Source organism: Streptococcus sp. 477 (assembly GCF_013277295.1).
Taxonomy (GTDB): domain Bacteria; phylum Bacillota; class Bacilli; order Lactobacillales; family Streptococcaceae; genus Streptococcus; species Streptococcus pseudopneumoniae.
The window spans coordinates 1-45747 of record NZ_VMMQ01000030.1 but is presented as its reverse complement, the minus strand read 5'-3'; the positions used below and the strand labels follow the sequence as shown (position 1 = coordinate 45747).

Genomic DNA, 45747 nt, shown 5'->3' with positions numbered 1-45747 from the left:
TACATTTTTGAAATTTTTTCGAATAGATAAGTGAGAAGAAAAAGAAAGGAATAAAATAATGAAAGAACATTATTACGGATTTGTTGAGCTAACTTCGGAAGAATTGACCGATATTCAAGGTGGAGAAAGTTGGGTGAAGACCCTTGCAGATTGGTACATTGGATTTCGTAGAGGTTTTGGTTTTTAGGAGGATAAGCGATGAATGAAATGAATGATAAGTATACTGTTGAGGTATTAAAGGAAAGCGACTTAGCCTTGCTGGTGGGTGGTAGCAAGGAAAGTTATCAACGGGGTCTAATTACAGGTCTATTGTTACGCGGTATATTTATTGGAACCCCATTTTTTAGAAGATAAGATTTAGAAAAAATAGAACAAGAGGAGAAAAAAGATGACAAATTTTGACAAAATGGAACAGAACTTTGTAGCTCTTACAGAAGAAGAGTTGATGGCTGTGGATGGGGGAGCATTGCCTCTTGTAATCGCCGGAGTGTCTATCTGGAAGATAGGTGCAGCAGTAGCAGGTGGAGCAGCAGCGCTTTTTGCTGGAGGAGCAGCTTTGGGGTATTATGCGAATAGACCATAATCTGATTGTAGTCAGAGAGGCATTTCTATGTTTTTAAAAAAAGAAGTGATATTATTAGGGGTATTGTTATCGCTACGTATTATTTTTACTATCGTTCAAATTTTAATTGATTATAAAATATTATCTGGACAGTATAGTATAAATTTTATGGATATTTCAGAAGTATTTACTTATCCAATACTCATTTTAATCATTTACATAGCAATAAAATATAATACAAAGGAGTAATGACGAATATGAACTTAGAACAATTTTATCAATTATCTGACGATGAATTAGTGGGAACAAAAGGTGGTTTTGGTCTTACGGAAGCAGTTGGGATTGCAGGAGTACTGAATGCTGCTGTACAAATTTTTAATGCTGGTTACAAATTTGGTTCAGATTTGGCTCGTCGTGGGCGTTAGATAATGAATAATCGCAACCTTAATCTCAATACATTGTTACCTAAACTAGCCACTATATTTCCTTTGTTGGGAATAATTCTTAATGTCGCGCTTCATGTGATTCGTACAGGTTCGTTAGTATCCTTTAATTGGCAATGGACTTTGGTTGGTTTGCTTTTCTCAGCATATTTTGGTATTTTTCGCAAAGATTTGTCAAAAAATAATCAAAACTATAAATGAAGAACATGAATCAAAAGGATTTTGTGTATATGAATGGTAGCGTTTTCCCGCCATTCTTGTCAGGTAAATAGGAGCTTTCTATGAAAACATTTTTATTAGGCTTTACTGAGGGTTATTTTACCGTATCGCTCATAATCTACATCGCAACGTATTTGATTTTGAGAAATCCAATCAATACCCTATTTTATCCAGAAATTTACCCTGTTTTATTTGGGCTCTTTTATCTAGGATATAAGGTCAATAAAAAGCGAGTAGAGTAAACAGTTAAGAATGACTTGTTAGTCTGCGCTAAAATGGCTAGGCTAGAATCTAGGAATGCATCACATTGGAGTTTAATATGAAATTTGTTAAATCAATACTGAAAGTTTGGCCTGAAATTATGGTATTACTTAGTTCAATGTCTTATATCATCATCAGATTAGTAGCTGACATGAATAAAGTATCTTTACTTACTTGGTTTGATAGTTTCAATATACCAACGATTGCATTATTTATGATGGTCTTCATTCTTTTATACAGAAGTAAAGAAAAAAAGAATGGATAAATTTGAGGTAGTAGACGTTCTATAGGGAATAGGTGTCTTATAGTAACGAATCAAAAAAAGGAGTAACTATGAATCGTAATTTAGAACGGTGTTATCTATTCTGACTAGGAATAGATTATACCAGAGGTGGCTTAGAAATAGCAGGGACATTAAAAATTGAAGTAACTTTAAATAGGATGTCGTAAAGGTTACTATCAATGATTTATTTGTCCCAAGCTTGCCTAGGGTGTCAGAAAAAAATCATTTTCCTTTCAATAGCATATTTTTAGTAGGTAGGACGTTTGTTCTGCCTATTTTTTGCCAAAAAAGTGTATTTGAGCTGTTTATTTGGAGTTTTACATGTATTTTTTGATAAAATTTGATAAAATAGGTATAGAAATTAGGAGAGTTGAAGAAAAGAAATGAAGAAGGTTTTAAGATATTTTTTAGTATTTGTTTTTCTATTTTTGATGAATATTTTCATCTTTAAGATACTAGCAACTCTGGGATTTCAGCTGACAATGAGTGAAAAGAGTTATATTGTACCACCGCTGTTTTCGATTATCGTTTTGTACATGATTGACAAAAGAATTAGGAAGAAAAAGAAATCTTTGTAATCAACTTAAGGAGTATTACTATGGATGAGTTGAAACGTGAAATTGGTTATAAAATCAAAACTATTAGGCGATCTTGTGGAAAAACTCAGATAGATATTTGTGGTGATGAATCAGAGTTGACGATTCGTCAGCTAGCACGTATTGAAAATGGGCAAGCTTTAGCAACACTTCCTAAATTATTATTGATTGCGGATAAACTTGGAGTATCATTACAGAATATTGTGGATGTTAAGGTTATAGAGATTCCAAAAGGATTCCTAAAACTCAAAGATGAGCTGATTCATTCTCAAACCTACGCTGATAAGGGAAGAATCGAACGAAAAGAAGCTATACTTGAGGAAATATATGAAAACTATTATGAGAATTTGCCTGAGGAAGAGCAGTTAATTGTGGATGTGACACAAGCTCGTTTTGATATTTATGGTAGTTCAGATGTGACCTACGGTTTAGGGTTAGTGGAAGAATATTTCCAGCAGTTATTAAAAAAGAAATATTTTTCTGTAAATGATTTGTTGATTATTGAATTGTATTTCTTTTGTTGTGCTATGGGATTAGAAGATAAAGAACATTTTGAGGAGTTAGCTCAAAAAGTATTGCTATGTTCAGAATATGAAGATAAGGCTAGCCTAGCTCAGATGGAAAAAGTTCTTCTGAGCCTATTTATCCAAATTCAGACAGAAGATAGTCTGATATATATTCAAACATTTGAGAAAATTATTGCTAAAACAAGACATGTTTTTTACCGACCTCATCTATTTTTGCTAAAGGCAAAATATGCTTTATTTGTAGACAAGAATATTTTAGAGGCAGAAAGTTTCTATGAAAAGGCAATTTCTCTAGCAGAATTGCTAGATGATCAGATATTAGTTCAGAGAATCTTAGAAGAAAAACAAATAGATTTCCCAACAACCTGACTTCTAAGTCATGTTGTTTTTTTCATGTTTTTGTTATATTAAACCTATAAAGAAAACGCTCTCAAAAAGAAAGGAGGTTTATTATGGTTGGAACGTTATTTGTCCCTTTAAGTATAAGAGTTTGGTTCTATCTATAATATCAGGTAGAGATTAATGGAATAAAGTATTCTTATATTGGATTAAAGGAATGTTTTAATAGGTTTCCTACATTAGTATAGAGGATGAAACTCAATTTTCAATGATATAAAAGAGTGATTTGGAGATTGTGAGGGTTGAGTATGTTTATTTATGATGTAGGAAGTGTAAACTAAAAAGGAGGTAGTAATCGTATAAAAGTTAAATAGACATTATCTTTTATTGAGTCTTAGTGATATAAAAGTAATTTGATAATCTAGGAAAATGTAGTAGTAATTTATTTATTATAGATATGTTAATAAAAGTAGTATAAAATATAGACGAACATTTGAAGAGAGTTAGGAATACAACATGTGCGAATTAACTCTCAATAAAACATACATAATATACAAAAGGAGTACACTAAAATGAAATCTAAAAGAATGGAATTTCATAATAAATTTCTCATTGTTTCAGCAATGTTAGCAGTCATTAGTTGGTTAAGCTTAGGTGTTGTTTCTTTTCCTATGTTGGCTGGGACATTAGGAATTTCGACAAAAGCTGCTGCTACTGTAGTCAATTTGATTAGTGCTTATAGTACAGTTACAGCAGTAATTTCAATTGTAGGTGCAATCACAGGAGTAGGTTCTATTGGTTCGGGTATTGCAGCAACAGTTCTTTATATATTGAAAAAGAAGGGTGCTGCTAAAGCAGCTCTATGGTAGAACTAGATGAAAATACTTTCTAAAAAAGAATGTGAAAGTATTTTAGGTTATCTTAATTTTATTGGGATAACCCTTTTGTTTTTTGTTATCATAAGTTTGTCAATCTATTTTAAAAGCTATCTTCCTTTTCAAGGGAAATTATTTTTACTTTTTTTGGTAGTAGATTACGCTACTTTGAATCGTTATAATATGAAACTGCCTATCCAAAGTAAAAAAATAAATACTTTCTATATAAGGAAAAACTATATTTTTCTCTATCTTCTTGCCATTGTCAAGAAATATTATTCTTTCCAAATTTTACAATCATTCATTTATTTATTTATTTTGTATTTTCTAGATATTATTGGATATTTTTATTTATACATTACTCTTTGTTTGATAGTTATTCAAATTATTTCTTTAATTCTACCTAGTTTGTTTTCAATTATAAGTAAATTGTTCTTATTTTTATCTATAGGACTATTGTCTATAGAACAAGGACAAGTTGTAATTTATGTCATACTACTCAATTATTTTATTTTAGTTATGGGGATATTAGATAATCACGCGAGTAATTTCTATTTTAAAAGCAGTCGAATGAGCCAAAAAAGATTTCGTAGCAGTCTATTTATATTGCTTCGTTTTTGTTGGTTAAATAAAGGGTTAACTTTTTCTTTTATTTTGATTAGTATTCTTCTTTCCTATCTATTTTGGTATATGATGACGATGTTATCAATTGATGGTACAAAAATACCAATATTGTTTCTTTATACCTCAATATATATCACATTAATGGAGGCAATAATAGGGAATCATAAATCCTCAATTGGGGTAGATCTAGCTTTACTTCAATTATCTGCTCTTAATCATTCTAAAATGAATTTCTTTTTTAAGAATGCACAACTAATGATGTTGACGCATTTAATCTCTTTCTTACAATTTTCATTGTTGTTATGTTTGATTCCGGTGACAAGTTATAGTAATGATATAAAAAGTATTTTGTTGAATTTGTTATTGATTCCATTCAATTATTTTATAGCCTATGTCTATTATAAGAAAGCTCTATTTTTAATTAAAGGTACAGTTAGTTTATTGAGATGGAGTTTTCTGGTTTTATATTGTTTTCTGATATTATTTGTAACTTTAGTAGGGGGCATTAGATGAGAAAAAGTGGTTTTCTGATTTACTATGTGTTATTTTGTACGGTCTGTTTTTCACTAGGTTTACTTTTAAGCTTTATATTAAAAAGTGAGACTTTTGCTACTATACCTCCGAAACTGGAATTACAATTTACATTGACAGTTTTACAGGCAAATTCTACAAATTTTTTGCTATATCTATTCTGTTTTCCGATTTCGCCCTTATTGCAACTTTTTGATTTGCTATCTTTAGGAATACAATTGGGTATATCTGGTCAGATGATTGGAATAGTAGCTACAATAAAAGGAATATTACCTCATGGTCTTATTGAAATACCGAATTTTATTTGGTATCAAGGTATGAGTCAGTATCTTTTATACCGATTATTGAAGGATAGGGGAATTGAAAATATACTTATTTATATAAAAAGTAATTTAAAATGGTATATCATTTCTTATATTTTATTAATTTTAGCAGCGTTGATAGAGGGAATTAAATTATGAAAATTGAAAATGAATCTAAAAGTTATGATAAATGTATACTGAAAAATATATCACTAGAGATTGATAAGGGAATTTACAGAGTTGAAGGAGAGAATGGTTCAGGAAAGAGCACCCTTCTACAACTTTTAGCTGGGCTAGAGACTTTTGATAGTGGTTTAAAGAATTGTGTCTCCAAAGATGTACTATACCTTGATACCAATCAGCTTGGGGTTATTCCATTTACTATAGAAGAAAATTTGCAGTTGTTGTGTGATTCTTTTCAAATCCATCTATCATTTGAGGATAAAGAACAAATTAATACTTTTTTTGATAATAAAATCGGAGATAACTATATGACAGCATCTACTGGAACAAAATTCAAATTAGGCTTATCCTTAATTTTTGCTAAAAATTGGGATTATATTTTTATTGATGAGACCTTATCAACAGTGGATGCAAGAAGTATTGATATGATTGCTAAACGTTTAATTTCCATGAAAGAAAGCTCTACTATTATATATGTATCTCATAATTTATTGAATCAAGAATTGATTAGCAAATCTCAAAGGATTTTAATAGAGGAAGGACGGGTTTATGAAATTTCAAACAAATAATAGTTTATACAAATTAATGAATCTGATTATTTATCTTTTTCTTTTATATTTGTTTATTGATTTACTGATGAAGTCGGGAATTTTAGATGAACAAATTGATAAATTATCTGAACTATCTAATCTTTTTACAATTAAAATAGAAACAATATTGACAGTGATTTCTGTTGTTTTCACATTTATAGCAACTCTTATTGAATATGGATTTTCTCTCTTTCTGATTACATTATTTTTTGATAAGGATAAGAGGAACTTTGGAGATATTCTTTTATCTAAAAATATAACCTTAAGTTTTAGCATTTTACTTTGTTACTTATTTAATCCATCGGATATAAAGTTTGCTTATTTCAGCATATTGACAGTATTACTAATTGGGATAACAAATTATGCGAGATTTAAAAATTTAAGATTGACAGTAGTATTTTCTGTACCATTTTTATTTAATGCTATAGTGTCTATTATAAATAGTTTTTAGAAATACTAAAATTTCTTTTCTTTACTTAATAATGACACGAAATCATTTCGGTTTTATTAACTTGGAATTCTTATATTTTCTAGGTAGAACGTTTGTTCTGCCTATTTTCTTTATCCAAAAAGTGCAGTTGGGAGGGAGATAGGCGCATTTGGGGAGGAAGTCCAGTTTTTGTTTGAGGATTGGGGTAAGATAGTTGTTATCAGATGAGTTTATACTCTTCGAAAATCAAATTCAAACCACGTCAACGTCGCCTTGCCGTATATATGTGACTGACTTCGTCAGTCCTATCTACAACCTCAAAACNNGATTTTCATTGAGTATTAGGAAAAAGGAGATGAAGATGAAATTTGGGAAACGTCACTATCGTCCGCAGGTGGATCAGATGGACTGCGGTGTAGCTTCATTAGCCATGGTTTTTGGCTACTATGGTAGTTACTATTCTTTGGCTCACTTGCGAGAATTGGCCAAGACGACCATGGATGGGACGACGGCTTTAGGCTTGGTCAAGGTGGCAGAGGAGATTGGTTTTGAGACGCGAGCAATTAAGGCGGATATGACGCTTTTTGACTTGCCAGATTTGACTTTTCCTTTTGTTGCCCATGTGCTTAAGGAAGGAAAATTGCTCCACTACTATGTGGTGACTGGGCAGGATAAGGATAGCATTCATATTGCCGATCCAGATCCTGGGGTGAAATTGACCAAACTGCCACGTGAGCGTTTTGCGGAAGAATGGACAGGAGTGACTCTTTTTATGGCACCTAGTCCAGACTACAAGCCTCATAAGGATCAAAAGAATGGTCTGCTCTCTTTTATCCCTATATTAGTGAAGCAGCGTGGCTTGATTGCCAATATCGTTTTGGCAACACTCTTGGTAACCTTGATTAACATTGTGGGTTCTTATTATCTGCAGTCTATCATTGATACCTATGTGCCAGATCAGATGCGTTCGACGCTTGGGATTATTTCTATTGGGCTGGTTATCGTCTATATTCTCCAGCAGATTTTGTCTTACGCTCAGGAGTATCTCTTACTTGTTTTGGGGCAACGCTTGTCGATTGATGTGATTTTGTCCTATATCAAGCATGTTTTTCACTTGCCCATGTCCTTCTTTGCGACACGCAGGACAGGGGAAATCGTGTCTCGTTTCACGGATGCTAACAGTATCATCGATGCACTGGCTTCGACAATCCTTTCGATTTTCCTAGATGTGTCAACGGTTGTCATTATTTCTCTTGTTTTATTTTCACAAAATACCAATCTCTTTTTCATGACTTTATTGGCACTTCCTGTCTATACAGTGATTATCTTTGCCTTTATGAAGCCTTTTGAAAAGATGAATCGTGATACCATGGAAGCCAATGCGGTTCTGTCTTCTTCTATCATTGAGGACATCAACGGTATTGAGACTATCAAGTCTTTGACCAGTGAGAGTCAGCGTTACCAAAAGATTGACAAGGAATTTGTGGATTATCTGAAAAAATCCTTTACCTATAGTCGGGCAGAGAGTCAGCAAAAGGCTCTGAAAAAAGTTGCCCATCTCTTACTCAATGTCGGCATTCTCTGGATGGGAGCTGTTCTGGTCATGGATGGCAAGATGAGTTTGGGGCAGTTGATTACCTATAATACCTTGCTTGTTTACTTTACCAATCCTTTGGAAAACATCATCAATCTGCAAACCAAGCTTCAGACAGCGCAGGTTGCCAATAACCGTCTGAATGAGGTTTATCTGGTAGCTTCTGAGTTTGAGGAGAAGAAAACGGTCGAGGATTTGAGTTTGATGAAGGGAGAGATGTCCTTCAAGCAGGTTCATTACAAGTATGGCTATGGTCGAGATGTCTTATCGGACATCAATTTGACCATTCCACAAGGTTCTAAGGTAGCTTTTGTGGGGATTTCGGGGTCAGGTAAGACGACTTTGGCCAAGATGATGGTTAATTTTTATGATCCAAGTCAGGGAGAGATTAGTCTGGGTGGTGTCAATCTCAATCAGATTGACAAAAAGGCTCTGCGCCAGTACATCAACTATCTGCCTCAACAGCCCTATGTCTTTAACGGAACGATTTTGGAGAATCTTCTTTTGGGAGCCAAGGAGGGGACGACTCAAGAGGATATCTTACGGGCGGTCGAATTGGCAGAGATTCGGGAGGATATTGAGCGCATGCCACTGAATTACCAGACAGAATTGACTTCGGATGGGGCAGGGATCTCAGGTGGTCAACGTCAGAGAATTGCTCTGGCGCGTGCTCTCTTGACAGATGCGCCGGTCTTGATTTTGGATGAGGCAACTAGCAGTCTGGATATCTTGACTGAGAAGCGAATTGTCGATAATCTCATGGCTTTAGACAAGACCTTGATTTTCATTGCTCACCGCTTGACCATTGCTGAGCGGACAGAGAAGGTTGTTGTCTTGGATCAGGGCAAGATTGTTGAAGAAGGAAAGCATGCTGATTTGCTTGCACAGGGTGGCTTTTACGCCCATTTGGTGAATAGCTAGAAAGAGGAGAGGATGAAACCAGAATTTTTAGAAAGTGCGGAGTTTTATAATCGTCGTTACCATAATTTTTCCAGTCGGGTGATTGTCCCCATGTCCCTTCTGCTTGTGTTTTTACTTGGATTTGCAACATTTGCAGAGAAGGAGATGAGTTTGTCTACTAGAGCTACTGTCGAGCCTAGTCGTATCCTTGCAAATATCCAGTCAACTAGCAACAATCGTATTCTTGTCAATCATTTGGAAGAAAATAAGCTGGTTAAAAAGGGAGAACTGTTGGTTCAATATCAAGAAGGGGCAGAGGGTGTCCAAGCGGAGTCCTATGCCAGTCAGTTGGACATGCTCAAGGATCAAAAAAAGCAATTGGAGTATCTGCAAAAGAGCCTGCAAGAAGGGGAGAACCACTTTCCAGAGGAGGATAAATTTGGCTACCAAGCCACCTTTCGCGACTACATCAGCCAAGCAGGTAGTCTTAGGGCTAGTACATCGCAACAAAATGAGACCATCGCGTCCCAGAATGCAACAGCTAGCCAAACCCAAGCTGAAATCGGGAACCTCATCAGTCAAACAGAGGCTAAAATTCGCGATTACCAGACAGCTAAGTCAGCTATTGAAACAGGTGCTTCCTTGGCCAGTCAGAATCTAGCCTACTCTCTCTACCAGTCCTACAAGTCTCAGGGTGAGGAAAATCCGCAAGCTAAAGCTCAGGCTGTTGCGCAGGTTGAAGCGCAACTTTCTCAGTTAGAATCTAGTCTTGCTACTTACCGTGTTCAGTATGCAGGTTCAGGTACCCAGCAAGCCTACGCGTCTGGTTTAAGCAGTCAATTGGAGTCTCTCAAATCCCAACACTTGGCAAAGGTTGGTCAGGAATTGACCCTTCTAGACCAGAAAATCTTGGAAGCAGAGTCAGGTAAGAAGGTACAGGGAAATCTTTTAGACAAGGGGAAAATTACGGCGAGTGAGGATGGGGTACTTCATCTCAATCCTGAGACCAGTGATTCTACCATGGTAGCAGAAGGTGCCTTACTAGCCCAACTCTATCCGTCCTTGGAAAAAGAAGGGAAAGCCAAACTTACAGCTTATCTCAGTTCGAAAGATGTAGCAAGGATCAAGGTTGGTGATTCTGTTCGCTATACTACGACTCATGATGCCAAGAATCAATTTTTCCTAGATTCTACTATTACAAGTATTGATGCGACAGCTACTAAGACTGAGAAAGGGAATTTCTTTAAAATCGAGGCGGAGACTAATCTAACTTCGGAGCAGGCTGAAAAACTTCGATATGGGGTGGAAGGTCGCCTGCAGATGATTACGGGCAAGAAAAGTTATCTGCGTTATTATTTGGATCAATTTTTGAACAAAGAGTAATGTTCGTGTTTTTAGAGTTAAATAATTTTTAAACTGTGAGAAAGATTCTTCTTGCAGTTTTTTCTTTACAATTTTTGAAAAATATCTGCCGTTTATTCGGTTAAATTCTTGTAATTTTAGGTTTTTTATGGTAGAATGTGCTCAAGTAATACGAAAGGCGAACTTTAAAATGTCAAAACAATTGATCTATTCGGGAAAAGCTAAAGATATCTATACAACTGAGGATGAAAATCTTATTATTTCAACTTACAAGGACCAGGCGACCGCTTTCAATGGTGTTAAGAAGGAGCAGATTGCGGGCAAGGGAGTGTTGAATAATCAGATTTCATCTTTTATTTTTGAGAAATTAAATGCGGCTGGTGTGGCGACTCACTTTGTGGAGAAGCTTTCAGACACGGAACAACTCAATAAAAAGGTTAAGATTATTCCTTTGGAAGTCGTGCTCCGCAACTATACTGCTGGTTCCTTTTCAAAACGTTTTGGTGTAGACGAAGGTATCGCATTTGAGATTCCGATTGTCGAATTTTACTACAAAAATGATGATTTGGATGATCCATTTATCAATGATGAGCATGTGAAGTTTCTAAAGATTGCGGATGACCAGCAGATTGCCTACTTGAAGGAAGAAACTCGCCGTATCAATGAACTTTTGAAAGCCTGGTTTGCTGAGATTGGCCTCAAGTTGATTGACTTTAAGCTAGAGTTCGGTTTTGACAAGGATGGCAAGATTATCTTGGCAGATGAATTTTCACCAGATAACTGTCGCTTGTGGGATGCGGATGGCAACCACATGGATAAGGATGTTTTCCGTAGAGGATTGGGAGAACTAACAGACGTTTACGAAGTGGTCTGGGAGAAGTTGCAAGGTTTGAAATAATCTGTTTGCAACGGAAAACCTTCGTCTCTCAACTAAAAGGACTCAGTTTGAAAAGGTTCCCCAGACCTTTTCACTCCGTAGGGGATTGGGAGAACTAACAGACGTTTACGAGATTGTCTGGGAAAAGTTGCAGGAATTGAAATAACAGCCTCAAGGCTGTTTGGGAACATTGCAAGAGCTTAAATAAAGGAATAAGAATTGATGGATAAACGTATTTTTGTTGAAAAAAAGGCTGATTTTCAGGTCAAGTCAGAGAGTTTGGTTAGAGAACTCCAGCATAGCTTGGGACTTTCAAGCTTGAAAAGTATTCGTATTGTGCAAGTGTATGATGTATTTGATTTGTCAGAGGACCTGTTTGCACCTGCAGAGAAACACATTTTCTCTGAGCAGGTGACAGACCATGTTTTGGACGAAGCGGCTGTGCAGGCGGATCTTGCCAACTATGCTTTCTTTGCGATTGAAAGCCTACCAGGGCAGTTTGACCAGCGTGCAGCATCTTCACAGGAAGCCTTGCTTTTACTAGGAAGTTCGAGTGATGTAACGGTTAATACAGCCCAACTTTACTTGGTGAATAAAGATATTGATGCGACTGAGTTGGAAGCGGTCAAGAACTATCTGCTCAACCCAGTTGATTCTCGTTTCAAGAACATCACAACAGGGATTGTCAAGCAGGAATTTTCAGAGTCAGACAAGACCATTCCGAAATTGACTTTCTTTGAAAGCTATACAGCAGAAGACTTTGCTCGCTACAAGGCTGAGCAAGGGATGGCCATGGAAGTGGATGATTTGCTCTTTATCCAAGACTATTTCAAGTCAATGGGGCGCGTGCCAACTGAGACGGAACTCAAGGTTTTGGACACTTACTGGTCTGACCACTGCCGTCACACGACTTTTGAGACTGAGTTAAAGCAGATTGATTTCTCAGCTTCTAAATTCCAAAAACAATTGCAGTCAACTTATGACAAGTATATTGCCATGCGTGATGAGTTGGGACGTACGGAAAAACCACAAACCTTGATGGATATGGCGACTATTTTCGGTCGTTATGAGCGTGCTAATGGACGTTTGGACGACATGGAAGTGTCTGATGAAATCAATGCTTGCTCAGTAGAAATCGAAGTGGACGTTGATGGTGTGAAAGAACCATGGCTCCTCATGTTTAAAAACGAAACCCACAATCACCCAACTGAGATTGAGCCATTTGGTGGGGCTGCTACTTGTATCGGTGGAGCCATTCGTGACCCATTGTCAGGTCGTTCATATGTCTACCAAGCTATGCGTATCTCAGGTGCGGGTGATATTACAGCACCGATTTCGGGAACGCGTGCTGGTAAATTGCCACAACAAGTTATTTCTAAAACAGCGGCTCATGGTTATTCTTCATATGGTAACCAGATTGGACTTGCGACGACCTATGTTCGTGAGTATTTTCACCCAGGCTTTGTAGCTAAACGCATGGAGCTTGGTGCCGTTGTTGGTGCGGCTCCCAAGGGCAATGTTGTCCGTGAAAAACCGGAAGCGGGTGATGTCATTATCCTTCTGGGAGGTAAGACTGGACGTGATGGTGTCGGTGGTGCGACAGGTTCTTCTAAAGTTCAAACAGTTGAGTCTGTAGAGACTGCTGGTGCTGAGGTTCAAAAAGGGAATGCTATCGAAGAACGCAAGATTCAACGCCTTTTCCGTAATGGCAATGTCACTCGTCTTATCAAGAAATCTAATGACTTTGGTGCTGGTGGAGTCTGTGTGGCTATCGGTGAATTGGCAGACGGTCTTGAAATCGACCTTAACAAGGTGCCTCTTAAATACCAAGGCTTGAATGGTACAGAAATTGCCATCTCTGAATCTCAAGAACGGATGGCAGTCGTGGTTCGTCCTGAGGACGTAGATGCCTTTGTTGGAGAATGTAACAAAGAGAATATTGACGCTGTTGTGGTTGCGACAGTGACGGAAAAACCAAATCTAGTCATGCACTGGAATGGTGAGACAATCGTGGACTTGGAACGTCGTTTCCTTGACACCAATGGTGTGCGCGTGGTCGTCGATGCTAAGGTTGTGGACAAGGATGTCAAACTCCCAGAAGAACGTCAAACATCTGCTGAAACCCTTGAAGCGGATACTCTTGAAGTCTTGTCTGATCTCAACCATGCGAGTCAAAAAGGATTACAGACTATCTTTGACTGTTCTGTCGGTCGTTCAACGGTCAATCACCCACTTGGTGGTCGCTACCAACTCACACCAACTGAGGCTTCTGTACAAAAATTGCCAGTTCAACATGGAGTAACTCATACTGCGTCAGTCATGGCTCAAGGTTTCAACCCATATGTAGCTGAATGGTCTCCATATCACGGTGCTGCCTATGCGGTGATCGAAGCAACTGCTCGTTTGGTGGCTGCTGGTGCCAACTGGTCTCAGGCTCGTTTCTCTTACCAAGAGTACTTCGAGCGCATGGATAAACAAGCAGAGCGTTTTGGTCAGCCAGTAGCAGCTCTCCTAGGATCTATCGAGGCACAAATTCAGCTTGGTTTGCCATCTATCGGTGGTAAGGACTCTATGTCTGGTACTTTTGAAGAATTGACAGTGCCACCAACCTTGGTAGCCTTTGGAGTGACGACGGCAGATAGCCGTAAGGTGCTTTCGCCAGAGTTCAAGAATGCTGGTGAAAACATCTACTACATCCCAGGCCAAGCCCTCTCTGCAGAAATTGATTTTGACTTGATTAAGTCTAACTTTGCTCAGTTTGAAGCCCTTCAAAAGGCTCACAAAGTAACAGCAGCTTCAGCTGTTAAATACGGCGGTGTGCTTGAAAGTTTGGCACTTGCTACTTTTGGAAGTCATATCGGTGCAGAGGTAACCTTGCCTGAACTAGAAACGGCTTTGACAGCACAATTAGGTGGATTTGTCTTTACTTCTCCTGAAGAAATTGCTGGATTAGAGAAGATTGGACAAACGAAAGCAGCCTTTACACTGACTGTCAACGGTGTGAAGCTAGATGGACACAAGCTTGACAGTGCTTTCCAAGGCAAATTGGAAGAAGTTTACCCAACAGAGTTTGCCCAAGCTAAAGAACTAGCTGAAGTACCAGCTGTGGTATCAGATGTTGTGATTAAAGCCAAAGAAAAGGTTGAAAAACCTGTGGTTTACATCCCAGTCTTCCCAGGAACCAACTCAGAATATGACTCAGCCAAGGCCTTTGAGAAAGAAGGTGCAGAGGTAAACTTGCTGCCATTTGTGACCTTGAATGAAGAGGCTATTGTCAAGTCAGTTGAAACTATGGTTGACAACATCGGCAAGGCAAACATTCTCTTCTTTGCAGGTGGATTCTCAGCTGCGGACGAGCCAGATGGATCCGCTAAGTTTATTGTCAACATCCTGCTCAATGAAAAAGTCCGTGTGGCTATTGACAGCTTTATTGCCCGTGGTGGCTTGATTATCGGTATCTGTAATGGATTCCAGGCCTTGGTCAAATCAGGTCTTCTTCCATACGGGAACTTCGAAGAGGCCAGCAGTACTAGCCCAACCCTCTTCTACAATGATGCCAACCAACACGTGGCCAAGATGGTGGAAACTCGCATTGCCAATACTAACTCACCATGGCTTGCTGGAGTGGAAGTTGGTGAGATTCATGCCATTCCTGTTTCGCACGGTGAAGGGAAGTTTGTCGTGACAGCTGAGGAATTTGCAGAGCTCCGTGACAATGGTCAAATCTTTAGCCAATATGTTGACTTTGACGGCAAACCAAGTATGGACTCTAAGTACAATCCGAATGGTTCTGTCCATGCCATCGAAGGAATTACCAGCAAGAACGGCCAAATCATCGGTAAGATGGGCCACTCAGAACGTTATGAGGAAGGTCTTTTCCAAAATATCCCAGGAAATAAAGACCAGCACCTGTTCGCGTCAGCGGTTAAATACTTTACTGGAAAATAAGACTTGCAGATTTTCTAATAGATAGTATCAATAATGTAAAAGTCATGTAGATCTAGGTCATGATGATTGCAAATGTTTTGTTTTGCGAGTGAAGGAGCTCCTACCGTATCATTCCGCTCTACTGAAGGAATGATACACAAATGAAAATTAGGTATAAAAATGACATACGAAGTAAAATCTCTTAATGAAGAATGTGGTGTTTTCGGTATCTGGGGACATCCAGATGCTGCTAAATTGACCTATTTTGGTCTCCACAGTCTTCAGCACCGTGGTCAGGAGGGGGCAGGAATCCTCTCCAATGATCAGGGACAATTGAAGCGCCATCGTGACATGGGGCTTTTATCAGAAGTCTTCAGAAATCCAGTTAATTTGGATAAATTGACAGGAACTAGTGCGATTGGTCATGTGCGTTATGCGACTGCTGGCGAAGCTTCTGTAGATAATATTCAGCCTTTCCTCTTCCGTTTTCACGATATGCAGTTTGGATTGGCTCATAATGGAAACTTGACCAATGCGGCCTCTCTCAAGAAAGAATTGGAACAAAGAGGCGCGATTTTCAGCGCGACTTCGGACTCGGAAATCTTGGCTCATCTCATTCGTCGCAGCCATAATCCGAACTTGATGGGCAAAATCAAGGAGGCACTCAGCCTAGTTAAAGGTGGTTTTGCCTATATCTTGCTGTTTGAGGACAAGTTGATTGCGGCTCTTGACCCCAATGGTTTCCGTCCGCTTTCTATCGGGAAAATGGCCAACGGAGCGGTGGTTATTTCCTCTGAGACCTGTGCTTTTGAGGTCATTGGTGCAGAGTGGATTCGTGATTTGAAGCCAGGTGAGATTGTGATTATTGATGACGAGGGCATTCAGTATGACAGCTATACAGATGATACTCAGTTGGCGATTTGTTCTATGGAGTATATCTATTTTGCCCGCCCTGATTCTAACATTCATGGTGTCAATGTCCATACGGCACGTAAACGTATGGGTGCCCAATTGGCGCGAGAATTCAAGCATGAGGCGGATATTGTAGTCGGTGTACCCAATTCTTCACTCAGCGCAGCTATGGGATTTGCGGAAGAGTCTGGGCTACCAAATGAAATGGGCCTCATCAAGAACCAATACACCCAACGTACCTTTATCCAACCGACTCAAGAATTGCGGGAGCAAGGGGTGCGGATGAAACTCTCTGCTGTTTCAGGCGTTGTAAAAGGCAAGCGTGTGGTTATGATTGATGACTCTATTGTACGTGGGACGACCTCTCGTCGTATCGTTCAGCTATTGAAAGAAGCGGGAGCGACTGAAGTTCACGTTGCTATTGGAAGTCCAGCGCTAGCTTATCCATGCTTCTATGGGATTGATATCCAGACCCGTCAGGAGCTGATTGCGGCCAATCATACGGTCGAAGAAACGCGCCAAATCATTGGTGCGGACAGTCTGACCTACCTTTCCGTTGAGGGGTTGATTGATTCAATTGGTATTGAAACGGATGCGCCAAATGGTGGTCTCTGTGTCGCTTATTTTGATGGTGATTACCCAACGCCTCTCTATGACTACGAAGAAGACTATCGTAGAAGTTTGGAAGAAAAGACCAGTTTTTACAAATAGATCACAGATTCTCCATTAAAGAAAAGGAATATAAAAATGACAAATAAGAATGCTTATACTTCACGTCTCACTATTGACTAAAAGCTAAAGCATTTGTCAGTAGACGCTTTCTCCTATGGGACTAAAGCTAGAGACCTGACTAGTATTTTTAGATAAAATAATTGTTTATCTAAAAATACGTCGCAGTCTTTCCCAAAAAAAGAAAAGGAAAAATAAAATGGCAAATAAAAATGCGTACGCTCAATCTGGTGTGGATGTTGAAGCGGGTTATGAAGTTGTTGAACGGATCAAAAAGCACGTGGCTCGTACGGAGCGTGCAGGTGTCATGGGAGCTCTGGGTGGCTTTGGTGGTATGTTTGACCTTTCAAAGACTGGGGTCAAAGAGCCCGTCTTGATTTCAGGGACTGACGGTGTCGGAACCAAGCTCATGCTGGCCATCAAGTACGACAAACACGATACCATCGGTCAGGACTGTGTGGCCATGTGTGTCAATGATATCATTGCTGCAGGTGCGGAGCCCCTCTATTTCCTTGACTATGTAGCAACAGGGAAGAATGAACCAGCTAAGCTAGAACAAGTTGTTGCTGGTGTGGCAGAGGGCTGTGTGCAGGCAGGCGCTGCCCTTATCGGTGGGGAAACAGCTGAAATGCCTGGCATGTATGGCGAAGATGACTATGATTTGGCTGGTTTTGCGGTCGGTGTGGCTGAAAAATCTCAAATCATTGACGGTTCAAAAGTGGCAGAGGGAGATGTTCTTCTTGGACTTGCTTCAAGTGGGATTCATTCCAATGGTTACTCTCTCGTTCGTCGTGTCTTTGCTGACTATACAGGTGAGGAAATCTTGCCAGAATTGGAAGGTAAGAAACTTAAGGAAGTTCTTCTTGAGCCGACTCGTATCTATGTCAAGGCTGTCTTACCACTCATCAAGGAAGGGTTGGTCAACGGCATTGCCCACATCACTGGTGGTGGCTTTATCGAAAATGTCCCTCGCATGTTTGCAGCTGACTTGGCTGCTGAGATTGAGGAAAGCAAAGTTCCAGTGCTTCCTATTTTCAAAGCTCTTGAAAAATATGGTAAAATCAAACATGAAGAAATGTTTGAAATCTTCAATATGGGTGTGGGGCTTATGCTGGCAGTTAGCCCTGAAAATGTAAGTCGTGTCAAGGAATTGTTGGATGAACCAGTCTATGAAATCGGTCGTATCGTCAAGAAAGAAAACGAAAGTGTCATCATCAAATGAAAAAAATAGCGGTTTTTGCCTCTGGTAATGGCTCAAATTTTCAGGTGATAGCGGAACAATTTCCAGTAGAGTTTGTCTTTTCAGACCATCGTGACGCCTATGTGCTCGAACGTGCAGACAAGCTCGGCGTTCTGTCCTATGCTTTTGAACTCAAGGAGTTTGAGAGCAAGGCAGACTACGAAGCAGCCATTGTCGAACTCTTGGAAGAGCACCAGATTGACTTGGTTTGTCTAGCAGGCTACATGAAAATTGTTGGGCCAACCTTATTGGCGACTTATGAAGGTCGGATTATCAACATTCATCCAGCCTACTTGCCAGAATTTCCAGGAGCTCATGGGATTGAGGATGCTTGGAATGCTGGCGTTGCTGAGAGCGGCGTGACCATTCATTGGGTGGATTCAGGTGTGGATACAGGAAAGGTTATCAAACAAGTGCGTGTGCCACGACTAGCTGATGATACGATTGACAGTTTTGAAACTCGCATTCATGAGGCAGAGTACAAGTTGTATCCGGAGGTGCTGGATAGTTTGGGAGTGGAGAGGAAGAAATGAATATTGATCACTACTATATGGAGTTAAAGAATAAGTTATCTAACAGACCAACCCTACTGGATAATACTAATGATTTTCTTTTTGTTTTAGTAAATACAGTGAAAGCTATGATAGAAAATACTGATAAAAGTCAGCTTTCAGAGTTAGATAAAATTTTAGATGGTGTCACAAGTCAAGAATTAAAACTTGCCTATGATTTCTGTCAAGGGAGATTCGGTCAAGCGGGTTTTTCTTATCGTAGGCACCCGAATTATTTTTATTTGTCCAGTTTAATTGCGACTTTTCCAGAATTTGAGTTGTCTAAAGCAGACCGAGATTATCTCAAAGGAATCATAAATTTTGATAACTACCTTTTATATGAGTTGGATTAGTCTTTAATCAACTCAAAACCCTATTTATTCAAAAGGAGAAAAAATGATTGAGATAAAATTAGTAGATGAGAGCAGTTTTCAGGCAGTGCTGGATTTGAAAATATCTGAAGCTGATGAACGAGCACGTTTTGTGGCTCCAAATGTACGCTCTTTAGCTGACGCATGGCTCTACCGGGAAAATGAAGATGTGTTTCCGAGGGCAATCTATTGGGATAAGCAAGTGGTTGGCTTTCTCCTGCTGGAAATAGACAAGGATGAAGCAGAATACTTTATCTGGCGGATAATGATTGGTCAGCAGTACCAAGGAAGAGGTTATGGTCGAAAAGCCTTGGAAGTTCTAATCAAAGAGGCTCAGATGGATAGCACTTGCAATCATATTATCGCAGATTATGTGGTTGGAAATGAAAAAATGAAGCACCTGTTGACTAGTTTGGGTTTTCAGGAAACAGGATTTATAGAAGAAAATAACGAAGTCGCTATGCGCTTGGACCTAAAGAAAGAGGAATAGAATGACGAAAAAAGCTTTAATCAGCGTCTCAGACAAAGCGGGCATTGTTGAATTTGCCCAAGAACTTAAAAAACTTGGTTGGGAGATTATCTCGACAGGTGGAACTAAGGTTGCCCTTGATAATGCTGGGGTGGATACCATTGCTATCGATGATGTGACTGGTTTCCCAGAAATGATGGACGGTCGTGTGAAGACCCTCCACCCAAATATCCACGGAGGGCTTCTCGCTCGTCGTGACTTGGATAGCCACTTGGAAGCGGCTAAGGACAACAAGATTGAGCTCATTGACCTTGTGGTGGTCAACCTTTACCCATTTAAGGAAACTATCCTTAAACCAGATGTGACTTATGCTGATGCAGTTGAAAATATCGATATTGGTGGGCCATCTATGCTTCGTTCAGCAGCGAAAAATCATGCCAGTGTTACAGTTGTGGTAGATCCTGCTGACTACGCTGTGGTTTTGGACGAATTGGCAGCAAACGGCGAAACCTCTTATGAAACTCGCCAACGTTTAGCAGCCAAAGTATTTCGTCACACAGCGGCTTATGACGCCTTGATTGCAGAATACTTCACAGCTCAAGTGGGTGAAAGCAAGCCTGAAAAACTCACTTTGACTTATGACCTCAAGCAACCAATGCGTTACGGTGAAAATCCTCAACAAGATGCCGATTTCTATCAAAAAGCTTTGCCGACAGATTACTCGATTGCATCCGTTAAACAGCTCAACGGTAAGGAATTGTCTTTTAACAATATCCGTGATGCGGATGCTGCCATTCGTATCATCCGTGACTTCAAAGATCGTCCAACCGTTGTGGCTCTCAAACACATGAATCCATGCGGTATCGGTCAGGCTGATGACATTGAGACTGCTTGGGACTACGCTTATGAGTCTGACCCAGTGTCTATCTTTGGTGGAATTGTCGTCCTTAACCGTGAGGTGGATGATGTGACTGCTGAGAAGATGCACGGCGTTTTCCTCGAGATCATCATCGCACCAAGCTATACGGATGAAGCGCTAGCCATTTTGACCAACAAAAAGAAAAACTTGCGCATCCTTGCCTTGCCATTTGATGCTCAAGAGGCTAGCGAAGTGGAAGCAGAATACACAGGTCTAGTCGGTGGACTTCTCGTGCAAAATCAAGACGTGGTCAAGGAAGGCCCAGCTGACTGGCAAGTGGTGACCAAACGTCAGCCAACCGAGACAGAAGCGACTGCTCTTGAGTTCGCTTGGAAGGCTATCAAGTACGTCAAATCAAATGGTATTATCGTGACCAACGACCACATGACACTTGGTGTTGGTCCAGGTCAAACCAACCGTGTGGCTTCTGTTCGCCTTGCCATTGACCAAGCCAAAGATCGTCTGGACGGGGCGGTCCTTGCTTCAGATGCCTTCTTCCCATTTGCGGATAACGTGGAAGAAATCGCCAAAGCAGGAATTAAGGCCATCATCCAGCCCGGTGGCTCTGTCCGTGACCAAGAATCCATCGAAGCAGCGGATAAATACGGCTTGACTATGGTCTTTACAGGTGTGAGACATTTTAGACATTAAGAAGATAAAAGGGAAGAAAACAGTTTCTTTCCTTTTTTGGCTTAAAATGCTAACTGAAACAAGATTAAAACGAACTTTTTTGATATAATGTTGGTAAATAATTCGCAAAAGAGGTTGAGGAATGAAACTGCTTGTTGTCGGTTCTGGTGGTCGTGAGCATGCGATTGCTAAAAAGTTACTTGAATCAAAAGACGTGAAAAAAGTCTTTGTAGTTCCTGGGAATGATGGGATGACTCTGGATGGTTTGGAATTGGTAAATATCTCTATTTCCGAACATTCTAAATTGATTGACTTCGCAAAGACCAATGATGTTGCTTGGACCTTTATCGGTCCAGATGATGCCCTTGCTGCTGGTATCGTGGATGATTTTAACCAAGCTGGACTTAAGGCCTTTGGTCCGACTAGGGCTGCAGCGGAGCTGGAGTGGTCCAAGGATTTCGCCAAGGAAATCATGGTCAAATACGGCATTCCGACAGCAACCTATGGCACATTTTCAGATTTCGAGGAAGCCAAGGCCTATATCGAAAAGCATGGTGCGCCTATCGTAGTCAAGGCGGATGGCTTGGCGCTTGGGAAGGGTGTCGTCGTTGCTGAGACGGTTGAGCAAGCGGTCGAAGCCGCTCATGAGATGCTTTTGGACAATAAATTTGGTGACTCAGGTGCGCGCGTGGTTATTGAGGAATTCCTTGAAGGAGAGGAATTTTCACTCTTTGCCTTTGTCAATGGTGATAAGTTCTACATCATGCCAACGGCTCAGGACCACAAACGTGCCTACGATGGCGACAAAGGGCCTAACACGGGTGGTATGGGTGCCTATGGGCCAGTTCCACACTTACCACAGAGTGTAGTTGATACAGCGGTTGACACCATTGTCAAGCCAGTTCTAGAAGGGATGATTAAAGAAGGTCGCCCTTATCTAGGTGTCATTTACGCAGGGCTTATCTTGACAGCAGACGGGCCGAAGGTCATCGAGTTCAACTCTCGATTTGGAGATCCTGAAACTCAGATTATCTTGCCTCGCTTAACCTCTGACTTTGCGCAAAATATCACGGATATTCTGGATGGCAAGGAGCCAAACATCACTTGGACGGACAAGGGTGTGACTCTGGGTGTGGTTGTTGCATCCAAGGGTTACCCGCTAGACTATGAAAGGGGCGTTGAGTTGCCAGCCAAGACAGAAGGCGATGTCATCACCTACTATGCAGGGGCTAAGTTTGCGGAAAATAGCAGAGCACTGCTCTCAAACGGCGGACGAGTTTATATGCTCGTTACCACAGCAGACACTGTAAAGGATGCCCAAAACACCATCTACAGCCAACTCGCCCAACAAAAAACAGAAGGCCTCTTCTACCGAACCGATATCGGAAGCAAGGCAATTAAGTAAAGATATAAGAAAAAGCGACGCAGTCGCCAAACACGATAATGGTCGTCGTGGTGAAAAGACCAGAACAGTGAATGTTCTGGTCAGGGGGAAACTTTGAGACCTTAGGCTCAAAGTTTAGGAATGAAACCGAAGGTTTGCTTCCGCCTCCATCACCTAAGACCATTATCAAAAAAGAAGAAAAAAGGAAAAATTATGACTAAACCAATTATTTCCATCATCATGGGCTCAAAATCCGACTGGGCAACCATGCAAAAAACAGCAGAAGTCCTAGACCGCTTCGGTGTAGCATACGAAAAGAAAGTTGTTTCCGCACACCGTACACCAGACCTCATGTTCAAACATGCAGAAGAAGCCCGTAGTCGTGGCATCAAGATCATCATCGCAGGTGCTGGTGGCGCAGCGCATTTGCCAGGCATGGTAGCTGCCAAAACAACCCTTCCAGTCATTGGTGTGCCAGTCAAGTCTCGTGCTCTTAGTGGAGTGGATTCACTCTATTCTATCGTTCAGATGCCGGGTGGGGTGCCTGTTGCGACCATGGCTATCGGTGAAGCTGGAGCGACTAACGCAGCTCTCTTTGCCCTCCGTCTCCTCTCTGTAGAAGATAAGTCCATTGCGGATGCACTTGCCAACTTTGCTGAAGAACAAGGAAAAATCGCAGAGGAGTCGTCAAATGAGCTCATCTAAAACAATCGGAATTATCGGTGGCGGTCAACTGGGTCAGATGATGGCCATTTCTGCTATCTACATGGGCCACAAGGTTATCGCGCTGGATCCTGCGGCGGATTGCCCGGCCTCTCGCGTGGCGGAAATCATTGTGGCACCTTATAACGATGTGGACGCCCTCCGTCAGTTGGCAGACCGTTGCGATGTCCTCACTTACGAGTTTGAAAATGTCGACGCTGACGGTTTGGATGCCGTTATCAAGGATGGACAACTCCCTCAAGGAACAGATCTGCTCCGCATTTCGCAAAATCGTATTTTTGAAAAGGACTTTTTGTCAAACAAGGCTCAAGTCACTGTGGCACCCTACAAGGTCGTGACTTCTAGCCTAGACTTGGCAGATATCGACTTGTCGAAAAACTATGTCCTCAAGACTGCGACTGGTGGCTACGATGGTCATGGACAAAAGGTTATTCGTTCAGAAGTAGACTTGGAAGCAGCCTATGCGCTAGCAGACTCAGCAGACTGCGTCTTGGAAGAATTTGTCAACTTTGACCTTGAGATTTCTGTCATCGTGTCAGGAAATGGCAAGGAGGTGACGTTTTTCCCAGTTCAGGAAAATATCCACCGCAACAATATCCTGTCTAAGACCATCGTACCAGCCCGCATTTCTGAAAGTCTAGTAGACAAGGCTAAAGCTATGGCAGTGCGAATCGCAGAACAACTCAACTTGTCTGGAACTCTCTGTGTGGAAATGTTTGCGACTGATGATGACGTTATTGTCAATGAAATCGCCCCACGACCACATAACTCTGGGCACTATTCTATTGAAGCCTGTGATTTCTCTCAGTTTGACACCCATATTCTCGGTGTTCTCGGAGCACCATTACCAGTCATCAAACTCCATGCGCCAGCCGTTATGCTCAATGTCCTAGGTCAACACGTCGAGGCTGCTGAAAAGTATGTCGCAGAAAATCCAAGCGCCCACCTCCACATGTATGGTAAAATAGAAGCAAAGCATAATCGTAAGATGGGACATGTGACCTTGTTTAGTGATGTACCGGATAGTGTGGATGAGCTTGGGGAAGGGATTGATTTTTAGGACAAGTCTATGATACAAATTATCGTTAATACATTTATTGAAAAGGATAAGACTGGAGCAGTTGTTGAAGTGTTGTATGCCAGTGCTGACCAAGATAAGGTACAAGCTAAATATGAAGAACTAGCTGCACAATACCCCGAAAATTATTTAGCTATCTATGATGTACCGCTGGATACGGATTTGAATACACTAGATCATTACCCGTCTGTGTTTATTGGAAAAGAGGAGTTTGAGTAGAAATCTTGGTTTACCTAGATAGCTTATTCCCAACAGCTTAAGAAGAAAGGAAAAATTAACACATGATCAACCGTTACTCTCGCCCTGAGATGGCGAATATTTGGAGTGAAGAAAATAAATACCGTGCTTGGCTTGAGGTGGAAATCCTCTCTGACGAGGCATGGGCTGAGTTGGGGGAAATCCCTAAGGAAGATGTGGCTTTGATTCGCAAGAAGGCGGACTTTGACATCGACCGTATTTTGGAAATTGAGCAGGAGACGCGCCACGATGTGGTGGCTTTCACGCGTGCGGTTTCTGAGACTCTTGGTGAAGAGCGCAAGTGGGTTCACTATGGGTTAACTTCTACTGACGTGGTGGATACTGCTTATGGTTACCTCTACAAGCAGGCCAACGACATCATCCGTCGTGACCTTGAAAACTTCACTAATATCATCGCTGACAAGGCCAAGGAGCACAAGTTCACCATCATGATGGGGCGTACTCATGGTGTGCACGCTGAGCCGACAACCTTTGGTCTTAAATTAGCAACTTGGTACAGCGAAATGAAACGCAATATCGAGCGCTTCGAGCATGCGGCTGCTGGTGTAGAAGCTGGTAAGATTTCTGGTGCGGTTGGGAACTTTGCCAATATCCCACCATTTGTAGAGGAGTATGTCTGCGATAAACTTGGCATCCGTGCCCAAGAAATCTCTACACAAGTCCTTCCTCGTGACCTTCACGCTGAGTACTTTGCGGTTCTTGCCAGCATTGCGACTTCAATCGAACGTATGGCGACTGAGATTCGTGGTCTACAAAAATCTGAGCAACGCGAAGTAGAAGAGTTCTTTGCTAAAGGGCAAAAAGGGTCTTCAGCAATGCCTCACAAACGCAACCCAATCGGTTCTGAAAATATGACTGGTCTGGCGCGTGTCATTCGTGGTCACATGATTACGGCTTATGAAAACGTCGCTCTCTGGCACGAACGCGATATTTCTCACTCATCAGCTGAGCGTATCATCACACCAGATACGACCATTTTGATTGACTACATGCTCAACCGTTTTGGAAATATCGTCAAGAACTTGACAGTCTTCCCAGAAAATATGATCCGAAACATGAACTCGACTTTTGGTCTTATCTTTAGCCAACGGGCTATGTTGACATTGATTGAAAAAGGCATGACCCGTGAGCAAGCCTATGACTTGGTGCAACCAAAAACAGCCTACTCTTGGGACAACCAAGTAGACTTTAAACCACTTCTTGAGGCAGATTCAGAAGTAACATCACGTCTCACACAAGAAGAAATCGATGAAATCTTCAACCCAGTTTATTACACCAAACGAGTGGATGATATCTTTGAACGTCTTGGACTAGGTGATTAATTAAAAAATAAACAGCGAGCTTCAATCTCGCTGTTTATTTTTTATCGAAAAGACTTAGTCTTCTTTTCTTTTAGTGAGTCCATAGGCTGCTAGTGTGGCCATGAGTCCTGCGACTACTAGTCCTGCAGAATCGTGAGTTCCTGTTTCAGGAAGTTTTTTCTCTATTACCACAGGAGCTGGATCTTGAGGAAGAGCTTTGCTTTCCTCAGCAGGAGCAGTTGATGGAGCTGGTTGGCTTGGGATTTCTAGTTTTGGTTTTTCTTCAGCAATAGCGGCTTGTCCGTTTTCATCGCCTACATGTGTTACCATAGTTCCGACTTCGACTATTTGAGTAACGGCTTCCTGTGCTACGACACTATTTACAAGTGTTTTCACTTCCTTACCATCGGCAGAAGTGCTCACAGAGTAGAAGTTGCTACGATGTCCATTGACGCCCTTAGTAATGACTTGTGTTTTTCCTTTGAGTAAGAGTGGATTTTCACGAGTCACTGTGGTAAATGGAATTTCTTCTTTTTGGATATCCAGTCTAGGTTTTACCTCAGTAGTTGGTGCAAGACCACTTTCATCACCCTTGTGAGTTACAGGAGCGCCAACTTCAACCACTTGGTTTATAACTTCTTTGGTTACCTGGCTATCAAGGACTGTTTCTGTTGTTTTTCCATTTTCAGTGAGTACAGAGATGTAATGAGTTCGTTCACCTTTGACTCCTGCTGTGATAATATTTTCCTGACCAGCTGGGAGGTTAGGATTTTCTTTCTTGATAACTTCAAATGGAATTTCTTCAGTTCTTGTGATGAGTTCTGGTCTGGTTTCAACATTGGCAGCCACTTCATTTTCATCTAGGCTTCCTGAATGAGTTGCAGCTGGTTTGAGGCCTTGAAGAGCGGCTTTTAGGTTGGCTACAAGTGTGTCAAGCTCAGCTTGTTTATTACGGTTGAGGTTGTAATTTAGAGCTGTTTTAGCTGCGTCAAGGGCCTCAAGACTTTCTTTACTATATCCTTCTAAGTTTGTAGGAATTTTAGCTAATTCTTCGCGGAGAGCATTATAATTAGCACGGAAGTAGTCTTTGTTGTGGTCTGCAAAGGCAGTCATGAGTTCAAAGATTTCCTCTTCCTTGTATTCAGCGCTTGGTCTATCTGCCCAGATTGAAAGCATACTTCCGACTGTTGGAAGATCTACTTCAGGATATTTGGTAGAAGCTAGTTGATTGAATGGAACTTTACCAGAATTTTCAACTGCTTTTGAAAGAGGGTAAGCTTCATCTTGTTTGTGATTGCCTATAACATAATACCAGTCACCGTTGGTATTCAAGAACTTATAACCCTTGCTTGCTAGGTATTGAGGTGATGCGAGGTTGTATCCCCACCAGCCTTTAGACCAGTAAGAAATCAAGACATCTTTGTCAAACTGAACATCGTCCTTGTCTTCATAGTAGAAGCCATCGTTGAAGGCCATTGGTTGAAGCCCTCTTTCTTTGGCCATAGCTGCGAGGGTGTTGGCATATTCGGCAAATTTGCCATAGAGTTGATACCACTTGAGGTAGTACCAGCCTTGGGCACTAGTCGCATCGTTGGCGTATTCGTCAGTACCAAAGTTGAAAATCTTTGTTTTACCTGCAAAGAAGTCCATGTATTTACCGATGAGGGCTTTTACAAAGTTCATCGCTTCTTCGTTTTTCAAGTCCATAGTTGTTTTTGAAACTTTATCAAAGTGGGCTTGAGGATTTTTAATACCTAATTTTTCCATGGCAACCAGCATAGCATCCATGTGACCTGGACTGTTAATAGCTGGGATGAGACCGATGTCCTTAGATTTAGCGTATTCAATTAGCTCTGTCACTTCTGCCTGTGTTAGTGCAGTACCGTTTGGATCGTCGTAGTAAGCTTTAGTTCCTTCGATAATAGCTTTTTTAACGTCATCACTAGCATAGGTTTTTCCGTTGGCAGTAATGGTCATATCATCGAGTAGAAAGCGAAGTCCGTCATTTCCTAGAAGGAGATGGACATCAGAATATCCGAGCTCACTGGCCTTGTCTACGATGCGTTTGAGCTGGTCCAGAGTAAAGTATTTGCGTCCAGCATCGATTGAGATTACCTTGTTTTTGGCAAGTTTTTCAACCTCACGTTTAGCTTCTTCTTCTTTTTGAGCTTCAGGCGTGAGGGTCAAGTTGTTGACAGTTTCTTGAAGTTTAGCAATGGCTTGATCAATCGTATCTTGTTGGGCACGGCTAAGGTTGCTATCGAGAGAGCGAATAGCTTTTTCAGCTTCTTTTACGGCCGTGACGCTTTCTGCAGTATAATGGTTCAGGTCTTTTGGTACCTCGTTAAGTGCTTGCTCTGCAGATTCATAATCAGCTGCGAAGTATTCAGCGTTGGCATTTGCAAAATGACGCATGAGTTTGAAGAGGCGTGATGGTGAATAACGTGCAGATGGAGTGTCAGCCCAAGCAGCTACCATACCACCGATGATTGGGATATCAGCTCCTTCTGTTTTTGGTACAGAAGTGATTGGTGTGTTTTTAATACCATTGAGCCCCTGATCGAGATTGTACCAGCCTTGGCCATCAGCGTTTCGTCCAAGAACGTAGTACCAAGCATCATTGGTATTAAGGATTTGGTGACCTTTTTCAGCTAGTAGTTTAGAAGAAGCGACATCGTAGCCTCCCCAACCACCAGTCCACATAGAAACGATGATGTCTTTGTCAAAACTACCAAAGCTTGTGTCGCTATTGTAGTAGATACCGTCGTTAAAGGCCATTGGTTTGAGACCGTGCGATTTTACAATACGAGCGAGGTCATTGGCGTAGGCAATAAATTTTTCATAGCCTTTTACAGGGTAGCCTTCGTTTGGATAGTATTTATCAGCTTGAAGCACACTCCAACCTTTAGCATCTGTCGCATCATTGGCATATTCATCAAGTCCGATGTTGAAGATTTCAGTCTTTTTCGCGAAATAAGCAGCATACTTGTCGATAAGGGCTTTTGTAAAAGCGACAGCTTGTTCGTTGTCAAGATCGACAGTACGGGCTGATTTCTTCCCAAAATAGCTAAAGTTAGGGTTTTGGATTCCCAATTCTTTCATGGCATTGAGAATCGCATCCATGTGTCCAGGACTATTTACTGTCGGAATGAGACCGATACCTTTATCTTTGGCATAGTTAATCAGATCTGTCATTTGACTTTCTGTTAAGTGATTGCCGTTTGGATCGTTGTAATAATCATTTGTACCTTTTTCAATGGCGCGTTTGACATCGTCACTGGCATAGGTCTTGCCGTTAGCTGTGATGCTCATATCGTCCAACATGAAACGGAGTCCATCATTTCCGACTAATAGATGTAAATCAGTGTAGCCATAATGTTTCGCTTTATCGATGATTTCCTTGAGCTGTTCTGGTGAGAAATATTTACGTCCAGCATCAATAGAAACAATTTTCTTTTTCGCTAGTTTTTCATTTACAGTTGCAGCACGTTCCTTTCCTGTCTCTGTTTCCGGTTTGTCAGCCTCTGCTTTCGCTTCATCTTTTTTAGCTGGTTTATCCTTGTCAGTCTTGTCTGTATTTGACTCTTTAGAATCAACCTCTTTCGCTTCTTCCTTTTTATTAGCAGTTTCTTTTTCAGCAGAAGTTGGAGTTACCACCTCTGCTTTATCACTAGGAGTTGAACTAACTTCCTCTTGTGGTTTTTCTTCTGTTTTTGGAAGACTAGCTACCTTATCAGTAGCTGGAGTTTCTGTTTCTACAGTTTTTGGAGCTTCTGGTTGAAGCTCTGCTTTAGGTTTTTCCTCAGTACGATTTTCGGATGATTGAGGGGAATCAGAAACCGTATGGATGGTCGGTTGGTTTTCTGTAATAGGAGTAACTCCATCGGCTGCAACAGCCTGTGCTTGGAAGGCAAATCCAATTAGAACAGAAGCTGCTCCTACAGCGTATTTACGAATAGAAAAACGCTGTTGTTTTTCATGTTTCATTGCAAAACCTCCTGATTGCATTGTTATATTGATAGCGATTATATAAATCAACGCCTTTATTTTATTTCTTATATTAACGAGAGTCAAGAGGAGATGACAAAAAACTATAATAAGTATAAAAAAATATAAAATTTAAACTTAAGATTTCAGATTGGTCAGAAAAAATATGTATATATATCTAGTATAATTTTTGGTTCTATTTCTATAAAATATTCCACAAATTATAGAATCTTCCAAAAATAGGTAAGCGCTACCTTTTTGGTGTGGTATAATAAGCATAGAAAAAGCCCGAGCGATTAGGCTCAGGCTTTCTTCTTAGTGATCACGGTCACATGAGATGAATTTAATCTTGTAGTAATCAGATCGTTTGTAAGTTTCACTGTATTCTAAAACTTGGCCAGTTGATTCGAGTTTGGTGATTTTAGTTTGTAGGACAGTAGGGAATTGTTCATCGACTCCGAGGACTGAAGCCGCATGTTCTGGAGTTGGAAAGACTATTTCATTGATTTCTTCAAAGTGTTCATCATTCATGTGAATGTGGTAGTCTAACTTGAAACGGTTATAGATAGAACTATAGTATTCAAGGTTTGGATAATTTGCGTTGATATATTGTTCTGGGATGTAGGATGTATGGTAGATATAAACGACACCGTTTGATTCGCGGATACGTTCAATCTTGTAGTAGAACTGATCGCCACGTAGACCCAATTTTTCCAAGTAAACGAGCTTGTTTCCGCGTTCAATTGAAAGAACAGTTACCTTATCATCTTTAGCATTAAAGAGTTCAATATCTGAAAACTCTACAAGCTTGTGTTTGCGTGCACGTGAAACGAAGGTTCCTTTTCCTTGTTGGCGGACAATATAGCCATCTTTAGCAAGGTCGTTTAAGGCGCGGACAACTGTGATAGAGCTGACATCGTACATTGAAATGAGCTCTGCTTCAGTGTAAAATTTATCTCCACTGCTAAACTGCCCAGAGATGATTTTATTTTTTAATTCGTCTTTTATGTATTGATATTTGGGAATTGCCATATTTTTACCTCTATTTTCCTTCTCCATAGAAAATTTTACCATAAAAGCGAAAAAAATAGTAGTCTTTTGAATAAAAAATTAGATAACAGATTAAAAAATTAAGTTACATAGGCATTGTACGTATTTTATAAATGTATTTTGTGCAAAATTATTTTAGGTTCTCTATTCCGAATTTAAAGAGTGTTTGAAATGGGTCTGAAAATGTTTGAAACTAATTGAACGTGTGTATAATAGTAAAATTGCAGTAAATATCCCTACAATTTCTATTGACAATTCAAACAGATTGGTTTATAATGACTATAACAACAAATGAAAGCGCAAACTTTCGCAGTCAGAAGGTAGTTTTATGACACGATTTGAGATACGAGATGATTTCTATCTCGATGGAAAATCATTTAAGATTTTATCTGGTGCCATTCATTATTTTAGGGTTCCTCCAGAGGATTGGTATCATTCGCTCTATAACTTGAAGGCTCTTGGTTTTAATACGGTAGAGACTTATGTTGCTTGGAATTTACACGAGCCTCGTGAAGGTGAGTTTCATTTTGAAGGAGCTCTGGATTTGGAGCGGTTTCTACAGACAGCACAAGATTTGGGTCTCTATGCGATTGTTCGTCCGTCTCCATTTATCTGTGCGGAATGGGAATTCGGTGGCTTACCAGCTTGGCTCTTGACCAAGAACATGCAAATTCGCTCATCCGACCCAGCATATATCGAGGCAGTTGGTCGCTATTATGACCAGCTCTTGCCAAGACTGGTGCCTCGTTTGTTGGACAATGGTGGCAATATTCTCATGATGCAGGTTGAAAATGAGTATGGTTCTTACGGAGAAGATAAGGCTTACCTGAGAGCGATTCGACAGCTAATGGAAGAGTGTGGCATAACCTGTCCCCTCTTTACATCAGATGGTCCATGGCGAGCTACTCTGAAAGCTGGAACCTTAATTGAAGAGGACCTCTTTGTAACAGGAAACTTTGGTTCTAAGGCATCTTACAACTTTTCACAGATGCAGGAATTCTTTGATGAGCATGGTAAGAAATGGCCGCTCATGTGTATGGAGTTCTGGGATGGCTGGTTCAATCGTTGGAAAGAACCGATTATCACACGGGATCCTAAGGAATTGGCAGATGCAGTTCGAGAGGTTTTGGAACAAGGCTCTATCAATCTTTACATGTTCCATGGCGGTACAAACTTTGGTTTCATGAATGGTTGCTCGGCTCGGGGAACTTTGGACTTGCCACAAGTTACATCTTATGATTACGATGCCCTTCTGGATGAAGAAGGAAATCCAACTGCCAAATATCTGGCAGTCAAGAAGATGATGGCGACACATTTTCCAGAGTATCCACAGTTGGAACCACTCTACAAAGAGAGTATGGAGTTGGATTCTATTCGACTAGTTGAAAAAGTTTCCTTGTTTGAAACCTTGGATAGCTTGTCAAGTCCGATAGAAAGTCTCTATCCTAAAAAGATGGAGGAGTTGGGACAAAGCTATGGCTACCTACTCTATCGAACAGAAACAAACTGGGATGCAGAAGAAGAAAGACTTCGTATCATTGACGGTCGAGATAGGGCCCAGCTGTATGTCGATGGTCAGTGGATTAAAACCCAATATCAGACAGAGATTGGGGAAGATATTTTTTATCAAGGTGAAAAGAAAGCGTTATCTAGGATTGACATATTGATAGAAAATATGGGGCGTGTCAACTATGGGCATAAGTTCTTAGCAGATACGCAACGTAAGGGAATTCGGACAGGGGTTTGTAAGGATTTGCATTTCTTACTGAACTGGAAACACTATCCACTCCCACTAGACAATCCTGAGAAAATTGATTTTTCAAAAGGATGGACTCAAGGACAACCAGCCTTTTACGCTTATGACTTTACAGTCCAAGAGCCAAAAGATACTTACCTAGACTTGTCTGAGTTTGGTAAGGGGGTTGCCTTTGTCAATGGGCAGAATCTAGGACGTTTTTGGAACGTTGGCCCAACTCTCTCACTTTATATCCCTCATAGCTATCTCAAGGAAGGTGCCAACCGCATCATTATCTTTGAAACAGAAGGTCAATATAAAGAAGAGATTTATTTAACTCGTAAACCTACACTAAAACACATAAAGGGGGAAAACTTATGACAATTGTAGGATGCCGTATCGATGGACGTTTGATCCACGGACAAGTAGCCAACCTTTGGGCTGGAAAACTAAATGTTTCACGTATTATGGTTGTAGATGACGAAGTTGTCAACAACGACGTTGAAAAGAGTGGTTTGAAACTTGCGACACCACCAGGTGTGAAATTGAGTATTTTGCCAGTTGAGAAAGCTGCAGCCAATATTCTTGCTGGCAAATACGATAGCCAACGTCTCTTTATCGTGGCTCGTAAACCAGACCGCTTCCTTGGTTTGGTAGAAGCAGGTGTACCACTTGAAACCCTTAATGTTGGGAATATGTCTCAAACACCAGAAACTCGCGCCATCACACGTTCTATCAACGTAGTAGATAAGGATGTGGAAGACTTCCACAAACTGGCAGAAAAAGGTGTTAAACTTACTGCTCAAATGGTTCCAAATGATCCAATTTCAGACTTTTTGAGCTTATTAAAATAGGAAAAAATTTTTAGGAGGTCATTGTTATGATACAATGGTGGCAAATTTTACTTCTCACTTTGTACTCAGCTTATCAAATCTGTGATGAGTTGACGATCGTTTCATCTGCAGGTTCCCCTGTATTTGCTGGTTTCATTACTGGTTTAATCATGGGAGATGTGACTACTGGTCTGCTTATCGGTGGTAACTTGCAGCTATTCGTTCTTGGGGTTGGTACCTTCGGTGGTGCTTCTCGTATCGACGCTACTTCTGGTGCGGTTCTTGCGACAGCCTTCTCTGTTTCACAAGGAATTGATACAGCACTTGCGATTACAACAATCGCTGTGCCAGTAGCAACTCTCTTGACATACTTCGACGTTCTTGGACGTATGACAACTACTTTCTTTGCTCACCGTGTGGATGCTGCAATCGAACGCTTTGACTATAAAGGTATTGAACGCAACTACTTGCTTGGTGCGATTCCTTGGGCTTTATCTCGTGCCCTTCCAGTCTTCTTTGCCCTTGCTTTTGGTGGTGAATTTGTACAAGGCGTAGTAGACTTCGTTACAAAATACCAATGGGTTGCAGATGGTTTGACACTCGCAGGACGTATGCTTCCAGGTCTTGGATTTGCAATCTTGCTTCGTTACCTTCCAGTTAAACGTAACCTTCATTACCTTGCTATGGGATTTGGTTTGACAGCTATGTTGACTGTTCTTTACTCATATGTAACAGGTCTTGGTGGCGCTGTTGCTGGTATCGTAGGTACTCTTCCTGCTGAAGTTGCTGAAAAAATTGGTTTCGTGAACAACTTCAAAGGATTGTCTATGATTGGTATCTCTATCGTAGGTATTTTCCTTGCAGTGCTTCACTTCAAAAATAGCCAAAAAGTAGCTGTAGCAGCACCTTCTACACCATCAGAAAGTGGGGAAATCGAAGATGACGAATTCTAATTACAAACTAACAAAAGAAGATTTTAATCAAATCAACAAACGTAGCTTGTTTACTTTCCAATTAGGTTGGAACTACGAACGTATGCAAGCTTCTGGTTACCTTTACATGATCTTGCCTCAGTTGCGTAAAATGTATGGTGATGGCACTCCTGAATTGAAAGAAATGATGAAAGTTCATACTCAATTCTTCAATACTTCGCCATTCTTCCATACCATTATCGCTGGTTTTGACCTTGCCATGGAAGAAAAAGATGGTGTAGGTTCAAAAGACGCCGTTAACGGTATCAAGACAGGTTTGATGGGACCATTCGCTCCTCTTGGGGATACAATCTTTGGTTCACTTGTACCTGCTATCATGGGGTCAGTCGCAGCAACTATGGCTATCGCTGGCCAACCTTGGGGGATCTTCCTTTGGATTGCAGTTGCAGTAGCCTATGACATCTTCCGTTGGAAACAGTTGGAATTTGCTTACAAAGAAGGGGTTAACCTTATCAACAATATGCAAAGTACCTTGACAGCTTTGATTGACGCTGCATCTGTACTTGGTGTCTTCATGATGGGTGCTCTTGTAGCAACAGTGATTAACTTTGAAATTTCTTACAAGTTGCCAATCGGTGAAAAGATGATTGATTTCCAAGACATCTTGAACCAAATCTTCCCACGTTTGCTTCCAGCAATCTTTACTGCCTTTATCTTCTGGTTGCTTGGTAAGAAAGGTATGAACTCTACTAAAGCTATCGGTATTATTATCGTACTTGCTTTGGCTCTTTCTGCCCTTGGTCACTTTGCATTTGGAATGTAATTCCTTATGACCAAATCATTAATTTTGGTGAGCCATGGTCGCTTCTGTGAGGAGCTTAAAGGTAGCACAGAAATGATTATGGGCCCACAAGACAACATTTACACAGTAGCTCTTCTTCCAGAAGATGGACCAGAAGAATTTACTGCAAAATTTGAAGCTGCTATTGAAGGAGTGGATGATTTCCTAGTCTTTGCGGATCTTCTCGGTGGAACACCATGTAACGTGATAAGCCGTTTGATTATGGAAGGTCGTGACATCGAACTTTATGCAGGGATGAATCTTCCAATGGTGATTGAATTTATCAATGCGAGCCTTACAGGCGCAGATACGGACTACAAGAGCCGTGCTGCAGAAAGCATTGTGAAAGTTAATGATCTGTTAGCGGACTTCGATGATGACGAAGATGAATAATACTCTTCGAAAATCTCTTCAAACTACGTCAACGTCGCCTTGCCGTAGGTATATGTTACTGACTTCGTCAGTCTTATCCGGCAACCTCAAAACGGTGTTTTGAGCTGACTTCGTCAGTCCTATCCGGCAACCTCAAAACAGTGTTTTGAGCTGACTTCGTCAGCCTTATCCGGCAACCTCAAAACGGTGTTTTGAGCTGACTTTGTCAGTCTTATCCGACAACCTCAAAACGGTGTTTTGAGCTGACTTTGTCAGTCTTATCCGACAACCTCAAAGCAGTGCTTTGAGCAGCCTGCGGCTAGTTTCCTACAGATTTTAGTTGGAACTCGATTCAATTCATGTGACAACGTGAAAATCGTTAGAGCATTTTATATAGAATATACATGGGAATGGAGTTTACTCCCATTCCCATCTTTAATAGAAAAAGAGGAACTCAATGCTATATTATACAAAAGAAGACTTGCTCGAATTGGGTGCAGAAATCACTACGCGTGAAATCTACCAACAGCCTGATGTATGGAGAGAAGCTTTTGAATTTTATCAAGCAAAACGTGAAGAAATTGCAGCCTTCCTACAAGAAATCGCTGATAAACATGACTATATTAAGGTTATCTTGACAGGTGCTGGGACTTCTGCTTATGTGGGAGATACCTTGCTACCTTATTTTAAGGAAGTCTATGACGAACGCAAATGGAATTTCAATGCCATTGCAACAACAGATATCGTTGCCAATCCAGCAACCTATTTGAAAAAAGATGTGGCAACTGTCCTTGTGTCTTTTGCTCGTAGTGGGAACTCGCCTGAAAGTGTGGCGACTGTTGATTTGGCCAAATCCTTGGTGGATGAGCTTTACCAAGTGACGATTACTTGTGCAGCAGATGGTAAATTGGCTCTTCAAGCTCATGGAGATGACCGTAATCTCTTGCTCTTGCAACCAGCTGTCTCTAATGATGCTGGATTTGCCATGACTTCTAGCTTTACGTCTATGATGTTGACAGCTCTCTTGGTCTTTGATCCTACAGAATTTGCTGTTAAGTCTGAACGTTTTGAAGTTGTATCTAGTCTTGCCCGTAAAGTTTTAGACAAGGCAGAAGATGTCAAAGAGCTCGTTGATTTAGACTTTAACCGTGTCATCTATCTAGGCGCTGGTCCTTTCTTTGGACTTGCTCATGAAGCTCAGCTCAAGATTTTGGAATTAACTGCTGGTCAAGTTGCGACCATGTATGAAAGCCCAGTTGGCTTCCGTCACGGTCCAAAATCACTTATCAACGAAGATACAGTTGTCTTGGTCTTTGGTACAACGACAGACTACACTCGCAAGTACGACTTAGACTTGGTTCGTGAAGTTGCTGGTGACCAGATTGCTCGTCGTGTTGTGCTTTTGAGTGATCAAGCCTTTGGTCTTGAAAATGTCAAAGAAGTGGCCCTTGGTTGTGGCGGTGTCTTGAATGATATTTACCGTGTCTTCCCATACATCGTATATGCTCAACTCTTTGCTCTATTGACTTCACTCAAGGTAGAAAATAAACCAGATACACCGTCTCCTACAGGTACCGTAAACCGTGTGGTACAAGGTGTTATCATCCACGAATATCAAAAGTAAGACAGTGTTTATAAATTCTTGAAAAGAGGATTTGTAAATTATCAGATAAACCATAGATTGTCAGTCGGCTTTCTATGGTTTGTTTGCTTGAGAGAAATAGTAAAAGGAGAACAGAATGAAAGCATACACAGAGCGTGTATTTGGAAATGTTGAGGGCAAGGATGTCTTGGCCTATCGTTTTGAGACGGACGGTGGCTACCAGCTTGAAGTCATGACTTATGGTGCGACTATCTTGCGTTATGTCACGCCTGACAAGGCTGGAAATTTTGCCAACGTTATTTTGGGATTTGATGACTTTGATAGCTATGTAGGCAATAGTCCTAAACATGGAGCGAGTGTAGGTCCAGTTGCAGGCCGTATCGCAGGTGCGACATTTGAACTCAATGGCCAGACTTATAATCTTGAAGTTAACAATGCTAGCAACTGTAACCACAGTGGTTCAACTGGTTGGGATTCAAGCTTGTTTGAACTAGCTGAAGTGAGCGATCATGGCTTGACCCTCTATACAGAGCGTACAGATGGGACAGGAGGATTTCCTGGTAATCTCAAGATTTGGATTAGCTACAACTTGGAAGAAACTGGTGCTTACGAAATCAGCTACAAGGTAACAACTGATCAAGATACCTTGGTCAATCCAACCAACCACAGCTATTTCAACTTGTCTGGTGATTTCACGCAGACAATTGACCGTCATGTCTTCCAACTAAATACAGAGGGTATTTACCCAATCGCTCCCGATGGTGTTCCTGCCAAAACTCTAGATGCTACTCGTGATGTGGTTAAACACATCTACAATGGTGCCTTGTTGAAAGACATCTTTGCAGAGGAAGATGAGCAAATCCAGCTGGTATCTGGCTTGGATCATCCATTTGCCTTTCCTACAGGCCATGATAATGTTGGTTTCCTTTATGACCAAAATTCAGGTCGCTTCTTGCTTTTCAAGACAGAGGCTCCATGTTTTGTGATCTACACAGCAAACTTTGTGGATGAGAGTGTACTTGTGGCTGGCAAACCAATGATTCAGCACAATGGGATTGCCCTTGAAGCGCAGGCCTTACCAGATGCCATCCACAGTGACCTCAAAGACCAAGTCATTCTCAAAGCAGGTCAAACCTTTACAAGCAAGACACGCTATGAGCTTGTTGTGAAATAAAAAAGCTGGTCAAAAAGTCTTTAAAATTAAAATAACGCATATTGTCAGGTGATGAAAAGTTTGATAATATGCGTTTTATTATGAAATGATTTACTTTATATTATCCTGAAATGGTGTTATTTTTGAGTTATCTGGCTTGACTTTCTTGATGGAAATTATACAATAGTTGTAATAATTACAACGAGAAAAGAGAACCATTTATGACCTATGAATACAAGAGTCACATTTATTTGGCAGAGACAGTTTTAAATGTAAAGGATTTGGCCAGTCAAACAGCCTTTTATCAGCAAGTTATTGGTTTAGAAATCTTATCTCAAACTGAGACAGAGTCCATTCTAGGCCTTGGTGGAAAAGTCTTGGTACAGCTGATTCAAGCACAAGAGAGCGGAGAAGTGAGGGAACATTGTGGTCTTTACCATTTGGCCATTCTCTTGCCCACACGCAAGGCTTTGGCTGATGTCTTGAAACACCTGACAGATTTACAGATTCCTCTTGTCGGCGGTGCAGACCATGGTTACAGTGAAGCTATTTACTTGGAAGATTTGGAGGGAAATGGCATTGAACTCTATCGAGATAAGCCGGTTTCCACATGGGATATTCGAGAAGATGGACGCATTATCGGAGTGACGGAGGCTCTTGCGGCGCAGGACATTTATGAGTTGGGGGAAAGAGTAGAGCCCTTTATCTTGACAGAAGGTACGAGAATGGGGCATATTCATCTTTCCGTCAAGGATAGTCGAAAGTCCAGCCAGTTTTATCAAAAGGTGTTAGGGCTAGAGGATAAATTCAGTGTGCCTAGCGCTAGTTGGATTGCGGCTGGAGATTACCATCATCATTTAGCAGTTAACGAATGGGGAGGAAAAGGTCTGGATTCGCGTAAGCAAGGCTTACCAGGTTTAGCCTACTATGTCATCGAAGTCGCACATAAAGAAGAACTGTTAACGATTGCCCAACGAGCACAAGAAGTTGACGCACCAATCAAATGGATGACATCGAGCCAATTGGAAATCAGAGACTCAGATGGAATTGTGACTCGTATTTGCTTAGCTCGATAGACAGGATGTGATGAAAATCAGAGCATCAATTGTAGAAAGTGGTTTTTATTCTAGTATTAGCTTTTCCTCAGTTCATCAGCTTCCTCCTTGACACTTTGTCAGTTTTTGATACAATAGTACAAAATTAGAGGAGGTGGGTTATGATTCAGAAACATGCGATTCCCATTTTAGAGTTTGATGATAATCCTCAGGCGGTTATCATGCCCAATCACGAGGGGCTGGACTTGCACTTGCCCAAGAAATGTGTCTATGCATTTTTAGGTGAAGAGATTGACCGCTATGCGAGGGAAGTAGGGGCGGACTGTGTCGGCGAATTCGTTTCAGCCACCAAGACCTATCCAGTCTATGTCGTGAACTACAAAGGCGAGGAGATTTGTCTGGCTCAGGCTCCTGTTGGTTCAGCTCCAGCAGCCCAGTTTATGGATTGGTTGATTGGCTATGGTGTGGAGCAGATTATTTCCACAGGTACCTGTGGTGTGCTAGCCGATATAGAGGAAAATGCCTTTCTAGTCCCTGTTCGCGCTCTGCGAGATGAAGGAGCCAGTTACCACTATGTGGCACCTTCTCGTTATATGGAAATGCAGCCAGAGGCTATTGCTGCCATTGAGCAAGTTTTGGAAGTCAGAGGGATTCCCTATGAAGAAGTCCTGACCTGGACGACAGACGGTTTTTACCGAGAAACGGCTGAAAAGGTGGCTTATCGTAAGGAAGAGGGCTGTGCTGTTGTGGAGATGGAGTGTTCTGCGCTTGTGGCAGTAGCCCAACTGCGAGGGGTTCTCTGGGGAGAATTGTTGTTCACAGCTGATTCCTTAGCAGACTTGGACCAGTACGATAGTCGTGACTGGGGATCGGAAGCTTTTGAGAAGGCGTTAGAACTGAGTTTAGCAAGTGTTGTGCAACTTTAGTCGCTTTTCTCGGCAGTTTCTTATCTTAGTGAAGGAGAACTTTAAAAGCTTGATTGATGATTATTTTTTGCCGAATAAAATAGGAAGTCGGTAGTTTTTAGACGTTTCTAGAAATGGACGAGTTTGGATAACCTCTTTTTTAGGATAAGCGTACGCGATGTTTTGTCCATTCCTATTTGAGATATTTCTTTTGTTTTATGGTACAATGGAAACATGTTATTCAAATTATCTAAGGAAAAAATAGAGCTAGGCTTATCTCGTTTATCGCCAGCCCGTCGTATTTTTTTGAGTTTTGCCTTGGTCATTTTACTAGGCTCTCTTCTTTTGAGCTTGCCCTTTGTCCAAGTTGAAAGCTCACGAGCGACTTATTTTGATCATCTTTTCACTGCTGTCTCTGCAGTCTGTGTGACAGGTCTTTCAACCCTTCCAGTAGCTCAAACATATAATATCTGGGGTCAAATAATCTGTTTGCTCTTGATTCAGATCGGTGGTCTAGGGCTCATGACCTTTATTGGGGTTTTCTATATCCAGAGCAAGCAAAAGCTTAGTCTTCGTAGCCGTGCAACTATTCAGGATAGTTTTAGTTATGGAGAAACTCGATCTTTGAGAAAGTTTGTCCATTCTATTTTTCTCACAACTTTTCTAGTTGAGGGTTTGGGAGCTCTATTCCTCAGTTTTCGTTTTGTTCCACAACTTGGCTGGGGGCGCGGTCTTTTTAGTTCCATTTTTCTAGCTATATCCGCCTTCTGTAATGCAGGTTTTGATAATTTGGGGAGCACCAGTTTATTTGCTTTTCAGACCGATTTACTGGTCAATCTGGTGATTGCAGGCTTAATTATTACAGGTGGTTTTGGCTTTATGGTCTGGTTTGATTTGGCTGGTCATGTAGGAAGAAAGAAAAAAGGGCGCCTGCACTTTCATACGAAGCTTGTACTATTATTGACTCTAGGTTTGTTGTTATTTGGAACGGCAACTACTCTCTTTCTTGAGTGGAACAATGCTGGAACGATTGGCAATCTCCCTGTTGCCGATAAGGTTTTAGTTAGCTTTTTTCAAACAGTGACGATGCGAACAGCAGGCTTTTCTACGATAGATTATACTCAGGCTCATCCTGTGACTCTTTTGATTTATATCTTACAGATGTTTCTAGGTGGGGCACCTGGGGGAACGGCTGGGGGTCTCAAGATTACGACATTTTTTGTCCTCTTGGTCTTTGCTCGAAGTGAGCTTTTGGGCTTGCCTCATGCCAATGTTGCGAGACGAACGATTGCGCCGCGAACGGTTCAAAAATCCTTTAGTGTCTTTATTATCTTTTTGATGAGCTTCTTGGTAGGATTGATCCTGCTAGGGATGACAGCCAAAGGCAATCCTCCCTTTATCCACCTCATATTTGAAACCATTTCAGCTCTTAGTACAGTTGGTGTAACGGCAAATTTGACTTCTGATCTTGGGAAATTGGCTCTCAGTGTTATCATGCCACTTATGTTTATGGGACGAATTGGTCCCTTGACCTTGTTTGTTAGCTTGGCAGATTACCATCCAGAAAAGAAAGATATGATTCACTATATGAAAGCAGATATTAGTATTGGTTAAGAAAGGAAAGAGAATGTCAGATCGTACGATTGGAATTTTAGGATTGGGAATTTTTGGGAGCAGTGTCCTAGCTGCCCTAGCCAAGCAGGATATGAATATTATCGCTATTGATGACCACGCAGAGCGCATCAATCAGTTTGAGCCAGTTTTGGCGCGTGGAGTGATTGGTGACATCACAGATGAAGAATTATTGAGATCAGCAGGGATTGATACCTGCGATACCGTTGTCGTCGCGACAGGTGGAAATCTGGAGTCGAGTGTGCTTGCGGTTATGCACTGTAAGAGTTTGGGGGTACCGACTGTTATTGCTAAGGTCAAAAGTCAGACTGCTAAGAAAGTGCTAGAAAAGATTGGAGCTGACTCGGTTGTCTCGCCAGAGTATGAAATGGGGCAGTCTCTAGCACATACCATTCTTTTCCATAATAGTGTTGGTGTCTTTCAGTTGGATAAAAATGTCTCTATTGTGGAGATGAAAATTCCTCAGTCTTGGGCAGGTCAAAGTCTGAGTAAATTAGACCTCCGTGACAAATATAATCTGAATATTTTGGGCTTCCGAGAGCAGGAAAATTCCCCATTGGATGTTGAATTTGGACCAGATGACCTCTTGAAGGCAGATACCTATATTTTGGCGGTCATCAACAACCAGTATTTGGATACCCTAGCAGCATTGAATTTGTAAAAGAGGGAGCTTCCCTCTTTTTTGATGCTTAAGATGATAAATAGAGACAGAAGCCTTGTATTCTAGTAAAAGTTCTTCAAAGGCTGGACTTTATGGTAGAATAGAAAGCAGTGACAAGAGAGAGTAATACTCTTCGAAAGTCAAATTTAAACCACGTCAACGTCACCTTGCCGTAGGTATAGGTAACTGACTTCGTTAGTTCTATCTGCAACCTCAAAACAGTGTTTTGAGCAACCTGCGGCTAGTTTCCTAGTTTGCTCTTTGATTTTCATTGAGTAAGAAAAATCAGTCCCCTAAAGGAGTAGATTATGAAGTTATTGTCTATCGCCATTCCTAGCTATAATGCTGCAGCCTATCTTCATTACTGTGTGGAGTCGCTAGTGATTGGTGGTGAGCAAGTTGAGATTTTGATTATCAATGATGGGTCTCAGGACCAGACTCAGGAAATCGCTGAGCGTTTAGCCGACAAGTATCCTAACATCGTTAGAGCCATTTATCAGGAAAATAAGGGCCATGGCGGTGCGGTCAATCGTGGCTTGGTAGAGGCTTCTGGGCGCTATTTTAAAGTAGTTGACAGTGATGACTGGGTGGATCCTCGTGCCTACTTGAAAACTCTTGAAACCTTGCAGGAACTTGAGAGTAAGGGTCAAGAGGTTGACGCCTTTGTGACTAATTTTGTTTACGAAAAGGAAGGTCAGTCTCGTAAGAAGAGTATGAGCTACGAGTCAGTCTTGCCTGTTCGGCAGATTTTTGGCTGGGACCAGGTCGGAAATTTCTCCAAAGGCCAGTATATCATGATGCACTCGCTGATTTATCGGACAGATTTGTTGCGTGCTAGCCAGTTCCAACTGCCTGAGCATACTTTTTATGTCGATAATCTCTTTGTCTTTACCCCTCTTCAGCAGGTCAAGACCATGTACTATCTGCCTGTCGATTTCTATCGTTATTTGATTGGGCGTGAGGACCAGTCTGTCAATGAGCAAGTGATGATTAAGCGCATTGACCAGCAACTTAAAGTCAATCGACTCTTGGTAGACCAGCTTGATTTATCCCAAGTGAGCCACCCCAAAATGCGAGAATATCTGCTGAATCATATCGAGATTACGACGGTGATTTCCAGTGCCCTGCTCAATCGAGCAGGTACAGCAGAGCATTTGGCAAAAAAACGGGAGCTGTGGACCTATATTCAGCAGGAAAATCCAGAGGTTTTTCAGGCTATCCGTAAGACCATGCTTAGCCGTTTGACCAAACATTCAGTCTTGCCAGCTCGCAAACTGTCCAATGTCGTCTATCAAATCACCAAATCTGTTTATGGATTTAATTGATATAAGTATTTTATAAGAGGGATTTAAGAAAAATTTTAACTTTTTCTTAGTCCTTTTTAATTTTAGGATATTATACTAGAGTCATCAAATAAAGAAAAACTCTAAGGAGAACCCTATGAAATTCAATCCAAATCAAAGATATACTCGTTGGTCTATTCGCCGTCTCAGTGTCGGTGTTGCCTCAGTTGTTGTGGCTAGTGGCTTCTTTGTCCTAGTTGGTCAGCCAAGTTCTGTACGTGCCGATGGGGTCAATCCGACCCCTGCTCAAGTTGTACCTGAAGAGACATCGGGAACGAAAGAGGGTGACTTAGCAGAAACTCAGGGAGATACTGTTCTTGCTCAAGCGAAACCTGAGGTCGTTGCTGGAAATACGAACTCACTTTCTACACCTACAGAAGTAACTGAAGTGAGCGAGGAGACAAGCCCTTCTCGTCTGGATACACTTTTTGAAAAAGGTGAAGAAGCTCAAGAAAATTCAGAGCTAGCAGATGTCTTAAAAGAAGCTGTAGATACAGCTGATGTGGATGGGAAACAAGCAAGTCCAGAAGATATTAAAAAAGCTGTCGATGAGGATGTTAAAGACAGTATCGATGTCCCAGCGGGCTATCTAGAACAAGCCAAAGCTTCCGGTCCTTTCTTGGCTGGTGTAAACAAACCGCTTAAATATGAACTTTTCGCAGGCGATGGTATGTTGACTCGTCTCTTGCTCAAAGCATCTGACAAGGCTCCATGGTCAGATAATGGTAAGGATAAAAATGAAAAAATTCCACCAGTGAAAAATTTACCTGATGGCAAGTATTACTATCAAGTATCTTTGAATGGTAACACTACAGGTAAGCAAGATCAGGATTTATTAGATACACTTCGTACTAATGGTACAAATACCTATGAAGCTACCCTGACTGTCTATGAAGCAGCCGGTGATAAACCAAATTTGAATAAGGTTGTCAAGGAACGTAAAGTCAATATTACCTTGAACGGTCTTGTAACAAGAAGCGATGTCAAATCTGCAGTTAAAAACAACATCAAAGACAGTATCGATGTTCCAGCAGCCTATCTTGAACAAGCCAAGGGTGAAGGTCCATTCACAGCAGGTGTCAACCATGTGATTCCATACGAACTCTTCGCAGGTGATGGCATGTTGACTCGTCTCTTACTCAAGGCATCTGACAAGGCACCATGGTCAGATAACGGCGACGCTAAAAACCCAGCCCTATCTCCACTAGGCGAAAACGTGAAGACCAAAGGTCAATACTTCTATCAAGTAGCCTTGGACGGAAACGTGGCTGGCAAAGAAAAACAAGAACTCATCGACCAGTTCCGAGCAAACGGCACTAAAACCTACAGCGCTACAGTCAATGTCTATGGTAACAAAGATGGTAAAGCAGATTTGACAAATGTCGTAGCAACTAAACAAGTCACTATTAACATAAACGGTTTAATTTCTAAAGAAACAGTTCAAAAAGCCGTTGCAGACAACGTTAAAGACAGTATCGATGTTCCAGCAGCCTACCTTGAACAAGCCAAGGGTGACGGTCCATTCACAGCTGGTGTTAACCATGTGATTCCATACGAACTCTTCGCAGGTGATGGCATGTTGACTCGTCTCTTACTCAAGGCATCTGACAAGGCACCATGGTCAGATAATGGTGTAGCTAAAAACCCAGCCCTAT

General features: G+C 41.2%; 46 protein-coding genes. 44 read left to right on the top strand and 2 right to left on the bottom strand.

Going from position 1 to position 45747, the window contains the following annotated elements; genetic code table 11:
• Window positions 1–58: 58 nt before the first annotated feature.
• The 31 genes from HT691_RS04795 (at window position 59) to purB (ending at window position 26011) form a co-directional block, all read left to right on the top strand.
• Complete coding sequence (locus tag HT691_RS04795; protein WP_000658224.1) at window positions 59–187, top strand: smi_0059.1 family bacteriocin-like peptide; 129 nt, start codon at window positions 59–61, stop codon at window positions 185–187.
• Between the two features lie 11 nt (window positions 188–198).
• A complete protein-coding gene (locus HT691_RS04790; RefSeq protein ID WP_001004586.1) occupies window positions 199–354 on the top strand; it encodes a hypothetical protein in 156 nt (51 codons plus the stop codon).
• A gap of 34 nt (window positions 355–388) precedes the next feature.
• The gene (locus HT691_RS04785; protein WP_000180814.1) at window positions 389–583 is read left to right on the top strand and encodes a class IIb bacteriocin, lactobin A/cerein 7B family; all 195 of its coding nucleotides are present in this window, start codon (window positions 389–391) and stop codon (window positions 581–583) included.
• Between the two features lie 27 nt (window positions 584–610).
• Complete coding sequence (locus tag HT691_RS04780; protein ID WP_000478865.1) at window positions 611–811, top strand: hypothetical protein; 201 nt, start codon at window positions 611–613, stop codon at window positions 809–811.
• An 8-nt stretch (window positions 812–819) separates the two neighbouring features.
• A complete protein-coding gene (locus HT691_RS04775; RefSeq protein ID WP_007284951.1) occupies window positions 820–987 on the top strand; it encodes a class IIb bacteriocin, lactobin A/cerein 7B family in 168 nt (55 codons plus the stop codon).
• A gap of 3 nt (window positions 988–990) precedes the next feature.
• Window positions 991–1206 (top strand): bacteriocin immunity protein, encoded by a 216-nt coding sequence (locus HT691_RS11285; protein WP_138705309.1) that lies wholly within the window; start codon window positions 991–993, stop codon window positions 1204–1206.
• 80 nt (window positions 1207–1286) lie between these two features.
• A complete protein-coding gene (locus HT691_RS04770; RefSeq protein ID WP_000846995.1) occupies window positions 1287–1466 on the top strand; it encodes a hypothetical protein in 180 nt (59 codons plus the stop codon).
• 77 nt (window positions 1467–1543) lie between these two features.
• Window positions 1544–1750, top strand: a complete 207-nt coding sequence (locus HT691_RS04765; RefSeq protein WP_023932907.1) for a hypothetical protein — start codon at window positions 1544–1546, stop codon at window positions 1748–1750.
• 401 nt (window positions 1751–2151) lie between these two features.
• Complete coding sequence (locus HT691_RS11280) at window positions 2152–2346, top strand: hypothetical protein (RefSeq protein WP_000757185.1); 195 nt, start codon at window positions 2152–2154, stop codon at window positions 2344–2346.
• A 20-nt stretch (window positions 2347–2366) separates the two neighbouring features.
• Window positions 2367–3260, top strand: a complete 894-nt coding sequence (locus tag HT691_RS04760) for an XRE family transcriptional regulator (protein ID WP_000343887.1) — start codon at window positions 2367–2369, stop codon at window positions 3258–3260.
• A gap of 542 nt (window positions 3261–3802) precedes the next feature.
• Window positions 3803–4099: an uberolysin/carnocyclin family circular bacteriocin gene (locus HT691_RS04755; protein ID WP_000837726.1), complete on the top strand. Its 297-nt coding sequence runs from the start codon at window positions 3803–3805 to the stop codon at window positions 4097–4099.
• A 6-nt stretch (window positions 4100–4105) separates the two neighbouring features.
• Window positions 4106–5242: a hypothetical protein gene (locus HT691_RS04750; RefSeq protein ID WP_000698831.1), complete on the top strand. Its 1137-nt coding sequence runs from the start codon at window positions 4106–4108 to the stop codon at window positions 5240–5242.
• A complete protein-coding gene (locus HT691_RS04745; RefSeq protein ID WP_001232096.1) occupies window positions 5239–5721 on the top strand; it encodes a stage II sporulation protein M in 483 nt (160 codons plus the stop codon). The genes HT691_RS04750 and HT691_RS04745 overlap by 4 nt, the downstream gene beginning before the upstream one ends.
• Window positions 5718–6314 (top strand): ATP-binding cassette domain-containing protein, encoded by a 597-nt coding sequence (locus tag HT691_RS04740; protein ID WP_000687786.1) that lies wholly within the window; start codon window positions 5718–5720, stop codon window positions 6312–6314. The genes HT691_RS04745 and HT691_RS04740 overlap by 4 nt, the downstream gene beginning before the upstream one ends.
• Window positions 6295–6786, top strand: a complete 492-nt coding sequence (locus HT691_RS04735; RefSeq protein ID WP_000671988.1) for a hypothetical protein — start codon at window positions 6295–6297, stop codon at window positions 6784–6786. The genes HT691_RS04740 and HT691_RS04735 overlap by 20 nt, the downstream gene beginning before the upstream one ends.
• Before the next feature lie 340 nt (window positions 6787–7126).
• Window positions 7127–9280 (top strand): peptide cleavage/export ABC transporter ComA, encoded by a 2154-nt coding sequence (gene comA, locus HT691_RS04730; RefSeq protein WP_007284836.1) that lies wholly within the window; start codon window positions 7127–7129, stop codon window positions 9278–9280.
• 12 nt (window positions 9281–9292) lie between these two features.
• Complete coding sequence (gene comB / locus HT691_RS04725; protein ID WP_000801594.1) at window positions 9293–10642, top strand: competence pheromone export protein ComB; 1350 nt, start codon at window positions 9293–9295, stop codon at window positions 10640–10642.
• Window positions 10643–10811: 169 nt separating this feature from the next.
• Entirely contained in the window at window positions 10812–11519 is a 708-nt protein-coding gene (purC, locus tag HT691_RS04720) for a phosphoribosylaminoimidazolesuccinocarboxamide synthase (RefSeq protein WP_000043293.1), read from the top strand.
• A gap of 1 nt (window position 11520) precedes the next feature.
• Window positions 11521–11664: a phosphoribosylaminoimidazolesuccinocarboxamide synthase gene (locus HT691_RS11635; protein ID WP_078374291.1), complete on the top strand. Its 144-nt coding sequence runs from the start codon at window positions 11521–11523 to the stop codon at window positions 11662–11664.
• A 56-nt stretch (window positions 11665–11720) separates the two neighbouring features.
• A complete protein-coding gene (locus tag HT691_RS04710) occupies window positions 11721–15446 on the top strand; it encodes a phosphoribosylformylglycinamidine synthase (RefSeq protein WP_138706012.1) in 3726 nt (1241 codons plus the stop codon).
• 159 nt (window positions 15447–15605) lie between these two features.
• Entirely contained in the window at window positions 15606–17048 is a 1443-nt protein-coding gene (gene purF / locus HT691_RS04705; protein ID WP_138700230.1) for an amidophosphoribosyltransferase, read from the top strand.
• Between the two features lie 217 nt (window positions 17049–17265).
• Window positions 17266–18288, top strand: a complete 1023-nt coding sequence (gene purM / locus HT691_RS04700) for a phosphoribosylformylglycinamidine cyclo-ligase (protein ID WP_001284585.1) — start codon at window positions 17266–17268, stop codon at window positions 18286–18288.
• Window positions 18285–18839, top strand: coding sequence for a phosphoribosylglycinamide formyltransferase (purN, locus tag HT691_RS04695; RefSeq protein WP_000717510.1), 555 nt, complete (start codon window positions 18285–18287; stop codon window positions 18837–18839). The genes purM and purN overlap by 4 nt, the downstream gene beginning before the upstream one ends.
• On the top strand, window positions 18836–19210 hold the full coding sequence (locus tag HT691_RS04690) for a hypothetical protein (RefSeq protein WP_001017821.1): 375 nt from the start codon (window positions 18836–18838) through the stop codon (window positions 19208–19210). The genes purN and HT691_RS04690 overlap by 4 nt, the downstream gene beginning before the upstream one ends.
• Before the next feature lie 43 nt (window positions 19211–19253).
• Entirely contained in the window at window positions 19254–19718 is a 465-nt protein-coding gene (locus HT691_RS04685) for a GNAT family N-acetyltransferase (RefSeq protein ID WP_023932915.1), read from the top strand.
• Between the two features lies 1 nt (window position 19719).
• Entirely contained in the window at window positions 19720–21267 is a 1548-nt protein-coding gene (purH, locus tag HT691_RS04680) for a bifunctional phosphoribosylaminoimidazolecarboxamide formyltransferase/IMP cyclohydrolase (RefSeq protein ID WP_172925274.1), read from the top strand.
• A 121-nt stretch (window positions 21268–21388) separates the two neighbouring features.
• Complete coding sequence (purD, locus tag HT691_RS04675) at window positions 21389–22651, top strand: phosphoribosylamine--glycine ligase (protein ID WP_023932919.1); 1263 nt, start codon at window positions 21389–21391, stop codon at window positions 22649–22651.
• A gap of 192 nt (window positions 22652–22843) precedes the next feature.
• Window positions 22844–23335 carry a 5-(carboxyamino)imidazole ribonucleotide mutase gene (gene purE, locus HT691_RS04670; RefSeq protein ID WP_023932923.1) on the top strand — a complete coding sequence of 164 codons (492 nt, stop codon included), beginning with the start codon at window positions 22844–22846 and terminating at the stop codon, window positions 23333–23335.
• Window positions 23322–24413 (top strand): 5-(carboxyamino)imidazole ribonucleotide synthase, encoded by a 1092-nt coding sequence (purK, locus tag HT691_RS04665; RefSeq protein WP_000099025.1) that lies wholly within the window; start codon window positions 23322–23324, stop codon window positions 24411–24413. The genes purE and purK overlap by 14 nt, the downstream gene beginning before the upstream one ends.
• A gap of 9 nt (window positions 24414–24422) precedes the next feature.
• Window positions 24423–24650 carry a hypothetical protein gene (locus HT691_RS04660; protein ID WP_000614702.1) on the top strand — a complete coding sequence of 76 codons (228 nt, stop codon included), beginning with the start codon at window positions 24423–24425 and terminating at the stop codon, window positions 24648–24650.
• Window positions 24651–24712: 62 nt separating this feature from the next.
• Window positions 24713–26011: an adenylosuccinate lyase gene (gene purB, locus HT691_RS04655; protein WP_000610745.1), complete on the top strand. Its 1299-nt coding sequence runs from the start codon at window positions 24713–24715 to the stop codon at window positions 26009–26011.
• A 54-nt stretch (window positions 26012–26065) separates the two neighbouring features.
• Here the strand turns inward: purB and strH are convergent, their stop codons facing one another.
• Together strH and HT691_RS04645 are read right to left on the bottom strand one after the other, a co-directional pair.
• Window positions 26066–29977: an LPXTG-anchored beta-N-acetylhexosaminidase StrH gene (gene strH / locus HT691_RS04650; protein WP_172921731.1), complete on the bottom strand. Its 3912-nt coding sequence runs from the start codon at window positions 29975–29977 to the stop codon at window positions 26066–26068.
• A gap of 315 nt (window positions 29978–30292) precedes the next feature.
• Window positions 30293–31009, bottom strand: coding sequence for a GntR family transcriptional regulator (locus HT691_RS04645; protein WP_001007202.1), 717 nt, complete (start codon window positions 31007–31009; stop codon window positions 30293–30295).
• Window positions 31010–31355: 346 nt separating this feature from the next.
• Between HT691_RS04645 and HT691_RS04640 the strand changes: the two genes are divergently transcribed.
• From HT691_RS04640 to HT691_RS04580, 13 genes are all read left to right on the top strand, one after another.
• Window positions 31356–33143, top strand: coding sequence for a beta-galactosidase (locus HT691_RS04640; RefSeq protein WP_172921732.1), 1788 nt, complete (start codon window positions 31356–31358; stop codon window positions 33141–33143).
• Window positions 33140–33616: a PTS system mannose/fructose/N-acetylgalactosamine-transporter subunit IIB gene (locus HT691_RS04635; protein ID WP_172921733.1), complete on the top strand. Its 477-nt coding sequence runs from the start codon at window positions 33140–33142 to the stop codon at window positions 33614–33616. Before HT691_RS04640 ends, HT691_RS04635 begins: the two co-directional genes overlap by 4 nt.
• Before the next feature lie 26 nt (window positions 33617–33642).
• A complete protein-coding gene (locus HT691_RS04630; protein ID WP_120007847.1) occupies window positions 33643–34548 on the top strand; it encodes a PTS mannose/fructose/sorbose/N-acetylgalactosamine transporter subunit IIC in 906 nt (301 codons plus the stop codon).
• Window positions 34535–35350: a PTS system mannose/fructose/sorbose family transporter subunit IID gene (locus HT691_RS04625; protein ID WP_000185297.1), complete on the top strand. Its 816-nt coding sequence runs from the start codon at window positions 34535–34537 to the stop codon at window positions 35348–35350. The genes HT691_RS04630 and HT691_RS04625 overlap by 14 nt, the downstream gene beginning before the upstream one ends.
• A gap of 6 nt (window positions 35351–35356) precedes the next feature.
• Window positions 35357–35761, top strand: coding sequence for a PTS sugar transporter subunit IIA (locus HT691_RS04620; RefSeq protein WP_172923215.1), 405 nt, complete (start codon window positions 35357–35359; stop codon window positions 35759–35761).
• 436 nt (window positions 35762–36197) lie between these two features.
• Window positions 36198–37364 carry an SIS domain-containing protein gene (locus HT691_RS04615; protein WP_172923214.1) on the top strand — a complete coding sequence of 389 codons (1167 nt, stop codon included), beginning with the start codon at window positions 36198–36200 and terminating at the stop codon, window positions 37362–37364.
• Between the two features lie 115 nt (window positions 37365–37479).
• Entirely contained in the window at window positions 37480–38517 is a 1038-nt protein-coding gene (locus tag HT691_RS04610; RefSeq protein ID WP_172921888.1) for an aldose epimerase family protein, read from the top strand.
• 200 nt (window positions 38518–38717) lie between these two features.
• Window positions 38718–39572 carry a VOC family protein gene (locus HT691_RS04605; RefSeq protein WP_138699936.1) on the top strand — a complete coding sequence of 285 codons (855 nt, stop codon included), beginning with the start codon at window positions 38718–38720 and terminating at the stop codon, window positions 39570–39572.
• 140 nt (window positions 39573–39712) lie between these two features.
• Window positions 39713–40477 carry a nucleoside phosphorylase gene (locus HT691_RS04600; protein ID WP_000614982.1) on the top strand — a complete coding sequence of 255 codons (765 nt, stop codon included), beginning with the start codon at window positions 39713–39715 and terminating at the stop codon, window positions 40475–40477.
• Between the two features lie 213 nt (window positions 40478–40690).
• On the top strand, window positions 40691–42070 hold the full coding sequence (locus HT691_RS04595; RefSeq protein WP_138699935.1) for a TrkH family potassium uptake protein: 1380 nt from the start codon (window positions 40691–40693) through the stop codon (window positions 42068–42070).
• A gap of 13 nt (window positions 42071–42083) precedes the next feature.
• Window positions 42084–42749: a TrkA family potassium uptake protein gene (locus HT691_RS04590; protein WP_001283900.1), complete on the top strand. Its 666-nt coding sequence runs from the start codon at window positions 42084–42086 to the stop codon at window positions 42747–42749.
• 308 nt (window positions 42750–43057) lie between these two features.
• The gene (locus tag HT691_RS04585; protein WP_000771879.1) at window positions 43058–44074 is read left to right on the top strand and encodes a glycosyltransferase family 2 protein; all 1017 of its coding nucleotides are present in this window, start codon (window positions 43058–43060) and stop codon (window positions 44072–44074) included.
• 115 nt (window positions 44075–44189) lie between these two features.
• On the top strand, window positions 44190–45747 hold a 1558-nt coding region (locus HT691_RS04580), incomplete at its 3' end, for a PavB family fibronectin-binding SSURE repeat adhesin (protein WP_172925273.1).

Bases quoted from the DNA above. Each gene is read 5' to 3' on its own strand.
- HT691_RS04795 (WP_000658224.1), top strand. From the start codon at position 59: ATGAAAGAACATTATTACGGATTTGTTGAGCTAACTTCGGAAGAATTG.
- HT691_RS04790 (WP_001004586.1), top strand. From the start codon at position 199: ATGAATGAAATGAATGATAAGTATACTGTTGAGGTATTAAAGGAAAGC.
- HT691_RS04785 (WP_000180814.1), top strand. From the start codon at position 389: ATGACAAATTTTGACAAAATGGAACAGAACTTTGTAGCTCTTACAGAA.
- HT691_RS04780 (WP_000478865.1), top strand. From the start codon at position 611: ATGTTTTTAAAAAAAGAAGTGATATTATTAGGGGTATTGTTATCGCTA.
- HT691_RS04775 (WP_007284951.1), top strand. From the start codon at position 820: ATGAACTTAGAACAATTTTATCAATTATCTGACGATGAATTAGTGGGA.
- HT691_RS11285 (WP_138705309.1), top strand. From the start codon at position 991: ATGAATAATCGCAACCTTAATCTCAATACATTGTTACCTAAACTAGCC.
- HT691_RS04770 (WP_000846995.1), top strand. From the start codon at position 1,287: ATGAAAACATTTTTATTAGGCTTTACTGAGGGTTATTTTACCGTATCG.
- HT691_RS04765 (WP_023932907.1), top strand. From the start codon at position 1,544: ATGAAATTTGTTAAATCAATACTGAAAGTTTGGCCTGAAATTATGGTA.
- HT691_RS11280 (WP_000757185.1), top strand. From the start codon at position 2,152: ATGAAGAAGGTTTTAAGATATTTTTTAGTATTTGTTTTTCTATTTTTG.
- HT691_RS04760 (WP_000343887.1), top strand. From the start codon at position 2,367: ATGGATGAGTTGAAACGTGAAATTGGTTATAAAATCAAAACTATTAGG.
- HT691_RS04755 (WP_000837726.1), top strand. From the start codon at position 3,803: ATGAAATCTAAAAGAATGGAATTTCATAATAAATTTCTCATTGTTTCA.
- HT691_RS04750 (WP_000698831.1), top strand. From the start codon at position 4,106: ATGAAAATACTTTCTAAAAAAGAATGTGAAAGTATTTTAGGTTATCTT.
- HT691_RS04745 (WP_001232096.1), top strand. From the start codon at position 5,239: ATGAGAAAAAGTGGTTTTCTGATTTACTATGTGTTATTTTGTACGGTC.
- HT691_RS04740 (WP_000687786.1), top strand. From the start codon at position 5,718: ATGAAAATTGAAAATGAATCTAAAAGTTATGATAAATGTATACTGAAA.
- HT691_RS04735 (WP_000671988.1), top strand. From the start codon at position 6,295: ATGAAATTTCAAACAAATAATAGTTTATACAAATTAATGAATCTGATT.
- comA (WP_007284836.1), top strand. From the start codon at position 7,127: ATGAAATTTGGGAAACGTCACTATCGTCCGCAGGTGGATCAGATGGAC.
- comB (WP_000801594.1), top strand. From the start codon at position 9,293: ATGAAACCAGAATTTTTAGAAAGTGCGGAGTTTTATAATCGTCGTTAC.
- purC (WP_000043293.1), top strand. From the start codon at position 10,812: ATGTCAAAACAATTGATCTATTCGGGAAAAGCTAAAGATATCTATACA.
- HT691_RS04710 (WP_138706012.1), top strand. From the start codon at position 11,721: ATGGATAAACGTATTTTTGTTGAAAAAAAGGCTGATTTTCAGGTCAAG.
- purF (WP_138700230.1), top strand. From the start codon at position 15,606: ATGACATACGAAGTAAAATCTCTTAATGAAGAATGTGGTGTTTTCGGT.
- purM (WP_001284585.1), top strand. From the start codon at position 17,266: ATGGCAAATAAAAATGCGTACGCTCAATCTGGTGTGGATGTTGAAGCG.
- purN (WP_000717510.1), top strand. From the start codon at position 18,285: ATGAAAAAAATAGCGGTTTTTGCCTCTGGTAATGGCTCAAATTTTCAG.
- HT691_RS04690 (WP_001017821.1), top strand. From the start codon at position 18,836: ATGAATATTGATCACTACTATATGGAGTTAAAGAATAAGTTATCTAAC.
- HT691_RS04685 (WP_023932915.1), top strand. From the start codon at position 19,254: ATGATTGAGATAAAATTAGTAGATGAGAGCAGTTTTCAGGCAGTGCTG.
- purH (WP_172925274.1), top strand. From the start codon at position 19,720: ATGACGAAAAAAGCTTTAATCAGCGTCTCAGACAAAGCGGGCATTGTT.
- purD (WP_023932919.1), top strand. From the start codon at position 21,389: ATGAAACTGCTTGTTGTCGGTTCTGGTGGTCGTGAGCATGCGATTGCT.
- purE (WP_023932923.1), top strand. From the start codon at position 22,844: ATGACTAAACCAATTATTTCCATCATCATGGGCTCAAAATCCGACTGG.
- purK (WP_000099025.1), top strand. From the start codon at position 23,322: ATGAGCTCATCTAAAACAATCGGAATTATCGGTGGCGGTCAACTGGGT.
- HT691_RS04660 (WP_000614702.1), top strand. From the start codon at position 24,423: ATGATACAAATTATCGTTAATACATTTATTGAAAAGGATAAGACTGGA.
- purB (WP_000610745.1), top strand. From the start codon at position 24,713: ATGATCAACCGTTACTCTCGCCCTGAGATGGCGAATATTTGGAGTGAA.
- strH (WP_172921731.1), bottom strand. From the start codon at position 29,977: ATGAAACATGAAAAACAACAGCGTTTTTCTATTCGTAAATACGCTGTA.
- HT691_RS04645 (WP_001007202.1), bottom strand. From the start codon at position 31,009: ATGGCAATTCCCAAATATCAATACATAAAAGACGAATTAAAAAATAAA.
- HT691_RS04640 (WP_172921732.1), top strand. From the start codon at position 31,356: ATGACACGATTTGAGATACGAGATGATTTCTATCTCGATGGAAAATCA.
- HT691_RS04635 (WP_172921733.1), top strand. From the start codon at position 33,140: ATGACAATTGTAGGATGCCGTATCGATGGACGTTTGATCCACGGACAA.
- HT691_RS04630 (WP_120007847.1), top strand. From the start codon at position 33,643: ATGATACAATGGTGGCAAATTTTACTTCTCACTTTGTACTCAGCTTAT.
- HT691_RS04625 (WP_000185297.1), top strand. From the start codon at position 34,535: ATGACGAATTCTAATTACAAACTAACAAAAGAAGATTTTAATCAAATC.
- HT691_RS04620 (WP_172923215.1), top strand. From the start codon at position 35,357: ATGACCAAATCATTAATTTTGGTGAGCCATGGTCGCTTCTGTGAGGAG.
- HT691_RS04615 (WP_172923214.1), top strand. From the start codon at position 36,198: ATGCTATATTATACAAAAGAAGACTTGCTCGAATTGGGTGCAGAAATC.
- HT691_RS04610 (WP_172921888.1), top strand. From the start codon at position 37,480: ATGAAAGCATACACAGAGCGTGTATTTGGAAATGTTGAGGGCAAGGAT.
- HT691_RS04605 (WP_138699936.1), top strand. From the start codon at position 38,718: ATGACCTATGAATACAAGAGTCACATTTATTTGGCAGAGACAGTTTTA.
- HT691_RS04600 (WP_000614982.1), top strand. From the start codon at position 39,713: ATGATTCAGAAACATGCGATTCCCATTTTAGAGTTTGATGATAATCCT.
- HT691_RS04595 (WP_138699935.1), top strand. From the start codon at position 40,691: ATGTTATTCAAATTATCTAAGGAAAAAATAGAGCTAGGCTTATCTCGT.
- HT691_RS04590 (WP_001283900.1), top strand. From the start codon at position 42,084: ATGTCAGATCGTACGATTGGAATTTTAGGATTGGGAATTTTTGGGAGC.
- HT691_RS04585 (WP_000771879.1), top strand. From the start codon at position 43,058: ATGAAGTTATTGTCTATCGCCATTCCTAGCTATAATGCTGCAGCCTAT.